The sequence below is a fragment of the Kitasatospora sp. NPDC059973 genome (genome assembly GCF_042737525.1).
In the GTDB taxonomy this organism is placed as follows: domain Bacteria; phylum Actinomycetota; class Actinomycetes; order Streptomycetales; family Streptomycetaceae; genus Kitasatospora.
On sequence record NZ_JBHWUI010000002.1, the window covers coordinates 57411 to 113888 of the forward strand.

Genomic DNA, 56478 nt, shown 5'->3' on the forward strand with positions numbered 1-56478 from the left:
CTGGCCCACTCGGTGGGCCTGGGCAAGCACCTGTACCCGGGCAACGAGGGCCGGTCCTCACGGTCCCGGCTGCGCGACCTGATCCGCTACGACCCACTGGGCGGGATGGTCGCGCACGCGGTGATGGACGTGCAGAACGGTCTGCCGTCGCAGCAGAACCGTTCATCCCAAGGTGGTGGCGGCGCTCCGGTCGGCGCGGACCGACCGGGACCGCGTGCGGCGGCGAGCCGCGGCGGGACCGGTGGCCGGGTCGCACCGCCCCGCGTCGGCGTCCGCTGACCCGGACCCACCACGCGCGGCGCACGCCGCACAGCTCACGCCGCCACCCGGCGGTGAACAGCCGGCAGAAAGCAGGGGCGGTCGCCCGCGACGGAAGTCGCCGGGCGGCCGCCCCTCCGCCGTACCCCGCGGGCGGGGCCGGGCACCCGTGCGGCGCCCCGTCCAGCCCGCCCGAGCACGTGCCACCGGCACGTGTACGGGCACCTGCCGCGCCCCCGTACGACCCATCGCACCGCCACCGCAGCACTACCGGATCGAGCCGCACCGTCGCCTTACCACGCGGGAAGGCCCGCCGTCTCGCCAAAGCGCTTTTCCGATGATGTGTTCTACTGCGCTCCTGCGATTCCCCGGCGCCGACCTGATCCAAGGTGTCATGCTGCTCCAAGTCAGGGGGGTTGGTCCCAATTTCCACTGTGTTCCGAGGACTGCCGTTCCAACGATCACCAGAGGTCCGGCCGGAGGTCGACGTGTCCGCGAACATCAACCCCACCGTGCGTCGCAGGCGCCTGGGCTCCGAACTCCGCAAGCTGCGGGAGGGCCTGGCCATGACGGCGGAGGAGGTGGCCGGCCGGCTGATGGTCTCCCAGTCGAAGATCAGCCGACTGGAGAACGGGCGCCGCAGCATCAGCCAGCGCGACGTGCGCGACCTCTGCGACGTCTACAACGTGACCGACGAGGCCATGCGGGCCAGTCTGATGGAGATGGCGCGGGAGTCCCGCCAGCGCGGCTGGTGGCACGACTTCAACGACATGCCGACCCCGTACAGCGTGTACATCGGCCTGGAGGCCGAGGCCTCGTCGATCCGCGCCTACGAGTCCTCGTTCGTCCCCGGGCTGCTGCAGACCGAGCAGTACGCCCAGGCCGTCGTGGAGGGCACCCAGCCGGACACCGACGCGCTCTCCGTCCAGCGGCGGGTGCAGGTCCGGATGAAGCGCCAGGACCGCGTCCACGGGGAGAACCCGCTGGGCAGCCTCTGGACCGTCATAGACGAGGCGGTGCTGCGCCGCGAAGTGGGCAACCGGGCGGTGATGGCCGATCAGCTGAAGCACATGCTGGAGCTGAGCCAGCGCCCGAACATCACGATCCAGGTGATCCCGTTCTCGCACGGCGCCCACCCCGGCATGACCGGGACATTCTCCCTGCTGGAGTTCCCCGAGTCAGCCGATTCCACGGTTGTCTACTTCGAAGGGGTGACGAGCGATCTCTACCTGGAGAAGGAAGCCGACGTGCGCCGCTATACCAGTCTCTACGACCACCTGCGGGCAGCGGCGCTCGGAGTGGTCGAGAGCCGGTCACTGATAGCCACGATTGAAGAGGGATACCACGCATGAGCACCACCTTCGAGAACGGGACGACCTGGCGGAAGAGCACCCACAGCGGCGGCAACGGCGCCTGTGTGGAGATCGCCACGCCGGCTGCGGGCGCCGTCGCGGTGCGGGACTCCAAGGATCCCCAGGGTCCTCAGCTGAACTTCTCGGCCGAGGCCTGGAAGGCGTTCGCCGTCGATGCCGGAGCAGGGGTGTTCGGCGGCTTCTGAGCCACCGCGCCGTTCTCGGCGCAGTCGCCCGTAGCGGTGTCCGCCGCCCTCCCCCGGGGCCGCGGGCGCCGCTGCCGGCACCTACGCGGCCGCGCGCCGGCGGACCGGGCCGATCGGGCCCACCGGGCCGGGTGGAACGTCAGCGCAGCACCGGGTAGCGGTCCGCCCAGGCGGCGCCCTCCGGGGTGTCCAGGCCGTGCAGCTCCGGCCCGTGCATCAGCTCCAGGACGAAGTCGTCGGCCAGTTCGAGCAGGGCGCCGCGCCCCTCCAGCGCGGCCACCAGGCCGGGCGGCAGGGCGCTGTCCCCGTGCAGCACCCCGAGCAGGTTGCCGCAGATGGCGCCGGTGGAGTCGCTGTCCCCCGAGTGGTTCACCGCCAGCAGCAGGCCCGAGCGCACGTCGTGGGCGACCAGCGCGCAGTACACCCCGATCGCCAGCGCCTCCTCGGCGACCCAGCCCTCGCCCAGCGCCTCGACCCGCTCCGCCGACGGCTCGCCGGCCCGTACCGCGTCCAGCGCCGCCCGCAGCGCCGCCGTGGTCTCCTCGTGCGCCGGCCGCTCGGAGAGCAGGGCGAGCGCCAGGTGGACGCCCTCCTCCAGGGTGCCGCCGCGGGCCACCGTCTGGACGATCACCGCCAGGGCGCCGGCCGAGAGGTAGCCGGTGGGGTGGCCGTGCGTCAGCACCGAGCACTCCACGGCCAGCTGGAACACCAGGCCCGGCTCCCAGGTGGTGAGCAGCCCGAACGGCGCCGCCCGCATCACCGTGCCGCAGCCCTTGGAGTGCGGGTTCTTGGGCACCTCCACGGTGCCGAGGCGGTCCGCGTCCGGGCCGGAGAGGCCGGACAGGCAGGCCTGGCCGGGGGCGCGCTGGGCGTACAGCCACTCCTCGCGGCCGAGCCAGCCGAGGTCGGTGCGGCGCTCGTCCGGGCCCCAGTCCCGCTGGGTGGCGGCCCAGCGCAGATAGGCGAGGTGGAGGTCGGTGGGCGGGTGCCAGCTGCCGGTGTCGCGCCGGATGTGGGCGCGGATCAGCCCGTCCACGGTGAAGAGCACCATCTGGGTGTCGTCGGTGACCGCCCCGAGCCGGCCGTAGGCGGGTACGTAGCCGGTCACGCCGAGCGGGCCGTGCGCGGCTCGGATCTTCTCCAGCGACTCGAACTCGACGCCCGCGCCGAGCGCGTCACCGATCGCCCCGCCGAGCAGACAGCCCCGCACCCGGCTGCGGAAGTCCTGCTGCTGGGCTCGTGACCACAGTGGCATCACGACGGAGCGCCTTTCGTCCGGGAACCGGGGAGCGCGACGCTCGGCCGGCCGCGCGCCCTCGCACTGTATTCGAATGACCGAACAAGTCGAGCGATTCCCTCGAACACCGCACTTCGACACGATGGTGCCGACCCGCCACGCGCAGGCCGCGGCCGGCCACCCCGGGCTCCCTGCCGGGCCGGGACGCGCCCGTCTCCGGGCCGGCCGGCCGTGCCGCCGGCGGCCCGCCGGGCAGGGGAGCCCGGCAGGCCGTCACCGGTACCGGGTGGGGAGGTCAGTCCAGGACCGGCAGCAGCTCCGGCAGGTGGCCGTCCGAGGCCAGGGCCGCGGCCAGCCGCTCGGCGGGCACCTCGCCGTAGGTGGTGGTGCGCTGCCGGTGCGGGCGCCCCGCCGCCTCGGCGATCGCCCGCAGGTCCCGGACCGACTTGTAACTGCCGTACGCCGACCCGGCCATCCGCGAGATGGTCTCCTCCATCAGCGTGCCGCCCAGGTCGTTGGCGCCCGAGCGGAGCATCTCGGCCGCGCCCTCGGCCCCCAGCTTCACCCAGCTGGTCTGGATGTTGGGGATGTGCGGGTGCAGGAGCAGCCGCGCCATCGCGACCACCGCCCGGTTGTCCCGCGCGGTCGGCCCGGGCCTGGCGATGCCGGCCAGGTAGACCGGGGCGTTGGTGTGGATGAACGGCAGCGTCACGAACTCGGTGAACCCGCCGGTGCGCTGCTGGATCTCCGCCAGCAGCCGCAGGTGGCCCAGCCAGTGGCCCGGGTTGTCCACGTGGCCGTACATCATCGTGGACGAGGAGCGGATGCCCAGCTCGTGCGCGGTGGTGACGACCTCCACCCAGGTCGCGGCGGGCAGCTTGCCCTTGGTCAGCACCCAGCGGACGTCGTCGTCCAGGATCTCGGCTGCCGTGCCCGGGATGCTGTCCAGCCCCGCCGCCTTCGCCTCCTGGAGCCAGTCGCGGATCGAGAGGCCGGTCCGGGTCGCGCCGTTGACCACCTCCATCGGCGAGAAGGCGTGCACGTGGATGCCGGGCACCCGCTCCTTCACCGCGCGCGCGATGTCGAAGTAGGCCGTCCCGGGCAGGTCGGGGTGGATGCCGCCCTGCATGCAGACCTCGGTGGCGCCGACCTCCCAGGCCTGCGCGGCCCGGTCGGCCACCTGCTCCAGGGAGAGGGTGTAGGCGTCCGCGTCGGTGCGGCGCTGGGCGAAGGCGCAGAACCGGCAGCCGGTGTAGCAGACGTTGGTGAAGTTGATGTTCCGGGTGACGCAGTAGGTGACGTCCTCGCCTACCGCGGCGCGGCGCACGTCGTCGGCGATCCGGCAGAGCGCGTCCAGGGCCGGGCCGTCCGCGTGGAACAGCGCCAGCGCCTGGTCGTCCGTCAGCCGGGCGGGGTCGTCGGCGGCCGTCGCCAGCGCCCCGCGCAGATCGCCGGCGAGGCGCTCCGGGGCGCCCTTGGCGAGCACCTGCTCGCGCAGCACCTGCCAGTCCCCGTACACGTCCTCGAAGTCGGCCCGGCGGTCACCGGTGCGGCCCTCGGTGTCGATGGTGGCGTGCAGGTCCGTCCGCCCGTACGAGGCGGGCAGGTCCTCCGGCTCCTGCCAGGGGAGGCCCTGGACCACGGCGTCCGGGCGGGCCAGGCCGGTCTCCGGGTCGGACAGCGCCCGGACGTGCGGCAGCACCCGCGGATCCAGCCACGGCTCGCCGTGCCGGACGTACTCGGGATAGACGGCGAGCCGCTCGCGCAGCTCGAAGCCGGCCGCCGCCGAACGCTCCGCCAGCCGGTCGATCTGCGGCCAGGGGCGCTCGGGGTTCACGTGGTCGGGCGTCAGCGGCGAGACGCCGCCCCAGTCGTCGATCCCCGCGCCGATGAGCCGCTCGTACTCGCCGTCCACCAGGTTCGGCGGCGCCTGGAGGCAGGCCGCCGGGCCCATGATGTGCCGGGCCACCGCGACGGTGGCGACCAGCTCGTCCAGCTCGGCGTCGGGCATGCCGCGCATCGCCGTGTCCGGCTTGGCGCGGAAGTTCTGCAGGATCAGCTCCTGGATGCCGTGGTAGGCGCGGGAGACCCGGCGCAGCGCGAAGAGCGACTCCGCGCGCTCCTCGTACGTCTCGCCGATGCCGATCAGCAGCCCGCTGGTGAACGGCACCGAGCTGCGTCCGGCGTCCTCCAGGACCCGGAGCCGGACGGCCGGCTCCTTGTCCGGCGAGCCGTAGTGCGGGCCGCCGGGCTCGCTCCAGAGCCGGGTCGCGGTGGTCTCCAGCATCATGCCCATGGAGGCCGAGACCGGCTTGAGCCGCTGGAAGTCCGTCCAGCTCAGCACCCCGGGATTGAGGTGCGGCAGCAGGCCGGTCTCCTCCAGGATGCGGATGGACATCGCCCTGACGTAGGCGATGGTGTCGTCGTAGCCGTGCGCGTCCAGCCACTCGCGGGCCTCGGGCCAGCGGTCCTCGGGCTTGTCCCCGAGGGTGATCAGCGCTTCCTTGCACCCCAGTTCGGCCCCGCGCCGGGCCACCTCCAGCACCTCGTCGGGCGACATGAACATCCCGTGGCTGCGCCCGGGGAGCTCCCGCGCCGTGCCCTGCGCGGCTCGGCGCAGCTTGCCGGGGACGGTGGCGAAGGTGCAGTAGTGGCACTTGTCGCGGCAGAGCCGGGTGAGCGGGATGAACACGCTCTTTGAGTAGGTGATGACGCCGGGCCGGCCCGCCGTCGCGAGGCCCGCGTCGCGCACCCGGGCCGCACTCGCGCAGAGGTCCGTCAGGTCCGCGCCTCTGGCCCGGAGCAGCACCGCAGCCTCTGCCGCGTCCAGCGCGACACCGTCCCGGGCACGGCGCAGGGCGCGCCGCATCGCGTTCGCAGTCGGGGTGAAGGTTGCGTCCATGGCGCGACCCTACGCCAGTTCCGGTACCTCCGGAGGAGGTGACCCTGAGGGCCTGTCAGGGTCGTCTGCGCCGGGAGACCGACCCCGATCTGGCCCTGCAGAGCGATGACTCGGACGCCCCGGGGCCGTGTAATGGAGCGGACAGGCAGTCGGTCACGGTTACGGAGGGGTTGGACGCTATGACGGACGACACGACGACTGAACGACACCCGGGGGGCGGCGTGCCCTACCGCTCGGGCCGGCGCACCGCGGTGCGGGTGGCGGTGCCGCTAGCGGTGGCGGGCACGATCGCCGCGGGCATCGGGCTGGTGCCCGCGCTGGCGGACGACGCCCCGCCGAACCTGCCCGCGCTGACGGCGGAGCAGGTGGTGGCGAAGGCGCTCGGCTCGCAGGCCCAGACGCTCTCGGGGACGGTCTCGGTCTCCGCGGACCTCGGGGTGCCCAGCCAGCTGTTCTCGGCCGCGGGCGGCGGACTCGGCTCCGGCGGCGCCGGCCAGGGCTCCTCGGCCGCGCCGGAGGCCAAGCTGGCCGGCCTGCTCGGCGGGGACCACACCCTGCGGGTCGCGGTGGACGGTCCGGACCGCCAGCGCGTCGGCCTGATCGAGAACCTCTCCGAGTACGAGCTGGTGCACAACGGCGACCAGGTCTGGGCCTGGGACAGCTCCACCAACGAGGCCGTGCACCTGAGGGCCCCGCAGGGCGCCCGGCCCGAGGGCCACCGGGGCGGGGCGCCGCTCACCGGGGTGCCGACCACGCCGGCCGAGGCGGCCAAGGAGTTCCTCGCGGCGGGCGCGGGCACCACCGCCGTCACCGTCGACGGCACGGCGAACGTCGCCGGGCAGAAGGCGTACCAGCTCAGCGTGAAGCCCACCCAGTCCGGCTCCACCATCGGCGAGGTGCGGATCGCGGTGGCCGCCGACAACGGCGTGCCGCTCGCGGTGGTGGTCAAGGGGACGGACGGCTCCGCCGTGCTGGACGTCCACTTCAAGGACGTCTCCTTCGCCAGGCCGGCCGCCAAGTCCTTCGAGTTCTCGGCCCCCAAGGGCGCCAAGGTGACGGAGCAGCGGGCGGAGGCCGGCGGCGAGGGCCGGCAGGCGCCCGGCGGCGCGCCGGAGCAGGCGGGCGCCGACGGCCTGAACCTCGTCGGCGAGGGCTGGACGACGGTGCTGAGCACCCGGCTGCCCGGCGGCGACGCCGCCCCGGCACCGGCGGAGTCCGGCAAGCAGGGCCGGCACGGGGGCGAGGGCCGGGCGCCGGGCCAGAGCGTGCAGGGCCTGGTCAAGTCGCTCGGCAAGCCCGTCCAGGGCGGCAGCCTGATCAGCACCAAGGTGCTGAACGTGCTGGTCACGGATGACGGCCGGGTGTTCGCCGGTGCGGTGACGCTGCCGGTGCTGCAGAGTGCGGCCGGGGTGAAGTAATGACCCGGGCTCCTGTGACGGGGGACGTTACGGAGCCGGCCGGGGGCCGGGGCGCCGAGGTGCGCCCGGCCCCCGTGGCCGTACCCGCCGTCGCCCCGCCCACTGCTCCCGCCACCGGCGACGGCCGGTCCGGGTCAGCCGCTCCCTCCGGGTCAGCCGATCCGTCCGGGTCCGCCGATCCGTCCTGGTCCCCGTCCGACGCCGTGATCAGCACCCGGGGGCTGACCAAGCGCTTCCGGGGCGGGCAGCTCGCCGTGGACGGGCTGGACCTGACCGTCCCCCGCGGTTCGGTCTTCGGCTTCCTCGGGCCCAACGGCTCCGGCAAGACCACCACCATCCGCATGCTGATGGGCCTGATCGCGCCCACCTCGGGGGTGGCCACCGTGCTCGGCGCGTCGATGCCGCAGTCCGTCACCGCGGTGCTGCCGCGGGTCGGCGCGCTGATCGAGGGCCCGGCGCTGTACGGCTTCCTCTCCGGCCGGGACAACCTGGCCCGGTTCGACGCGGCCGATCCGACCGCCGACCCGCGCACCCGCCGGCAGCGGGTCACCGAAGCGCTGGACCGGGTGGGGCTGACCGCCGCGGCCGGAAAGAAGGCGCGGGCGTACTCGCTCGGCATGAAGCAGCGGCTCGGCCTGGCCTCGGCCCTGCTCCAGCCGCGCGAGCTGCTGGTACTGGACGAGCCGACCAACGGCCTCGACCCGCAGGGCATGCGGGAGATCCGGGCGCTGATCCGGGAGGTCGCGGCCGAGGGAACGACGGTCTTCCTCTCCTCCCACCTGCTGGACGAGATCGAGCAGGTCTGCACGCACGCCGCGGTGATGTCGCGCGGCCGGCTGCTGGTGCAGGGCACCGTGGCCGAGCTGGCCGCCCGGGCCCAGGGGCGGCTGGTGGTCCGCACCCCCGACGTGGCGCTGGCCGCCGGGGTGCTGGCGGCGCACCGGGTCCGCGACGTGCTGCCGGGCGAGGACCGGGTCGAGGGGGCGCCGGACGCGCTCGCCGAGGACGGCCTGCCGGAGCTCTGCGCCGCGCTGGTCGCGGCCGGGGTGCGGGTGCGGGGCTTCGGAGTGGAGCGCGGCACGTTGGAGGACGCCTTCGTGGCGCTGACCGGGGAGGGCTTCGATGTCGCGGGCTGAGGCTCCGGCCGTACCGGAGACGGTGGGGACAGCGGGGACAGCGGGTGCGGTGGGTGCGCCGGGCGCGGTGGGTGCGCCGGGCCCGGTGGGTGCGCCGGGCCTGCCGGGTGTTCCCCGGGTGACCGGGCGCCGGGCGCAGACGACGGCCGGGTTCCTGGCGCTGTTCCGCAGCGAGTTGCTGCTGACCTTCCGCCGGATGCGGACGATCGTGCTGCTGGGGATCCTCGCGGTGCTGCCGGTCCTGATCGGTGTGGTGGTCAGGATCGAGACCGACGGGTCGCAGGGCGGCGGGGGCCCGGCCTTCATCGCGCAGGTGACGCAGAACGGCCTCTTCCTGGTCTTCACCTCGCTCGCGGTGGCCCTGCCGATCTTCCTGCCGATGACGGTCGGGGTGGTCGCCGGCGACTCGGTGGCCGGCGAGGCGGCCGGCGGCACCCTGCGCTACCTGCTGGTCGCGCCGGCCGGGCGGACCAGGCTGCTGGCCGCCAAGTTCACGGCCGGTCTGGCGTTCTGCCTGGCGGCGACGGCGACGGTCGCACTGGCGGCGCTCGCCACCGGCGCCGCGCTGTTCCCGCTCGGGGAGGTCACGCTGATCTCCGGGGAGACCATCGGCCTCGGCCCGGCGCTGCTGCGGGCGGTGCTGGTAGCGCTGGTCGTGGCCGCCTCGCTGTCCGGACTGGTCGCGATCGGGCTCCTCATCTCGACGCTCACCGGCAGCGGCATCGCGGCGATGGCCGCCACCGTCAGCCTGGTGATCACCGTCCAGATCCTCGACAGCTTCCCCCAGCTGCACGCGATCCAGCCGTTCCTCTTCACCCACCACTGGCTGAGCTTCGGGGACCTGCTGCGCGAACCGATGTACTGGGACGGCGTGCTGGAGAACCTCGGGCTGCAGGCCGCGTACGTCGCCGTCTTCGGCTCGGCCGCGTGGTCGCGCTTCACCAGCCGGGACATCACCGCGTAGCGGGCCGGCGGGGGCCGGGGCCGCCCCGCCGGCCGGCCCTGCGCGCGCCCCCGTCAGCGGGTGGGCGCCGGGGCCGCGTCGAGGGGCGGGGTGGGTGCGGTGGCCGGGTCGGCCGGGGCGTCGGCCGGGCCCAGGGCGTCGGCCGGGACGGCGTCGGCCGGGACGGCGGCGGCCGACCGGGCCAGGACGGCGGCCCGCTCCGCCCGATCGGTCCGCACCCGGCGCAGCGCGTCCCAGGTCAGCAGCGCCAGCGCGGCCCAGACCAGCGAGAAGCCGGCCCAGCGGGCGGGCGGCATGGACTCGTGGAACACCGTGACACCGATCAGGAACTGGAACAACGGCGCCAGGTACTGCAGCAGCCCGAGCACGGTGAGCGGCACCCGGACCGCCGCCGCGCCGAAGCAGAGCAGCGGGATCGCGGTGATCACCCCGCTGAGCATCAGCAGCCCGGAGTGCCCCCAGCCGAACGACCCCGCCACGGTGTGCCCGAAGGTGCCGCGGCCGACGAGCCCCAGGTAGACCAGGTACCCGAGGGCGAACGGGAACATGAAGGCGCTCTCGGCGGCCAGGCTCTCCAGCCCGCTCAGCCCGACCGTCTTCTTGAGCAGCCCGTACGTCCCGAAGGAGAAGGCCAGGGTCAGCGCGATCCAGGGCAGCCGTCCGTAGCCGACGGTCAGCACCGCCACCGCGAGGGCGCCGATGCCGACGGCCGCCCACTGCGCGGGCCGCAGCCGCTCCTTGAGCACCACCACGCCGAAGGCGATGGTGACCAGCGGGTTGATGAAGTAGCCGAGGCTGGTCTCGACGACGTGCCCGGCGTTGACCCCCCAGATGTAGACGCCCCAGTTGACCGAGATCACGGCGGCGGCCCCGCCCAGCATGGCGAGCCGGCGGGGCTGGCGCAGCAGCGGGCGTATCCAGCCCCAGTGCCGCTGGGCGAGCAGCAGTACGACGACGGCGACCAGTGACCAGACCATCCGGTTGGCGAGGATGTCGTCGGCGGCGGCCGGCTCCAGCAGCGGCCAGAACAACGGGAAGAGCCCCCACATCCCGTACGCCGCCAGGCCGTACCAAAGGCCCCGGCCGGCCTCCTGCTGGGTTGTCTCCGCCATCGACGGCCTGCCCTCCGCGCGCACCAATGTCGTGCCGACGGTAGCGGGCGCGGGGGCCGGCTGTCATCTCCGTATTCGCATTTTGCTCATGACATGAGACGCCGCCCGACCGACCTGCGGTTTCGCGGTCGACCCGGGCGGCGCCCCGTACGTCAGGCGCCCAGCGCCGTGCGCACGCTCTCCGCCAGCGGGACGGTCGGACGGCCGATCAGCCGGGCCAGGTCACCCGGGGTGCCGGCCAGTTCGCCGCGCGCGATACCGGCGTCCACGTCCACCAGGACGTCGGCGAAACCCTCCGGCAGGCCGGCGCCGACCAGGACCGCGCGGTGCTCGGCCGGGGTCACCTCGCGGTGCTCGACGGGTCGGCCCGAGACCCGCGCCAGCTCGGCGGCCAGCTCCGGCAGGCTCCACGCGACGTCACCGCTGAGCTCGTACACGGTGTCCGCGTGACCGCCCTCGTGCCCCGCGCCGAGCAGCACCGCGACCGCCGCGGCGGCGTAGTCCGCACGCGGGGCGGTGGCCACCCGGCCCTGCCCGGCGCTGCCGATCACCACGCCGCGCGCCACCGTGCCGGCGGCGTCGCCCAGGTAGTTCTCGGTGTACCAGCCGTTGCGGAGGAACGAGAAGGGCAGCCCCGACTCCCGGATCGCCGCCTCGGTGGCCTTGTGCTCGTCCGCCAGTCGGAAGGTGGCCACACCGGGCGCACTGGTGTACGCGAGCAGCGCGACGCCGGCGGCGCGCGCCGCCTCGATCACGGCGGTGTGCTGCGGGATGCGGCGGCCGACCTCGCTGCCCGAGATGAACAGCACCCGGTCGCCGGCCGCGAAGGAGCCCGCCAGGCTCTCCGGACGGTCACGCCGCGGGCGGCGAGGTCGGCGGCCTTCTCGGCGGAGCGGACGACCACCGCCACCTCGCCGGCGGGGACCTCGGCCAGCAGGCCCTCGACGACCAGCCGGCCGAGCTGTCCGGTGGCACCGGTGACGACGTACATGTTGCTGCTCCCTGGGTCGGGTCAGGTCGGTTCGGTTCGGGCCGTTGCCCGTTGAACTCGCGGTCGGACGGCCGATTCATCTCGGCCTCGACACTCACCCTAGGATGGGCACTTACTTCTCGAAAGTACGCACTTCAAAGTAGGGTACTGACATGCAGGTAATGACATGCAGGTAATGACCCAGGGCGCCGCCCCTGCTGCCCCCGCCGCTTCCGACGCCGCCGCCCCCTCCACGGCCCGGCCGGCCGTCCCGCTCGGCGAGCTGCCGCCGCCGGACGTCTACGACCGCATGTGCCCCTCCCGCGGCGTGCTGGAGCACGTCACCAGCCGGTGGGGCGTCCTGGTGCTGGCGGCGCTGGACGAACGCGGCTACCGGTTCAGCGAGCTGCGCCGGCGGGTGTCCGGGGTGAGCGAGAAGATGCTCGCGCAGACCCTGCAGACCCTGGAGCGCGACGGCTTCGTCCTCCGCGAGGCCCATCCGGTGATCCCGCCACGGGTGGACTACAGCCTCACCCCGCTCGGCCGGGAGGCCGCCCACCTGGTGGCGGCCCTCGCCCGCTGGTCCGAGCAGCGCGTCCCCGTCGTCCAGGAAGCCCGCGCCGGGTACGACGCCCGCCCGCGCTGAGGCGGGGCGGGCTCGGGGGGTCGGGAGGGCGGGGCCGGCGCGTTTTATGTCGGTCGGTCTACATATGTCGGTCGGTCTACAGAGACGGGCCTCAAGGGGTGTTTCTGTAGACCGGTCTAGCGATTCCGGGCCCGCGAAGCTGGCGAATATGCAGACCGGTCTACCTAAGGTGTCCAGAATCAACCGACCGGTCTACGGATTCGCGGCCCCGCCGGGTGGCTACCGCTCCGCGATCAGCGCCGCGAACCCGTCCAGCACTCGGGCCAGGCCGAAGGCGTACGCGTGGTCCGCGCTGTACGCGCCGGTGTGCACCTCGCCGGCGGCCGCACCGACACGGGCGGCGACCGGGTACCGCTCGGCGTCGAAGACCCGGGCCAGCAGGTCCGCGTTGGCCGCCCACCACTGCTCGTCGGTCATCGCACTGTCCTGCTGCGCGGCGCGGTCGTCGGCACCCATCCGGGCACAGGTCTGGACGAAACCCAGCAGGTGGGTGAGCGCGGCGTCCAGCTCCACGTCCGGCAGCCCGGTGCCCTCCAGGGCGCACAACTCGTACTCGTACTTGGCCATCAGCCCCGGCCCCAGCGGCGGACGGCTGGTCGAGATGCTCGCCACCCAGGGGTGGGCGCGGTAGAGCGCGCGGTTGTCGTCCGCGACCGCGGCCACCCTGGCCCGCCAGCCACCGTCGGAGGGGGCGCTGCGCGGCATGGTCGCGTAGACGGTGTCCAGCATCAGGTCGAGCAGCTCGGCCTTGCCGGGCACGTACGTGTAGAGCGCCATCGGGGAGACGCCCAGCTCCTGCGCCACCCGCCGCATCGTCACCGCGTCCACGCCGTCGGCGTCGGCCAGCGCGATCGCCACGGCCGCGATCTCCGCGGGCGACTTCGTCGGCCGGGGACCACGACGGCCCGGCTTCTCCTCGGTCGACACGCCCCAGAGCAGTGCCAGCGTCCGCGCCGGGTCCCCCGCACTGCTGCGTTCACTCGCCATGGGGGAATCCTTTCACGCGCCCGCCCGGACAGGGCCTGCCGGGCGTACCGCCGGAGCGCACCGGGAGGAGAACAGCGGCACGTCCGGACTGCGGGGCCGGGCGGGCCCCCGGCGGGCACCGTCGGGCAAGCCCTAGGGTCGACCCATGACCGACCGCGCCCCCGAGCCACTCCCCGGCACCGACTCGGCAGAGGTCGTCCGCTCCCGAGTCACCTGCCGCCGCTGCCACCGCCCGCTGCACGACCCGGAATCCCGCATCCTGCGGCTGGGCCCGGAGTGCCGGGACCCGACCGAACGGGTCGCCCGCCACGAGGTCGACCAGGACCCGTTGCCCGGGTTCGGCCCGTCCCGGTGACCGACCGCATCGGCCGGAACCGCAACACCCGGCTCCATCTCCACCCCGCAGGGTTCCGGCTCCGCCTCCTGAGGTGACGCAGGGCCGCTAACGCGCGGAGCAGGAAGTCGGACCGGCCGACTTCCCACTCCCCCCCCCGAGGCCGGCCGAGGGCACCGGCCCCAGCCGGAGCACACCACGATCGAGCCGCCCCAGTCACCACAACCCGAGGCGACGCAGGAGCATTGAGTCGCGGAGCAGGAAGTCGGACCGGCCGACTTCCCACTCCGACCCGGGGCCTTCCGGGCCGGCCGTCACCAGCTCGGTGCGCTCCCGTCGCACGTGGCGCCCGGGCAGCCGGCGGCGTAGAGCTGGGTCACGCCGATCGCCAGCAGGTACCGGTGGTTCGCGTAGGCCTTCGCCTGAAGTGCCTCGGCGTCCACGCGCCGCCAGTCCTGGTACACGACCCGCTCGGACTCATCGTCCGTGTAGGGCTTCGCGTCCGGCCCGCGCAGGGTTGACGAGTCGTCCCAACTGCCCCTGATCCTGGGCAGACCCTTGCCGTCCGTGACCGCGACGGTCAGGGTGACGGAGTTCTGCCCGGCGCCGCGCGTGTGGTCGACGGCGACCGAGTTCGGCCGGGCCAGCGCCTCGGCCGTCTGCTCGGCCGAGGCGTCGCCACCCGGGCTGTGCTGGTAGTGCAGCTCCCGCACCAAGTCCCTGCCGCCGCTGCGCGGCTCCCAGCCGACGCCGGCCAGCGCCCGGTCCAGCTCGGCCAGCCGGGGCTCGATCTCACCGTCGAACGCGGCGTACAGCACCGTCGTCCGCCGGCACATCACCCCCGACCACACCGGCTTGCTGCCGAAGCTGCCGGAGGCGGCCCGGGCCTCGCACAGGTCGGCGACCGAGCTGTCCAGCGCCTCCGCCCAGGGCGCGGCCGCCCGGACCAGCCCGGTCTGCTCGTCGGCGAACGCCACCGCCCGGTCGTGGGCCGCACGCGTGTCGGCGGCCCGGGCGAGCGCGCTCGCGTCCGGCGCGGGGGGCACGGTGGTGAGGTCGTGCAGTTGCCAGAGGACGACCGCGACGAGGATCACCGCCCCGGCCACGACCACGCCCGACAACGTCAGCAAGACCCGCCGTACCCCGGCCCAGGCCGATCCGCCCCCCGTACTCATGGCCACCACCGTAGCCAGGCGCGTGGGCGGGGCGTCCGGTCGAGACGCCTCCGAGACGCCTCCGCAACGGGCCCGACACCCGCCGCGTCCCTCCGTCAGGGCCGGTTCAGCGCCTTGCGGTTCGGCAGCCGGGCGGCCGGGCGCAAGGGGCGCTTCTGTACCGGCTCGTCGACAACTCCGACGCGGTCACGTCACATCCGGGCCGAATCGCGCCGAAGCCATGGCCCCCGACCCCCCGGCCCCGCTATCAAGATCTCAGCAGGGCCGCCGCCTGACGGCCCGGAACACGGGGGAACCTCCTATGAACGGCATCCACACCCGCAAGCGCATGTGGACGCTCGTCGGTCTCGCGGCGGTCGGCGCCCTGACCCTCACCGCCTGCAACGACGACCCGGCGGCCGACACGGCGAGCAGCACTCCGCCACCGGCCGCCGCGCCGACGACCCCGGCCGCCACCGCGAGCACGCCGGCCGCGGCCAGCCCGTCCGGTGCCGCCACCGGCACACCCACCACCGCGCCCACCACCGCACCCGCAGCCGCACCCGCCACCGGCGGCGGTACCGACGCCGCCCCCGGGCAGACCTTCAAGATCGGCCAGCCCGCCCAGGTGCAGTTCACCTCCGGCAGCACCAAGGGCGTCATCGCCCTGTCGGTCACCACGATCGAGGCCGGCGACCCGGCGGACCTGGCCGCGCTCAAGCTCGGCGACAAGGCCAAGGGGCTCGTCCCGTACTACGTGCGGTACTCGATCACCAACACCGGCACCACGGACCTGGCCTACACCAGCGTGGACCACGTCAAGGGCCTCCTGCCGGACGGCAGCGAGGCACAGGAACTGATGATCATCGGCGGCTTCGCCAAGTGCGCGAACCCCTCGCTGCCGAAGGGCTTCACCAACGGCCAGACCGCCCAGGGCTGCGCCGTCGCCCTCGCCCCGGCTGCCACCAAGGTCTCGGGCGCCGAATACTGGGGCGCGCCCTACAGCCTGGGCAAGGGCGCCATCTTCTGGAAGTAGTGGTGCGAGGTGCGGTCGCCGGGCCGGTCCCACCGGCCCGGTGCCCGCACCCACCGCTCCGACCCCACCGACTTCACCAACCCCGCCAGCCGCGGCCGCACGCCGACCCCCCGAGGTACCGTCCCCTCATGAACGAGCCCCACCGCCCGACGCCCCGCCAGGACCCCGCGGCCCCGCGTGCCGTCCGCTCCGTTCGGGCCCGGTACGCCCGGAACTACCCGCTGCGGGTCGCCGTACTGTTCGCGGGGGTCGCCCGTGACGGGCTCCTCGCCGCCTTCAAGGCCTTCGCCAAGTCGTCCCGCCGCTCCGACCCGGGCGCCTCCGACTCCTGAAGCCCCGCCGCGCCCCGCCCCGCCGCACCCCCACCCCCCGGCCCCGGCCCACTCGGGGTCAGCCCTCGGCCGGCACTCCGGCGGGCAGCAGGCCGCGCTCCCCGAAGACCTTCTTGGCGACGAACGTCGCGTTGAGGGCGCGGGGCATCCCGCAGTAGACGGCCGAGTGCAGCAGCGCCTCGACGATCTCCTCCCGACCGAGCCCGACGTTGAGGGCCGCGTTGATGTGCACCTCCAGCTGGGGCTCGCAGCCGCCGAGCGCGGTGAGCATGCCGAGGGTCACCAGCTGCCGGTCGCGCGGCGCCAGGCCCGGGCGGTCGTAGATGTCACCGAAGGCCCAGGCGACGACCTGGTGGCCGAGCTCCGGCGAGACGTCCGCCAGCGCCTCGATGACCTTCTGGCCGCTCTCGCCGTCGATCCGGGCCAGGACGCCCATGCCGTGGTCGAAGCGCTCCTGCCGGACAGCCGCGCTGGCGGCGGCAATGGTGGAGGCGGTGGCGATGGCGTTCGTCATGGGTGATCCGTTTCTGCCGTCGGGACGGCCGCAATCAGGGACGGGTGATCGGGCTTCCGGCCCCGGGAGGAGTCCTCCCCGGCCGACATGACGACGGTATGAGTTGGAGTTCACTCCAACACAAGCCCCGATCCCGCGCACTCCCCGCCCACTCCCCCTCGCAGACCCCTGGCGCAATTCTCCGTACTATGTATAGTGTACTGCGTACGGGATAATCGCCGACGAAAGGGCACTCCTCCATGCAGATCACCGGCGCCGCCGTCTCACTCACCGTCGCGGACGTCACCGCCTCCGCCGCCTTCCTGCAGCAGCACTTCGGGTTCGCCGAGCAGATGGCGGCCGACGGGTTCGCCTCGCTCGGGCGCCCGGACTCCGGGATGAACGTCGTCTACCTGCGCCGCGGCCTCGACGTGCTGCCCGAGGGCTTCCGGGACCAGCACGCCGCCGGGCTGATCCTGGCGTTCACCGTGGCGGACGTGGCGGCCGAGGAGGCCCGCCTGCGGGCCGCCGGCGTGGAGATCACCATGCCGCTGCGCGACGAGCCGTGGGGCGAGCGGCTGTTCCAGGTCACCGACCCGAACGGGGTGGTCATCCAGCTGGTCGAGTGGGTCCAGCAGTAGGAGTCCGGCGACAGGAACCGGACGTCCGCGACGACACCCCGGCCGACGGCCGGGCGACGGACGCCGGGTCGCCCTGGAGCCCGATCCAGTAGCGGCGAACGGCACCGAACTTGGTGTCCTGGACGCTTTCGAGAACACCTCCCCGGCCCTCGATGGTCCGGACCGAGGCGATGTTGTCCACCGCGCAGGCGACCAGGACGCGGTCCAGGCCGACCGTGCGGGCTTCGTCGAGCATCCGGCCCAACGCCCACGCCGCCAGTCCGCGGCGGCGGGCGGAGGGCCGGATGCCGTAGCCGATGTGGCCGAAGTACGGGACGAAGCCGTGCACTCCGTACCGCAGGACGATGCCGCCCAGGACCCGGCCGTCCTCCACGATCCAGCGGTAGCGGAAGGCCAGTGCCCCGGCCTCGGCCGGGTGCGACGGCGCCTCCTCGGCGGCCAGCCGGGAGATCCAGGCGGCGAAGCCGGCCGGGGAGTCGACCTCGTCGCCCGGCGTGAGCCCGAAGCCGTCCTCATGGCTCCCCGGGCCCCATTCCTTGTGCGCCTCAAGCCAGTTGGCGTGCAGACGGGTGGTCGGTGCGATCAGTTCGGCCATACCCGGACGATACCCAGCCGCACCGGACCACGGACCGGCCGACCTCCCCCCGACCGGCCTCCCCCCGACCCACCGGGCGCTCACGAACCCGGGTGCTCACGGGCGGCGGACGCTCACACCGCCGAGCAGGCCCCAGGCCCCCACGTGCACGGTCGGACCGCCGAGTTCGGTACGGCCGTCGTCGCGGACGCCGCCGAGGCGCAGACCGCTGACCACCACGCGCACGTTCGGGCGGACCTTCAGCTTCACCCCGCCGATCAGGCTCAGCTTGGTGATCCGGAGCTCGGCGCCGTCGGGGATCTCCACATCCGTCAGGTCGATGTCCGCACCGCCGATCAGCGAGGCGGTCACGGTGCGGCGGTGGACCTCCCGGCCCGCGAGCCGGGTGCCGCCGATGATGCTCACGTGGACGTCGGTCCGGGTGTCAACGAGCTTCGTGTTCGTCATGGCAAGAACGGTAGGACCGGGCGGCCGTCGGCCCGTAGTGCCCGGGGGCAGCTCTTCGGGATGACACCTGTCATATCGACCCGGCGGTGGCCCCCGGCGGGAGGGATCGCTCCCGCCGGGGCGCCGTCGTCCGCCCGGCGGCGGTCAGTCGACCGTCCAGGTGTCGCTGCCGGCCAGCAGACCGGCCAGGTCGCCGGTGCCGCGCTGCGCCACGGCGGTGGTCAGCTGGGCGGCCATCAGCTCGTCGTAGACCGGCCGGCGGACGCTGCGCAGGACACCGATCGGGGTGTGGTGCAGGGTGTCGGCGTCGGCGATCCGGGAGAGCGCGAACGCCGCCGCGGAGCCTGCGGCGTGGGCGTCGTGGACCACCACCGAGGCCTCGTTGTCGGCCGTGACGGTGTCGACGTACAGCTCGCCGTCGGCGTCCCGGAAGACGCCCTGCGCCCCGTCGGCGCCGAAGCGGATCGGCTGGCCGTGCTCCAGGCGGATCAGGGCCTCGTCCCGGGTGCCGGACTCCTTCAGGATCTCGAAGGCGCCGTCGTTGAAGATGTTGCAGTTCTGGTAGATCTCCACCAGCGCGGTGCCCTCGTGCTCCGCCGCCGCCCGCAGCACGGACTGGAGGTGCTGGCGGTCGGAGTCGATGGTCCGGGCGACGAAGGTGGCCTCCGCGCCGATGGCCAGCGAGAGCGGGTTGAAGGGCGCGTCCAGTGAGCCCATCGGCGTGGACTTGGTGATCTTGCCGACCTCGCTGGTCGGCGAGTACTGGCCCTTGGTGAGGCCGTAGATCCGGTTGTTGAACAGCAGGATCTTCAGATTGACGTTCCGCCGTAGCGCGTGGATCAGATGGTTGCCGCCGATCGAGAGGGCGTCGCCGTCACCCGTCACCACCCAGACGCTCAGGTCCTGCCGAGAGGAGGCCAGCCCGGTGGCGATGGCCGGTGCGCGCCCGTGGATCGAGTGCACGCCATAGGTATTCATGTAGTACGGGAAACGGGAGGAGCACCCGATGCCGGAGACGAAGACGGTGTTCTCCCGCTTGATCCCCAGCTCCGGCATGAAGGCCTGCACCGCCGCCAGGATCGCGTAGTCCCCGCAGCCGGGACACCAGCGGACCTCCTGGTCGGTCTTGAACTCCTTGGCGGTCTGGGGCCCTTCGGCCTTCGGCACCAGCTTCAAGGAGGGGAACTTCTCGCTCATCGGTTGTCCTCCTCGTTCGCCGAAGCAGCACCCGAAGCAGCACCCGAGGCAGCCCCCGAAGCAGCCCCCGCCTCGTCCAGGCTGCCGATCGCCGCCCACAGCACGTCCGCCAACTGGGCCGCCTTGAACGGCAGTCCACGCACCTGGTTGTAGGACTGCGCGTCCACCAGGTACTTGGCCCGCAGCAGCAGCGCCAGCTGCCCGAGGTTCATCTCGGGAACGATGACCTTGTCGTAACCCTTCAGCACCGCACCGAGATTGGCCGGAAACGGATTGAGGTTGCGCAGGTGCGCCTGGGCGACCTGCCCCCCGTCGGCCCGGACCCGGCGGACGGCGGCGGTGATCGGCCCGTACGTCGACCCCCAGCCGAGGACCAGGACCCGTGCCTCGCCGCCGGGGTCGTCGACCTCCAGCGCCGGCACCGCGATGCCGTCCACCTTCGCCTGGCGGGTGCGGACCATGAAGTCGTGGTTGGCGGGGTCGTAGGAGATGTTCCCCGTGCCGTCCTGCTTCTCGATCCCGCCGATCCGGTGCTCCAGGCCCGGCGTGCCGGGCACCGCCCAGGGGCGGGCCAGCGTCTGCGGGTCGCGCTGGTAGGGCCAGAACGCGCCGTCCTCGCGGTTCGGGCCGGTCGCGAAGTCCGGGGTGATCTCGGGCAGTTCGCCGACCTCGGGGATCCGCCAGGGTTCGGACCCGTTGGCCAGGTAGCCGTCCGACAGCAGGAACACCGGGGTGCGGTAGGTGACGGCGATCCGGGCCGCCTCCAGGGCCGCGTCGAAGCACTCGGCCGGGGTCGCCGGGGCGACGATCGGCACCGGCGCCTCGCCGTTGCGGCCGAACATCGCCTGCAGCAGGTCCGCCTGCTCGGTCTTGGTCGGCAGGCCGGTGGACGGACCGCCGCGCTGGATGTCGACCACCAGCAGGGGCAGTTCGAGCGAGACGGCCAGGCCGATGGTCTCGCTCTTCAGGGCCACGCCCGGGCCGGAGGTGGTGGTCACGCCCAGCGCGCCGCCGAACGAGGCACCGAGCGCCGCGCCGATGCCGGCGATCTCGTCCTCCGCCTGGAAGGTCCGTACGTCGAAGTTCTTGTGTCTGCTCAGCTCGTGCAGGATGTCCGAGGCCGGGGTGATCGGGTACGAGCCGAGGTAGAGCGGCAGCCCGGAGCGCTCGGAGGCGGCGATCAGTCCGTACGACAGGGCGAGGTTGCCGGAGATGTTGCGGTAGCGGCCCGGTGGCAGCTTGGCCGGCGGCACCTCGTACGAGACGGCGAAGGACTCCGTGGTCTCCCCGAAGTTCCAGCCCGCCCGGAAGGCGCTGATGTTGGCCTCGGCGATCAGCGGCTTCTTGGCGAACTTGGTACGCAGGAAGGACTCGGTGCCGTGGGTGGGCCGGTGGTACATCCAGGAGAGCAGGCCCAGCGCGAACATGTTCTTGGCGCGCTCGGCGTCCTTGCGGGTCAGCCCGCTGTCCTTGAGCGCCTCCAGGGTCAGCGTGGTCAGCGGCACCTTGTGCAGGTGGTAGGCCTCCAGCGAGCCGTCCCCCAGCGGGTCGGCCGGGTAGCCGACCTTGGCCAGGGCGCGCTTGGTGAACTCGTCGGTGTTGACGATGATCTCCGCGCCGCGCGGCAGGTCCGGCACGTTGGCCTTCAGGGCGGCCGGGTTCATCGCCACCAGGACGTTGGGCGCGTCCCCCGGGGTCAGGATGTCGTGGTCGGCGAAGTGGAGCTGGAAGGACGAGACCCCCGGGAGCGTGCCGGCGGGGGCCCGGATCTCGGCCGGGAAGTTGGGCAGGGTGGAGAGGTCGTTGCCGAAGGACGCCGTCTCCGAGGTGAAGCGGTCACCGGTGAGCTGCATGCCGTCGCCGGAGTCCCCGGCGAAGCGGATGATCACCCGGTCCAATCTGCGGATCGGCTTGGCTCGCCTGGGCTGCGGACCGGCCGGCACGGCGGGGCCGGAGCGGCCCTCACCGGGCCCGGAACGGCCCTCGTCGCCGTCCGGACCGTCCACCGCTTCTGACTGATCGACCTGACTGGTCACTGCCGCGGACCTCCTCGTGGGCACCAGCCGCGGGCGTGAGCCGTGTGCCCCGTCCGCCTGGTGCACCTCTCGCATCCTATGCGGGTAAGGATTGCCTTGGACGGAACTACCCGATGCGGCGGGAAATCACCGCCGGATGTCACGGAAACACGGTAGGTGACCGGCCGGACACCGGCGGGAACGCCCCTGCTCGGGCGCCCGGACGGGCTCCGCGCGCCCCGCCCCCGCGTGTCGCGGACAGGGACGCCAACGCGGGCCGGAGGCCGTCCGGCGGGCCGGAGACCGCCCGCGCCCCGCTGTCACCCCCGCCGTCGGCCCGCGGGCGGCCCCGCTACGAGTTCAGGTAGGTGAGCACCGCGAGCACCCGCCGGTGGTCCTCGGAGCTCTGGGCCAGGCCCAGCTTGAGGAAGATGTTGCTGACGTGCTTCTCCACCGCGCCGTCCGAGACCACCAGCTGCTTGGCCACCGCCGCGTTGGTCCGGCCCTCCGCCATCAGCCCGAGCACCTCGCGCTCGCGCGGGGTCAGCCCGGCCAGGACGTCGCCCTTGCGGCTGCGGCTGAGCAGCTGCTGGACGACCTCGGGGTCCAGCGCGGTGCCGCCCCCGGCCACCCGCACCACGGCGTCGACGAACTCGCGGACCTCGGCCACCCGGTCCTTCAGCAGGTACCCGACGCCCCGGGTGGAGCCGGCCAGCAGCTCGGAGGCGTAGCGCTCCTCGACGTACTGCGACAGCACCAGGACACCCACCTCGGGGTAGAGGCCGCGCAGCGTGACGCAGGCGCGCACCCCCTCGTCGGTGTGGGTCGGGGGCATCCGGACGTCGGCGACCACCACATCGGGCAGGGCGCCGGCGCCGGCCAGGTCGTGGACGGCCTTCAGCAGCGCCTCGCCGTCGCCGACCCCCGCCACGACCTCCAGACCGCGGTCGGTCAGCAGCCTGGTCAGGCCCTCCCGAAGCAGGACGGAGTCCTCGGCGATGACGACGCGAAGCATGGTGGCCTTCCGGTTGGCGGCGCTGCGGACGGTGCTGACGAGGTCAGTCTTCCCTATCCGCGGACGCCCCGGTCCGCGGGGCGGAGAATCCCGCCGGCCGCGGTCGCCGACCGCCGGGCGGGTGCGCCCGGCCGGTCGGAGCAGAGCCCGGACGGCCGGACACAGGCGGCGGACGGCCGGTCACCTCCGGTGCCCGGCCGGGCACATGCGGCGGGCCGCCGGTCACATGGTGCGGATGGCCACCGCGTCGCACAGGCCCTGGAGGGCCGCCTTGGCCGCGCTGTCGGGCAGCGGGTCGAGCAGCGCGCGGGCCTCCTCCGCGTGCCGCAGGGTCTCCCGGCGGGCGCGCTCCAGTGCCGGGTGGCGGCGGAGCAGGCGCAGCGCCTCGGCGTGCAGGTCGTCGTCGGCGAGGTCGCTCTCGACCAGCTCGCGCAGCCGCAGGTCGGCCGGGTCGGACTCGTCGACCGGCATCTGCCGGAGCAGCAGCGTGGGCAGCGTCGGCACGCCCTCGCGCAGGTCGGTGCCGGGGGTCTTGCCGGACTCGTGGCCGTCGCTGGCGATGTCGAGCACGTCGTCGGCCAGCTGGAAGGCGATGCCGATCCGCTCGCCGTACGCGCTGAGGATGTCGGTCACCCACGGCTCGGCGCCGGCCATCAGCGCGCCGATCCGGCAGGAGACGGCGATCAGCGAGCCGGTCTTGCCGGCCAGCACGGCGAGGTAGTGGTCGAGCGGGTCGTCCTCCGGGCGGGGGCCGGCGGTCTCCAGGATCTGGCCGGTGACCAGCCGTTCGAACGCGTCGGCCTGCAGCCGGACGGCCTCCGGGCCGAGGTCGGCGAGCACCTGGGAGGCGCGGGAGAAGAGGAAGTCGCCGGTGAGGATGGCGACCGAGTTGTCCCAGCGCGAGTTGGCGCTGGGGGCGCCGCGGCGCACGGGGGCCTCGTCCATGACGTCGTCGTGGTAGAGCGTCGCGAGGTGGGTCAGCTCGACCACCACGGCGGCCGGGACCACGCCCGGGGCGTTGGCGTCGCCGAACTGCGCGGCGAGCATCACCAGCAGCGGGCGGAAGCGCTTGCCGCCGGCCTCCATCAGATGGCTGGCGGTGACGGTGATGAACGGGACGTCACTCTTCACGGCCTCGGTGAGCGCGACCTCCACCGCGTCCATCCCGGACTGGACATCGCGGGTCAGATCGCGGTCCTGCACGTTGAGCCCAAAGGGTCCCACGACGGTCACGAAGACCACTCCTCTGTCCCTGGTCGATCTAGCGGCCTGGTCCCTGAGTGCCGCCGCTGGCCATACAGGCAGGGTATCCGGTCGCGAGTGGATCACTGCACGGGCGTGCGGATCCTGTCATGATCGGGCCGGACCCGCTGGTGGGAGCCGGTCCGGAGACGACACGTCCGGGCCGCGCGGACGAGTGCGCGGCCCGGACGGTGGGGCGCGGCCGGAGCGGTTCCGGCCGGTGGAGCGGGTCCGGGCGGCGCCCGGACGGCGGGCTCAGCGGACGAAGAGCGAGGCCTTCGACGCCAGGTCCAGGAAGTACTGCGGCAGCACCCCGAGGCCGATGGTGACCACCACGCCGATGCCGATCGCGGTGGCCGTGAAGGCGCTCGGGATGGCCACGGTGGGGCCGCCGGGCTGCGGGTCCGAGAAGAACATCAGCACGATGACCCGGATGTAGAAGAACGCGGCCACCGCCGAGCTGAGCACACCCACGATCACCAGCGGGGTCGCCCCGCCGGCCGCCGCGGCCTGGAAGACCGCGAACTTCCCGGTGAAGCCCGAGGTGAGCGGGATGCCCGCGAAGGCCAGCAGGAAGAGCGCGAAGACCGCCGCGACCAGCGGGGACCGCCGGCCGAGCCCTGCCCAGCTGGACAGGTGGGTGGCCTCGCCCTTGGAGTCGCGCACCAGGGTGACCACAGCGAAGGCGCCGAGGGTCACGAAGGAGTACGCCAGCAGGTAGAACAGCACCGAGCCGAGGCCCTGCTTGTTGGTGGCGATCACGCCGGTGAGGATGAACCCGGCGTGCGCGACGGAGGAGTAGGCGAGGAGCCGCTTCACGTCCTGCTGGGTGACGGCCAGGATCGCGCCGACCACCATGGTCAGGATGGCCACGCCCCACATCACCGGCCGCCAGTCCAGCCGCAGGCCGGGGAAGGCGACGTAGAACAGCCGGAGCATGGCCCCGAAGGCGGCCACCTTGGTCGCCGCCGCCATGAACCCGGTGACCGGGGTCGGGGCGCCCTGGTAGACGTCCGGGGTCCAGGAGTGGAAGGGCACCGCGCCGACCTTGAAGAGCAGGCCGACCGCGAGCATCGCCAGGCCGATCAGGAGCAGGGCGTCGTTCTGCGTGGTGGAGAGCAGCGCCGGGGTGGCCAGGGCCTTGCCGGAGATGACGTCCGAGATCTCACCGAGCCGGACGCTGCCCGCGTACCCGTACAGCAGGGCGGTGCCGAACAGGAAGAACGCCGAGGCGAAGGCGCCGAGCAGGAAGTACTTGACCGCCGCCTCCTGGGAGAGCAGCCGGCGGCGGCGGGCCAGCGCGCAGAGCAGGTAGAGCGGGAGGGAGAAGACCTCCAGCGCCACGAACATGGTCAGCAGGTCGTTGGCGGCGGGGAACAGCAGCATGCCGCCGACCGCGAACATGGTGAGCGGGAAGACCTCGCTGGTGGCGAAGCCGGCCCGGACGGCGGCGCGCTCCTGCTCGCCGCCGGGCGTGGCGGAGGCCTGCGCGGCGAACGCGTCGGCCGGCTCGCCGCCGGCCTTGGGCTCCAGCTTCCGCTCCGCGTAGGTGAGCACGGCGACCACGGAGGCCAGCAGGATCACGCCCTGCAGGAACAGCGCGGGGCCGTCCAGGGCGACCGAGCCCATGGCGAGCAGGTCGACCTTGGTGGAGCCGTAGCCCTGGGCGGCGAGCACCACCACGGCGGTGAACGCCCCGGCCAGGCCGAGCAGGGCCACCGAGACCTGGGCCCAGTGCCGGTACCGGCGGGGCAGGAAGGCCTCCAGCAGGATGCCGAGCACGGCGGCGCCGAACACCACCAGCATCGGGGAGAGCTGGCCGTACTCGACGTGCGGGGCCGGGATGCTCGACGTGTTGCCGCCCGCGGCGGCGAGCCAACCGGTGGTGCTCACTTGTGCTCACCTCCTGAGGTGGCGGCGACCGGGTGGGCCGGCGCCGGGTCGGTCTCGTGGACCTGCGAGAGCGTCGCGTCCACCGACGGGTTGACGATGTCGGTGAGCGGCTTGGGGTAGACGCCGAGCAGGATGGTCAGGGCCACCAGCGGGGCGACGACCGCGAGTTCGCGCGCCTTGAGGTCGGGCATGCCGCGCACGCCCTCCTTGACCGGTCCGGTCATGGTGCGCTGGTAGAGCAGCAGCGCGTAGAGCGCGGCGAGCACGATGCCGAAGGTGGCGACGATGCCGATCGCCGGGTACCGGGTGAACGTGCCGACCAGGACCAGGAACTCGCTGACGAAGGGCGCCAGCCCGGGCAGCGACAGCGTGGCCAGGCCACCGATCAGGAACGTCCCGGCGAGCACCGGGGCGACCTTCTGCACGCCGCCGTAGTCGGCGATCAGGCGCGAGCCGCGGCGGGAGATCAGGAAGCCGGCCACCAGCATCCACGCGGCGGTGGAGATGCCGTGGTTGACCATGTAGAGGGTGGCGCCGCTCTGGCCCTGGCTGGTCAGCGCGAAGATGCCCATGATGATGAAGCCGAAGTGCGAGATCGAGGCGTACGCGACCAGCCGCTTGATGTCCTTCTGGCCGATGGCCAGCAGCGCGCCGTAGATGATCCCGATCACCGAGAGGACCAGGATCGCCGGGGCGAAGGTCTTCGAGGCGTCCGGGAAGAGCCCGAGGCAGAAGCGGAGCATCGCGAAGGTGCCGACCTTGTCGACCACCGCGGTGATCAGCACGGCCGTGCCGGCGGTGGACTCGCCCATCGCGTTGGGCAGCCAGGTGTGCAGCGGCCAGAGCGGGGCCTTCACGGCGAAGGCGAAGAAGAAGCCGAGGAACAGCGCCTTCTCGGCGGTGCCGCTGAGGACCAGCTTGCCGTCGGCGATCGCCGAGGTCAGCGTCCGGAGGTCGAAGGTGCCGAACCCCTGGTCCTGCGCGATCACGTACAGCCCGATCACGGCGGCCAGCATGACCAGGCCGCCGAGCAGGTTGTACAGCAGGAACTTCACCGCGGCGTAGGACCGTTGGCGGGCCGACTCGGGGCCGCCCGCCTTGTCGCCGAAGCCGCCGATGAGGAAGTACATCGGGATCAGCATGGCTTCGAAGAACACGTAGAAGAGGAAGACGTCGGTGGCGTAGAAGGAGACGATCACCATCGCCTCGACGGCCAGGATCAGGGCGAAGTAGCCCTGGGTGCGGCGCCGGTTCTCGAAGCTGCCGTCGGGCGCGGGGGCCGGTTCGGCGGGCGGGTCGGCGTCGTGCCAGGAGGCGAGCATCACGATCGGCACCAGGACGGCCGTGAGCAGGGCCAGCACGGCGCCGATGCCGTCCACGCCGAGCGAGAAGGTGATGCCGAAGGAGCGGATCCAGCTGTAGGACTCGGTCAGCTGGTAGCGGGCCCCGTCGGGGTCGAACCGGGCCGCCGCGGTGGCCGCCAGGGCCAGCGTGACGGCCGAGACGCCGAGGGCGACGAGCTTGGTGGTCCGCCGCCGGGGCCCGGTCGTCCCGGCGGGCAGCGCGGCGGTGAGCACCGCGCCGGCCGCCGGGACGGCGCAGGTGGCGGTCAGCAGGGCACTCATGCCGCGCCTCCCCGAAGGTCTGTGTAATCCCTGTCCATCAGACGGACCTCATCAGGAGAGTCGTGGCGACCAGCACCAGCGTGCCGCCGAACATGGAGAGTGCGTAGGTGCGGACGTAGCCGTTCTGGATCCGCCGCAGCCGGCCGGAGATCCCGCCGATGGTGGCGGCCAGGCCGTTGACGAAGCCGTCCAGGCCGCGGCTGTCGAAGTAGACCAGCGCCGCGGCCAGCGCGGACCCGGGGCGCACCAGGACGGCGTGGTTGAAGTCGTCCTGGAGGAGGTCCCGGCGGGCCGCCCGGGTGAGCGGGGAGCCGACCGGCGGCACCACGGGGACGGTGGAGCGGCCGTACATCAGGTACGACAGCGCGACACCGGCCAGCATGCAGACCATGGTGAGCAGGGTGACCACCAGCGGGCTGAGCGGGGAGTCCCCCTCGGAGTGCCCGGTGACCGGCTCCAGCCAGGTGACGAAGGAGCTGTTCAGGGCGAACAGTCCGCCGGCGAAGACCGAGCCGAACGCGAGCACGATCATCGGGATGGTCATGGTCCTGGGCGACTCGTGCGGGTGCGGGTCGTTGCCGTCCGCGTCCGGCTGCCAGCGCTTCTCGCCGAAGAAGGTCAGGATCATCACCCGGGTCATGTAGAACGCGGTGATCGCGGCGCCGACCAGGGTGCAGAGGCCGAGGATCCAGCCCTCCGTGCCGCCCTTGGCGAAGGCCGCTTCGATGATCTTGTCCTTGGAGAAGAAGCCGGACAGGCCGGGGAACCCGATGATGGCCAGGTAGCCGAGGCCGAAGGTGACGAAGGTGATCGGCATGTACTTGCGCAGACCGCCGTAGTGCCGCATGTTCACCTCGTCGTTCATGCCGTGCATGACCGACCCGGCGCCGAGGAAGAGCCCGGCCTTGAAGAAGCCGTGGGTCACCAGGTGCATGATCGCGAAGGCGTAGCCGATCGGGCCGAGGCCCGCCGCCAGGATCATGTAGCCGATCTGCGACATCGTCGAGCCGGCCAGCGCCTTCTTGATGTCGTCCTTGGCGCAACCGACGACCGCCCCGAACAGCAGGGTGACCGCGCCGACCACCACCACGGCGGTCTGGGCGTCCGGCGCCAGGTTGAAGATGGCACCGGAGCGGGTGATCAGGTAGACGCCGGCGGTCACCATGGTGGCCGCGTGGATCAGGGCCGAGACCGGGGTCGGGCCCTCCATAGCGTCTCCGAGCCAGGACTGCAGCGGGACCTGGGCGGACTTGCCGCAGGCCGCCAGCAGCAGCATCAGCCCGATGGCGGTCAGCTTGCCCTCACTGGCCTGGCCGGCCGCACCGGCCGCGCCCTCGGTGCCGAGGATCGGGCCGAAGGCGAAGGAGCCGAACTCCACGAACATCAGCATGATCGCGATGGAGAGGCCCATGTCGCCGACCCGGTTGACGATGAACGCCTTCTTGGCGGCCGTCGCGGCGCTCGGCTTGTGCTGCCAGAAGCCGATCAGCAGGTACGAGGCGAGCCCGACGCCCTCCCAGCCGACGTACAGCAGCAGGTAGTTGTCGGCGAGCACCAGCAGCAGCATGGCCGCCAGGAAGAGGTTCAGGTACGCGAAGAAGCGGCGCCGGCGCTCGTCGTGCGCCATGTACCCCACCGAGTAGAGGTGGATCAGCGTGCCCACACCGGTGATCAGCAGGACGAAGGTGATCGAGAGCTGGTCGAGTTGGAACGCGACGTCGGCCTGGAACCCGTTGACCGGGATCCAGCTGAACAGGTGCTCGGTGATCGAGCGGTCCTCGGCCTCGCGGCCCAGCAGCTCCGAGAACAGCGCGAGCCCGAAGCCGAACGAGAGCGCGGCCAGAGCGGTGGCCAGCCAGTGGCCGAACCGGTCGAAGCGGCGGCCACCGAGGAGCAGCAGGGCGGCGCCGGCCAGCGGCGCTGCCACCAGCAGCGGAATGAGAGAGTTCACCGAAGGCCCTCCGCCTACAGCTTCATCAGGTTGCTGTCATCGACCGAAGCCGAGTGCCTGGTCCGGAAGATGGACACGATGATGGCGAGACCGACCACTACTTCGGCCGCCGCGACCACCATGGTGAAGAACGCGATGATCTGGCCGTCCAGGTTGCCGTGCAGCCGGGAGAACGTGACCAGGGCCAGGTTCGAGGCGTTGAGCATCAGCTCCACGCACATGAACAGCACGATCGCGTTCCGTCGGATCAGCACGCCGGAGGCGCCGATGGTGAACAACAGGGCGGAGAGATAGAGGTAGTTGACCGGATTCACTCCGCGCCCTCCTCGTCGTGGCCGGCCGACGCCGGCCGGTCGTGCGGGACCGGCTCCAGCTCCTTGCGCGGGCCGGCGACCGGCGGGCGCTCGGACGACGGGCGGCCCAGCCAGTCGGCGGTGGTGTTCTCCAGCTCGGCCATCCGCCGCAGCATCTCCTGGCTGACGTCGCGGATCTGGCCGCGGTCGCGCAGGGTCCCCATCACCGAGTCCTCGGCGACGGTGCCGTCCGGCAACAGGCCCGGGACGTCGACCGCGTTGTGCCGGGCGTAGACGCCCGGCGCGGGCAGCGGCGGCAGCTGGATGTTGTCCTTGACCCGCTGGGCGGCCAGCTCGCGCTGGGTCTTCGGGGCCGTCACGTGCTCGCGGTGGGTCAGCACCATGGCGCCGATCGCGGCGGTGATCAGCAGCGCGCCGGTGACCTCGAAGGCCCAGACGTACTTGGTGAAGATCAGCCGGGCCAGGCCCTGGACGTTGCCCTCGGCGTTGGCCTCGGCGAGGCCGGTGAAGGTGTCCAGCCTGGCGTTGGCGATGCCGGCCACCAGCAGCACGCCGAACCCGAGCCCGCACAGGACGGCGGCGAACCGCTGGCCCTTCAGCTGCTCCTTCAGCGAGTCCGCGCTGGTGACACCGACCAGCATCACCACGAACAGGAAGAGCATCATGATCGCGCCGGTGTAGACGACGATCTGCACCACGCCCAGGAAGACCGCGCCCTGGGCCATGTAACAGACCGCCAGGGCGAGCATGGTGGCGGCCAGGCAGAGCGCGCTGTGCACGGCCTTCTTCATCAGCAGCATGCCGAGCGCGCCGCCGACGGCGATCACCGCGAGCACCCAGAACTGGACGGCCTCACCGGTGGAGGTCGTCCCGGTGGCGGCGAGGGCCGCGCCGTGCCCGGCGAGGTTCAGGGCGGTCACTGCTGGGCCTCCTTGTCCCGGTCGGTGCTCTCCTGCTGGACCGTCCCGGGCGCCGCCGCGGTGATCTCGCCCCGGTAGTAGGCGCCTTCGTCGGCGCCCGGGAAGATCGAGTGCGGGCTGTCGACCATGCCTTCGGAGAGGCCGACCAGCAGCTGGTCCTTGGTGAAGATGAGGTCCTGGCGCGAGGAGTCCGCGAGTTCGTACTCGTTGGTCATGGTGAGCGCGCGGGTCGGGCAGGCCTCGATGCAGAGGCCGCAGAGGATGCACCGGGCGTAGTTGATCTGGTAGACCGCCCCGTACCGCTCACCCGGCGAGTAGCGCTCGTCCTCGCGGTTGTCGGCGCCCTCCACGTAGATCGCGTCGGCCGGGCAGGCCCAGGCGCAGAGCTCGCAGCCGACGCACTTCTCCAGGCCGTCCGGGTGCCGGTTCAGCTGGTGGCGGCCGTGGAAGCGCGGAGCGGTGGGCTTCTTCTGCTCCGGGTACTGCTCGGTGAGCCGCTTCTTGAACATGGCCTTGAAGGTCACGCCGAAGCCGGCGGCCGGCCCGAGGACGGACGGCTTGTCGGTCCTGTCGTTCTGGTCGGACGACATCGCGGTCAGCTCCCTTCGGAATGGTCGGACCCGTTGAGGGCGTCCTGGAGTTGCTTCGGGGCGCGGCTGGGCCGGCGCGGGACCGGCGGGAGCTGCTGGCCGGGCAGCGGGGGCACCGGGTAGCCGCCGGCCATCGGGTCGAACTCGCCGCCGGGCGGCGCGCCCTCGGCCTCCGGGCCGGCCGGTTCGGGCCCCTTCTTCAGGGTGTCCCGGAGCAGCGCCAGCAGCAGGACGGCGCCGGCCGGCGCCCCGACGTACAGCACCACCTCGCCGAAGTCGTAGCCCTCGTTGCGCAGCGCCCGGACGCTGGCCACCATGACCAGCCAGACCAGCGAGACCGGGATCAGGACCTTCCAGCCGAGCTTCATGAACTGGTCGTAGCGGAGCCGGGGCAGCGTGCCGCGCAGCCAGATGAAGAAGAAGAGCAGCAGCTGGATCTTCAGCGTGATCCAGAGCATCGGCCACCAGCCGTGGTTGGCCCCCTCCCAGAAGGTGGAGACCGGCCAGGGCGCCCGCCAGCCGCCCAGGAAGAGCGTGGAGGCGACGGCCGAGACGGTGACCATGTTGACGTACTCGGCCAGCATGAACATCGCGAACTTCAGCGAGGAGTACTCGGTGTTGAAGCCGCCGACCAGCTCGCCCTCGGCCTCCGGGAGGTCGAACGGCGCCCGGTTGGTCTCGCCGACCATGGCGATGATGTAGACGATGAAGGAGACCGGCAGCAGCACCGCGAACCAGGTCGGCTGCTGCGAGGAGACGATCTCCGAGGTGGACATCGACCCCGAGTAGATGAACACCGCCGCGAAGGACAGGCCCATCGCGATCTCGTAGCTGATCATCTGCGCCGAGGAGCGCAGCCCGCCGAGCAGCGGGTAGGTCGAGCCGGAGGACCAGCCGGCCAGCACGATGCCGTAGATCCCGACCGAGGCGGTGGCCAGGATGTACAGCAGCGCCACCGGGAAGTCCGTCAGCTGCAGCGGGGTCCGGGTGCCGAAGACCGACACCTCGTCGCCGGCCGGGCCGAAGGGGATCACCGCGAAGGCCATGAACGCGGGGATGGCGCAGACGATCGGGGCCAGGATGTAGACCGCCTTGTCGGCGCCCTTGACCACCAGGTCTTCCTTGAGCGCCAGCTTCACGCCGTCGGCGAGCGACTGCAGCATGCCCCAGGGGCCGTGCCGGTTGGGGCCGATGCGCAGCTGCATCCAGGCCACCACCTTGCGCTCCCAGACGATCGCGATCAGCACCGTGCCGACCAGGAACGCGAAGCAGAAGACGGCCTTGAGCAGGACCAGCCACCAGGGGTCGCGGCCGAAGAAGCCCAGGGTCTCGTACGCGGCGAGGTTCATCGGTGCTCCCCCTCGGCGGTCGGGGCGGTCGGGGCGGTGGTCGGGATGCCGGCCGCCGCGCCGGTGATCGCCGGGGGCTCCGCACCGGCGTCGGCACCGGCGTCCGGGGTGGCGTCCGCGGTGGCGACGGCGATCGTGTCGGCCGCGATCGTGACCAGGTGGCCCACGGCGGTGCCCAGGGCGCGGTGGGCGCCGCCCGGGGTGGAGTTGAGCGGGATCCAGACCGTCCGGTCCGGGATGTCCTTGGTGATCTCCAGCGGCAGGGTGAGCGACCCGGCCGGGCCGGTCAGCCGCAGGGCCGGGCGCAGCGCCGCGGCGGGCACCCCGGTGGCGCCGACCTCCTCGGCGGTGGCCGGTGAGATCCGGGCGACCGCCGGGTGCCGGGTGCCGGCCAGGTGCGGGTCGCCCTGCTGGAGCGAGCCGTTGTCCAGCAGCTGGCGCCAGCCGGCGAGCACCGCCTGGCCGGTGGCCGGCCGGGGCAGCAGTCCGGGGTGCGCGGCGGGGGCGGCCGGGTGGTCGCCGGTCCACGGCTCGAAGCGGTCCAGCTCCAGCCGGGCGGCCCGGACGTCGGGCAGGCCCAGCCGGTGGCCCAGCGCGTCCGCCAGCATGTTCAGCACCCGCAGGTCCGGGTACAGGTGGCGGCCCATCTGCTGGTCGGGCTTGAGCGCGGCCTCGAACATCCGCACCCGGCCCTCCCAGTCCAGGAAGGTCCCGGCCTTCTCGGCCACCGCGGCGACCGGCAGGACGACGTCGGCCACGGCGGTGACGGCGGACGGGCGCAGCTCCAGCGAGACCACGAACCGCGCGGTGGCCAGCGCCTCCTCGGCGAGCACCGGGTCCGGCAGGTCGTCCGGGTCGACGCCGCCGACCAGCAGCGCGTCCAGGTCGCCGTGGGCGGCGGCCGCGAGGATCTGATCGGTGTCCCGGCCGAGCCGGGCGGGGAGTTCGGCCACGCCCCAGGCGGCGGCGGCCTCGGCCCGGGCGGCCGGGGCGGTGACCGGGCGGCCGCCGGGCAGCAGCCCGGGCAGCGCGCCGGCCTCGACGGCGCCGCGTTCGCCGGCCCGGCGCGGGATCCAGGCGAGCCGGGCGCCGGTGGCGTGCGCGAGGCGCAGCGCGGCGGTCAGCGCGCCGGGGGCGGCGGCCAGCCGCTCGCCGGCCAGGATGACGGCGCCGGGGGTGCGGAGCAGTTCGGCGGCGCGGCCCGCGTCGTCGTTCAGCGGCTCGTCGGCGGCGAGGGCGCCGAGCCACTCGGCCTCGGTGCCGGGGGCGGCCGGCAGCAGGGCGCCGCGCAGCTTGCCCAGGCCCCGGGAGCCGTAGGCGGCGATCGAGAACACCTTGAGGCCGGTGGCCCGGGTGGCCTTGCGCAGCCGCAGGAAGACGATCGGCGACTCCTCCTCGGGCTCGAAGCCCGCGAGCAGCACCGCCGGGGCGGCCTCCAGTTGCTCGTAGTCGACGCCGCCCGGGCCGAGGTCGGTGCCCCGGCCGGCGACGGCGGCGGCCAGGAAGTCCGCCTCCTCGCCGCTGTGCGGGCGGGCCCGGAAGTCCACGTCGTTGGTGCCGAGCACCACCCGGGCGAACTTGGCGTAGGCGTAGGCGTCCTCGACGGTGACCCGGCCGCCGGTGAGCACTCCGGCGCGGGCGCCGCGCAGCCCCTCGGCGGCCCGGGCCAGCGCCTCCGGCCAGGAGGCGGCGACGAGTTCACCCGTCGCCGGGTCGCGGACCAGCGGGGTGGCGAGCCGGTCGCGCTGCTGCGCGTAGCGGAAGGCGAACCGGCCCTTGTCGCAGTTCCACTCCTCGTTGACCGCCGGGTCCTCGCCGGCGAGGCGCCGCAGCACCTTGCCGCGCCGGTGGTCGGTGCGCTGCGCGCAGCCGGAGGAGCAGTGCTCGCAGACGCTCGGCGAGGAGACCAGGTCGAACGGGCGGGAGCGGAAACGATAAGCCGCCGAGGTGAGCGCGCCGACCGGGCAGATCTGGATGGTGTTGCCGGAGAAGTACGACTCGAAGTCGTCCCCCGCGCCGGTGCCGACCTGCTGGAGGGCGCCGCGCTCGACCAGGTCGATGAACGGGTCCCCGGCGATCTGCTGCGAGAAGCGGGTGCAGCGGGCGCAGAGCACGCAGCGTTCGCGGTCCAGCAGCACCTGGGTGCTGATCGGCACCGGCTTCTGGTACGTCCGCTTCATCCCCTCGAAGCGGGAGTCGGTGTCCCCGGTGGACATCGCCTGGTTCTGCAGCGGGCACTCGCCGCCCTTGTCGCAGACCGGGCAGTCCAGCGGGTGGTTGATCAGCAGCAGTTCCATCACGCCGCGCTGGGCCTTCTCGGCGACCGGCGAGCTGACCTGCGTGCGGACCACCATGCCCTCGGCGACCGGGATGGTGCAGGAGGCGACGGGCTTGCGCTGGCCCTCGATCTCGACGATGCACTGCCGGCAGGCGCCGGCCGGGTCGAGCAGCGGGTGGTCGCAGAAGCGCGGGATCTGGGTGCCGATCTGCTCGGCCGCCCGGATCACCAACGTCCCCTTGGGGACCTGCACTTCGATGCCGTCGATGGTGAGCGTGACCAGGTCGACCGCGGCCTTGGAGGCGGCTGGTTCTGTGATCGTCACGCGTGCACCTCCCTTTCGGTGGCGGACTGGTGGCCGGGGCGGGGGCCGTCGGCCCAGACGGTGGAGGCGGCCGGGTCGAACGGGCAGCGGCGCTCGGCCAGGTGCTGCTCGTACTCGGCCCGGAAGTGCTGGAGCGAGGAGACGATCGGGCTGGCCGCGCCGTCCCCCAGCGCGCAGAAGGACTTGCCGTTGATGTTGTCGGCGATGTCGAGCAGCTTCTCCAGGTCGCCGTCGACGCCCTCGCCGGCCTCGATCCGCTTGAGCAGCTGGACGAGCCAGTACGTCCCCTCGCGGCAGGGCGTGCACTTGCCGCAGGACTCGTGGGCGTAGAACTCCGTCCAGCGGGTGACGGCCCGGACCACGCAGGTGGTCTCGTCGAAGACCTGGAGGGCCTTGGTGCCGAGCATCGAGCCGGCCGCGCCGACGCCCTCGTAGTCGAGCGCGACGTCGAGGTGCTCGTCGGTGAACATCGGGGTGGAGGAGCCGCCCGGGGTCCAGAACTTCAGCCGGTGCCCGGTCCGGACGCCGCCGCTGATCTCCAGCAGCTGGCGCAGCGTGACGCCGAGCGGGGCCTCGTACTGGCCGGGGTTGGTGACGTGGCCGGAGAGCGAGTAGAGCGTGAAGCCGGGGGACTTCTCGGTGCCCAGGCTCTTGAACCACTCCTTGCCGCGGGCCAGGATCGGCGGCACCGAGGCGATCGACTCGACGTTGTTGACCACCGTCGGGCAGGCGTAGAGGCCGGCGATCGCCGGGAACGGCGGGCGCAGCCGGGGCTGGCCGCGGCGCCCCTCCAGCGAGTCCAGCAGGGCCGTCTCCTCGCCGCAGATGTAGGCGCCGGCGCCGGCGTGCACGGTGATGTCGAGGTCGGTGCCGGAGCCCAGGATGTTCTTGCCGAGCAGCCCGGCCCCGTACGCCTCGGCGACCGCGGCCTGGAGCCGGCGCAGCACCGGGACGACCTCGCCGCGCAGGTAGATGAACGCGTGGTCGCAGCGGATCGCGTAGGAGGCGATGATCATGCCCTCGATCAGCGCGTGCGGGTTGGCGAACAGCAGCGGGATGTCCTTGCAGGTGCCCGGCTCGGACTCGTCCGCGTTGACCACCAGGTAGTGCGGCTTGCCGTCGTTCTGCGGGATGAACTGCCACTTCATGCCGGTGGGGAAGCCGGCGCCGCCGCGACCGCGCAGCCCGGAGTCCTTGACCAGCGCGATCACGTCGTCCGGGGGCATCGCGAGGGCGGCCTTCAGCCCCTCGTACCCCGCGTGGCGGCGGTAGGTGGCGAGCGTCCAGGGGCGGCTGTCGTCCCAGGACGCGGAGAGCACGGGGGTGAGCAACTTCTCGGCCGGCTCGGCGGAGGTCATCACGCTTCGGTCCCTTCGTGACGGGGCGAGACGACCCGGGTGCCACCGGTCCCGGGCAGGGCCTCGCCCTTGGCGAGGCGCAGGCCGGCCAGCGAGGGCGCGCCGCCGGCACCGGACTCGTCGACGGCGCCGGGGCGCTCGTCGGGGAAGCCGGCCAGGATGCGGGCGGACTCCTTGAAGCTACAGAGCCGGGCGCCGCGGGTGGGGTGGACCTCCCGGCCGGCCCGCAGGTCGTCGACCAGGCGCCGGGCGCTCTCCGGGGTCTGGTCGTCGAAGAACTCCCAGTTCACCATCACCACGGGGGCGTAGTCGCAGGCGGCGTTGCACTCGATGTGCTCGATCGAGATCTCGCCGTCCTCGGTGGTCTCGTTGTTGCCGACCCCGAGGTGCTGCTGGAGCTCGTCGAAGATCTGGTCGCCGCCGAGCACCGCGCACAGGGTGTTGGTGCAGACCCCGACGTGGTACTTCCCGGCCGGCCGGCGCCGGTACATGGTGTAGAAGGTCGCGACGGCGGTGACCTCGGCGGTGGTGAGGTCCAACTGCTCGGCGCAGAACCGGATGCCGGTCGTGCTGACGAAGCCCTCCTCGGCCTGCACCAGGTGCAGCAGCGGCAGGAGTGCGGACCGGGCCACCGGGTAGCGGCCGATCAGCTCCTTCGCGTCGGCGGCGAGGCGGGCCCGCACCTCCTCGGGGTACGGCCTGGCCGGCAGTGCCGGCATCCCCAACTGGACGTCTGTCACCGGTCCACGCCTCCCATCACCGGGTCGATCCCGGCCACCGCGACGATCACGTCGGCGACCTGGCCGCCCTCGCACATCGCCGCCATCGACTGCAGATTGGTGAACGACGGGTCCCGGAAGTGCACCCGGTACGGGCGCGTGCCGCCGTCGCTGACCACGTGCACGCCCAGCTCGCCCTTGGGCGACTCGACCGCCGTGTACGCCTGGCCGGCCGGGACCCGGAAGCCCTCGGTGACCAGCTTGAAGTGGTGGATCAGGGCTTCCATCGAGGTGCCCATGATCTTGCGGATGTGGTCGAGCGAGTTGCCCATGCCGTCGGGGCCGACGGCCAGTTGGGCCGGCCAGGCGATCTTCTTGTCGGCCACCATGACCGGGCCGGGGCGCAGCCGCTCCAGGCACTGCTCGACGATCCGCAGCGACTGGCGCATCTCCTCCAGCCGGATCAGGAACCGGCCGTAGGAGTCGGCGCTGTCGGCGGTCGCGACCTCGAAGTCGTAGTCCTCGTAGCCGCAGTACGGGTCGCTCTTGCGCAGGTCGTTCGGCAGGCCGGTGGCGCGCAGGATCGGGCCGGTGGCGCCGAGGGCCAGGCAGCCGGCCAGGTCGAGGAAGCCGACGTCGACCAGCCGGGCCTTGAACACCGGGTTGCCGGTGGCGAGCTTGTCGTACTCGTGCATCCGCGAGCGGAGGGTCTTCACCGCCTCGTGGATCTGGTCGACGGCGCCGGGCGGGAGGTCCTGGGCGAGGCCGCCGGGGCGGACGTACGCGTGGTTCATCCGCAGGCCGGTGACCAGCTCGAAGACGTCCAGGATGAGTTCGCGGTCCCGGAAGCCGTAGATCATCAGCGTGGTGGAGCCGATCTCCATGCCGCCGGTGGCCAGGCAGACCAGGTGCGAGGAGATCCGGTTGAGCTCCATCATCAGGACGCGGATGACGCTGGCCCGGTCCGGGACGTCGTCGGTGATGCCGAGCAGCTTCTCGACCGCGAGGCAGTACGCGGTCTCGTTGAACAGCGGCGTCAGGTAGTCCATCCGGGTCACGAAGGTGGTGCCCTGGACCCAGCTGCGGAACTCCATGTTCTTCTCGATGCCGGTGTGGAGGTAGCCGATGCCGCAGCGGGCCTCCTTCACCGTCTCGCCGTCGATCTCCAGGATCAGCCGCAGCACCCCGTGGGTGGAGGGGTGCTGGGGGCCCATGTTGACGATGATGCGCTCGTCGTCGGCCCGGCCGACGGCTTCGACCACCTCGCCCCAGTCGCCCCCGGTGACGGTGAAGACCCGGCCCTCGGTGGTCTCGCGGGCGCCGGCGTGGGCGGCCTCGCCGGCCGCCGCCTCTTCGTAGTGCCGAGTACTCATCAGCTGTACGACCTCCGCTGGTCGGGTGCCGGGATCTGGGCGCCCTTGTACTCGACGGGGATGCCGCCGAGCGGGTAGTCCTTGCGCTGCGGGTGGCCCAGCCAGTCGTCCGGCATCATGATCCGGGTGAGCGCGGGGTGGCCCTCGAAGACCAGGCCGAAGAAGTCGTAGGCCTCGCGCTCGTGCCAGTCGTTGGTCGGGTAGACGGTGACCACCGAGGGGATCCGCGGATCCGCGTCCGGCGCGCTGACCTCCACCCTGATCAGCCGGCCGTGGGTGATCGACCGCAGGTGGTAGACCGCGTGCAGTTCCCGGTCCCGGTCGCCGGGGTGGTGCACGCCGCTCACGCCGAGGCAGAGCTCGAAGCGGAGCGCGGGGTCGTCGCGCAGGATGCGCACCGTCCGCAGCAGGTGTTCGCGGGCGATGTGGAAGGTGAGCTCGGCGCGGTCGACGACGGTCTTCTCGATCACGTCCGCCGGGTCGAGGCCCTGCTCCTCCAGCGCGCCCTCCAGCTCGTCCGCGACCTCGTCGAACCAGCCGCCGTAGGGGCGTTCGCTCGCGGACGGCAGGACGACCGTGGTGTTGAGCCCGCCGAAGCCGGAGGTGTCGCCGCTGCCCTGGGCGCCGAACATGCCCTGGCGCCGGCCGACCACCTCGACGGGGATCTCCCGGCGCGGCTGCTCCGGGTCGCTGCGGGTTCCGGGTACCTGGTCGCTCATCGCAGCTGCCCCCGCATCTCGCTCACCGGGGTGGCCGTGAGGGCCAGTGCCTCGCCCAGCTCCTCGGCCCGGCGCCGGTTCGCGCCCAGCGGCTCGTGCTGGATCTTGTCGTGGAGCTTCAGGATGGCGTCCAGCAGCATCTCCGGGCGGGGCGGACACCCGGGGAGGTAGATGTCCACCGGGACGATGTGGTCGACGCCCTGCACGATCGCGTAGTTGTTGAACATCCCGCCCGAGGAGGCGCAGACCCCCATCGAGATGACCCACTTCGGGTTGGGCATCTGGTCGTACACCTGGCGCAGCACCGGCGCCATCTTCTGGCTCACCCGGCCTGCCACGATCATCAGGTCGGCCTGCCGGGGGGAGCCCCGGAAGACCTCCATCCCGAAGCGGGCCAGGTCGTAGCGGCCGGCCCCGGTGGTCATCATCTCGATCGCGCAGCAGGCGAGTCCGAAGGTGGCCGGGAAGAGCGACGCCTTGCGCACCCAGCCCGCGGCCGTCTCCACACTCGTGAGCAGAAAGCCGCTCGGCAGCTTCTCCTCGATTCCCATCAGATCCCTCTCAATGCCCTCAGTGCCCTCAAGTCCGGTGGTCCGTACGCTGGTTCGGGCCTCTGCACGCGCCCGGGCTTGTCCGCCCGTTCACAAAGTCAGCGGCCGCCCCGCCCTCAGTCCCACTCCAGACCGCCGCGGCGCCAGACGTAGGCGTACGCGACGAAGACGGTGGCGATGAACAGGAGCATCTCGACCAGCCCGAAGATCCCCAGGGCGTCGAAGCTCACCGCCCACGGATAAAGGAAGACGATCTCGATGTCGAAGACGATGAAGAGCATCGCCGTCAGGTAGTACTTGATCGGGAACCGACCGCCGCCCACGGGCTGCGGGGTCGGCTCGATGCCGCACTCGTACGCCTCCAACTTGGCCCGGTTGTACCGCTTGGGCCCGGTCAGTGAGGCCATCACGACGGAGCCGACCGCGAACGCCGCCGCGATGGCACCGAGTACGAGGATCGGCGCGTAGGCATTCATAGCCCCCGCTCCCTCCGTCCAGTCGTCCTTGACTGCAGATCGGAACCGCCGGGTCACGCTGTGGTGGCCCGCGTTCCAGTTCCCGAGATCCACCCCATGTGAGGCAGTTCACAAAGCCTGGAACGAGCGCATCCTATGCCCGTCGGCTTGTGATCTGCGACACGCGGTTCAGGGCGATCTTTGTGATCTACGCCACCCCTGGAATGCTGCCGAAAGTGAACATGACCAGAGTTGTCGACGCAAAGCAGTCAAATGGTCACAACACGTCGCATTCATCTGCGAACTGGCAGGTCAGAGCTTCGCTCCTATATCAACTACGCAGCTCCAAGAGCAAATTTCCGGGCGTCATGTTGACGTGTTATAGCGTCTCACCCGCAGGGGTGGCGGGGCTCCGAACACCCGCTTGACCCTTCGTTCACAAGCGCGCGAGCGTCCGTTTCCACGCCCCGGGACCAAGGCTCGACGAACTGCCGCCCAGGGCCGCCACACAGGGCTGCCGCCCGGGCCGTCGCCCGGGCCGCCACACAGGGCTGCGGCGCCGGGCGGTCGCGGGCAGTCGGTCAGACCGACGCCGGGGCCGGCTCCACCGGCCGGGGTTCGGGCCGCGCGGCGCCGACGGCTGTGCGGCGCCCCCACTCGGTGGCGACCAGGACGAGCGCGCCCCCGGCCAGCGCCACCGGGCCCACGTGGTTGCCGGCCAGGGCGATCCCGAAGACGGCGGCCCAGAGCGGCTCGGTGCCGAGCAGCAGGCTGACCCGGGACGGCGAGGTGGCCCGGACCGCCCACATCTGCACCAGGAAGGCGAACAGCGTGCAGAGCAGCGCCAGATGCAGCAGCCAGGCCCACTCGGTCGGCCCGTACGAGGCGGCAACGGTCCACGGCAGCGGCCCGGCGAACGGCGCGGCGAGGGCGAACACCACAGTGGCGGTGGCGAGTTGGACCCAGGTGAGACCCAGGTTGTCGGTGTTCCGGATGGCCCGGACCCGGGACATCGCCAGGACGTGCGCCGTCCGCACCACGGCGGCGCCGAGCACCAGCAGGTCACCGAAGGTGGGCGCCTTCAGCCCGCCGCCGCCGGTGAGCAGGGCGACGCCCAGCACGGCCAGCCCGGCCGCCGCGAGGAAGGCCCGCGGCAGCGGTGTCCGGGTGAGCGCGCTCTCCGCGAGCGGGGTGAACACCATCGTGAGGCTGATGATCAGCCCGGCGTTGGTCGCGGAGGTGTGCACCGCGCCGTAGGTCTCCAGCAGGAAGACCCCGCCGAGCACCAGGCCCAGCACCGCCCCGCCCAGCCACTCGGCCCGGCCCATCCCCCGCAGCGCCCGCCGGGCGAGGACCCCCAGCAGCGGCAGCACCAGCCCGAAGCGCAGCACCAGCATCGCCACCACCGTCCCCGGCCCGGCCACCTGCTGCACCGCGAGGAAGCTCGACCCCCACACCACCGCCACCAGCAGCACGGGTACATCACGGAGCAGGGCGGGTGACGGGCGCATGGGCGGGACCTCTCCGAAAGCGAACGGGGCGGACGAGGAGACTCCCGTACGGCGTCGGACGGATCTCGGAGCACCGCGGGCCCGCTCGGACGGACCCGCGCCAAGGTCCGCCATCCTCGCGCACCGCACCGCCCGCGATCAACGGCTTTCGGCGCGCTCCTCCCCTCCGGACGCCCACGGCGACGGGGGCGCCACCCGCCCCTGCCGCCCACCGCCCACCACCGGCCCCCGACGTCTACCGGATCCCCGCCCGACCATGGATGATGTCGCCATGACAATCCAGCCGTCCACCACCCCCCGGAAGGCCCGTCACATGAGGCGCAAGCACTGGGCGCTGCCCGCCGCCGCCACCGTCCTCCTGCTGGCCGCGACCACCGGCACCGCCGCGGCGGACCCCGCGCCGGCCCCGCCCGCGGCCCCCGGCTGCGCGTACACCCCGGCCGTGCCCGCCGACAACTTCAAGGGCATCCCGGTCTTCGACGCCAAGAAGGCCGCCAAGCCCTACCAGGCGACCCTGAAGACCGGCCAGGGCGCGATCACCTTCCGGGCCCTGACCGCCGAGGCGCCCTGCACGACGTTCTCGTTCCGCTTCCTCGCCGAGCACGACTACTTCGACAGGAGCCACTGCCACCGGCTCACCACCCAGCGGATCTTCGTCCTGCAGTGCGGCGACCCGACCGGCACCGGCAGCGGCGGCCCGGGCTACTCGTTCCCCGACGAGAACCTCACCGGTGCCACCTACCCCGCCGGCACCGTGGCCATGGCCAACGCCGGACCGAACACCAACGGCAGCCAGTTCTTCATCGTCTGGAAGGACACCAAGCTCTCCCCCGCCTACACCCCGTTCGGCCGGGTGACCGCCGGCCTGGACGTCCTGCAGAAGATCGCGGCGGGCGGCGAGGACGACCAGAACGGCCCCGGCGACGGCTTCCCGACCCTCCCGGTGAAGTTCCGGAACGTGCGGATCAGCGCCCGCTGAACCCCGCTCCCGTACGGCGGCCGGCGTCACCGAGCCGTACGGGAGCGGCGGCTCCACCCCGGGCCGCCCGGAGCGCCGGCCGCTCCGGGCGGCGGCGGATCAGGCGTTCGGGGCGACCCGGGCGAGGCCGTTGATGATGCGGTCCATGGCGTCGCCGCCCTGCGGGTCCGTCAGGTTGGCCAGCATCTTGAGCACGAACTTCATCAGCATCGGGTGGGTCAGGCCGCGCTGGGTGGCGAGCTGCATCACCTTGGGGTTGCCGATGAGCTTCACGAAGGCGCGGCCGAGGGTGTAGTAGCCGCCGTAGACGTCCTTGAGGATGCGCGGGTACGCCTGGAGGGCGCGCTCGCGGCCGCCCTCCGTCACCCGGGCGTTGGCCTGGACGATGACGCCGGCCGCGATCTGGCCGGATTCCATCGCATAGGCGATGCCCTCGCCGTTGAACGGGTTGACCATGCCGCCCGCGTCACCGACCAGCAGCAGGCCGCGGGTGTAGTGCGGCTGCCGGTTGAAGGCCATCGGCAGGGCGGCGCCGCGGATCGGGTCGGTCATGTTCTCGGGGGTGTAGCCCCACTCCGCCGGCATGCTCGCGCACCAGGCCTTGAGCACGTCGCGCCAGTCCAGCTCGCCGAAGGCGGGCGAGGAGTTGAGGATGCCGAGGCCGACGTTGGAGGTGCCGTCGCCCATGCCGAAGATCCAGCCGTAGCCGGGCAGCAGCTTGCGCTCCCCTGCGCGGGTGTCCCACAGCTCCAGCCAGGACTCCAGGTAGTCGTCGTCGTGGCGCGGGGAGTTGAAGTACGTCCGGTAGGCGACGCCCATCGGACGGTCCTCCCGGCGGTGCAGGCCCATGGCCAGCGAGAGCCGGGTGGAGTTGCCGTCGGCCGCGACGACCAGCGGGGCGCGGAAGGTCACCGCACGCTTCTCGTCGCCGAGCCGGGCGGTGACGCCGACGATCCGGCCGGTCCGGTCGTCCAGCACCGGACCGCTGACGTTGCACCGCTCGTACAGCCGGGCGCCGGCCTTCTCCGCCTGACGGGCGAGCAGCTCGTCGAAGTCGGCGCGCTTGCGGACCAGCCCGTAGTCGGGGAACGCGGACAGCTCCGGCCAGTCCAGCTCCAGCCGGACCCCGCCGCCGATGATCCGCAGGCCCTTGTTGTGCAGCCAGCCGTTCCCGGTCGACACGTCGATCCCCATGTCGACCAGCTGCTTGGTGGCACGGGGCGTCAGACCGTCGCCGCAGACCTTCTCGCGGGGGAACGACGTCTTCTCCAGCAGCAGCACGTCCAGCCCGGCCTGGGCGAGGTAGTACGCGGTGGTGGCGCCGGCCGGGCCCGCGCCGACCACGATGACGTCCGCGGTGCTCTCCACGGGGCTGTCCGGCTTCGTCAGGTCGGCTGCGGTCTCGGACACGGTGGGCACTCTCCTGGAGCTACGGCTGGGGACGGAGGCGTTGACCCCGGCAGTCTAGTTGCCGCCCCCGGGACGGGGTCCGAGGGCGGCGTCCGCGGCGTCAGCCGCGCGGCGACCCCGGTGGCGTCCCCGGTGGCGTCCCCGGTGGTGTCCCCGCGGTCCGCGCCGGCGCCGTCCGGCACCACCGTGAGCACCACCGGCGCCGCCTCCCGCCGCCGGCGCGGGATGAAGGCGATGACCGGCACCCCGAGCGCCGCCGCCCCGGCACCGATCGCGAAGGTCGCCCGGCAGCCGCCGAGCGAGGGCACCTGCGCCGGCCCGAAGGGAACCGCCGTGTGCGCGAGCACCGCAGGCCGCGCCCCGGCGGGGCCGTGCGGAGCCCGGCCGCCACCATCGAGCGGCCCAGGCCGTAGCCGGTCCGACCGTTCGCGCCGCACCGGCGCGCGGACCGTCGGACCGGGCCCTAGGAGACCTTGTACGCCCGGTGCAGGGCGACGATCCCGCCGGTCAGGTTGCGCCAGGCGACCTTGGACCAGCCGGCCTCCTGGAGCTTCGCGGCCAGCTCCGGCTGGTCCGGCCACTCCCGGATGGACTCGGCGAGGTAGACATAGGCGTCCGGGTTGCTGCTGACCGCGGTGGCCACCGGCGGCAGCGCGCGCATCAGGTACTCGGTGTAGACCGTCCGCAGCGGCGTCCAGGTCGGCGTCGAGAACTCGCAGATCACCAGCTTGCCGCCGGGCTTGGTGACCCGGAACATCTCGCTCAGCGCCGCGTCGGTGTCCTGCACGTTGCGCAGCGCGAAGGAGATCGTCACCGAGTCGAAGGTGCCGTCGGCGAACGGCAGCCTGGTCGCGTCCCCCGCGGTGAGCGGCAGTTCGGGGTGGCGGCGCTTGCCCTCCGCGAGCATGCCGACCGAGAAGTCGCACGGGACGACCGTGGCGCCCGCCTCGGCGAAGGGCAGCGAGGAGGTGCCGGTACCGGCCCCGAGGTCGAGCACGACGTCGCCCGGACCGGCGGCCACCGCCTCGGCCACCGCCCGGCGCCAGGCACGGGCCTGGCCGAGGGAAAGCACGTCGTTGGTGCGGTCGTACTTGGCCGCGACGTCGTCGAACATGGCGGCGACTTCGTGCGGCTGCTTGTCCAGAGAGGCTCGGGTCACGCCCCCATTGTTCACCCTGCCACCGGCGGGTTCGGCAAGGGGGCACGCCGCCCGCCCGTCGCGGGCGCTCCGCGCGGCCCGTCACCGCCCCGGCCCGGGGCGTGCCCCGGAGGGCGCGCGGCCTCAGTGCAGGCCGCGCCGCCCGCCCGAACGCCGCCTGCGGCGCGAGCGCTTGCCCTGCGTTATCGCGGGCATCCCCTCGGCCAGCGCGCCGGTCGCCAGCGCCACGGTGGTCGCGAACCGCCCGGTGCCGCTGCGGATGGCGACCGCCCGGCGGTGCCGGCGGATCCTCAGCACGCAGACCAGGAAGAGCACGACGGCCACCGGCACGCTGAACCGGGCCAGTCCGACGCCGACCGGCTGCGGGTAGGTGGCGCCGCAGATCCGGACCGCGCCCGGGTCGTCGGCGGCGTGCTCCAGGCAGACCGCGTCACCGACCTTGGCGCCGTCCGCCAGCGGCAGCGCGGCGGCGGTGTGCTGCTGGCCGGCGGCCCGGTAGCTGACGGTGCTGTAGGAGCCGCCGCCCGAGGGCATCTGGGTGACGACGCCGTCCACTCTCACCGGGTGCGCGCCGATCCGGTCGGCCTGCTCGGTCTGGCGCCAGCCGAGCAGGCACATGCCGACGGCCAGCACGGCACTGAGCACGGCGGTGAGGTACCAGCCACGGCCCAACCGCGGGAAGCGCGGCGGGGGGACGGTCGCGGATCGCATGGTTCCTGTCCTGGCTAGCCTTCGGGGCCTGGGACGGGGCCCCGCCACCCGCGGGGACGGGTGGTGCGTGGTGAGGGTACGGACTGAGCTGCCGGGATCGTATCCGCTGGCGGGCCCTCAGGTCACGGCGAAGGGTGAATCAGACAATATGGCCGACACCGCAGTTCGGCGGCACACGAAGGAACGACCGTACGTCGCACGGGAGTCCGGCTACCCGCGAGTAGCCGGGGCTCAGCGTCGGCGGTACACCAACCGCCCGGCCAGGACCGTCGCCAGGCAGCCGGCCGGCCGCGGGGCCGGCCCGCGAGCGCCGTCGGAGGCACCGGCACCGGACGCACCGGCACCGGCGGCGCCGGCCGGCGCGAACACCGCGAAGTCGGCCCGCCCGCCCACGGCCAGCCGCCCGTGCACCGCCGCCGCGAGCGGCAGCACGGCGAGCGGGTCCAGCGGCCCCTCCGCGCCGGGGGGACCGGCCGGGCCGGGCAGCGCGGCCAGCCCGGACCGGGCCACCGCCGTCCGCACCGCGGCCCGCTCGAATGGGCCGGCCACCGCCGTCACCCCGGAGCCGAGCATCCGCTGCAGCCCGCGCCGGGCGCTCGCGCCGCAGCGCGCCTCGTCGGCCTCCCCCAGCAGTCCACCGGGCACCGGCGCGTCCCCGAGCTCCTCGCGCGGGTCCGGGTGGTACGCGCTCTCCAGCAGCCAGTGCCCGTACGGGTTGCGCAGCCCGGGGGTGAGCAGGGCGTCGCCCCAGTCGCGCAGCCGGGCCCGGGGGTGGGCGGCGGCCAGCTCGTCGTGGCGGCCCAGGGCGGCGATCAGTTCGCCGTGCACCAGCACCGCCCCGTCGGCGACGGACGGGGCGGTGGGGTCGGGCAGCACGAGGGCGGCCCGGTGCAGCGTCAGCATGGCGAGGTCACCGTTGCGGGACCGGCGGGGGCGCCCCTGCGGCGGGCGCCCCGGACGCCGGCGTCAGCCGTTGTCGAGGATCTTCAGCTCGGGGTGGGCGGTGCCGCCCGCGATCGCCGTGGAGGCGATGTGCGAGGCGACCCGCGGGTCGACCGGGTCGTTGGCCGGGTCGTCCAGCACCCGCAGGTGCTCGTAGGTGGTCGAGCGCTGGGCCGGGACCCGGTCGGCGGCCCGGATCAGGTGGATCAGCTCGGTGAGGTTGGACCGGTGCTTGGCGCCGGCCGCCGAGACCACGTTCTCCTCCAGCATGACCGAGCCGAGGTCGTCCGCGCCGTAGTGCAGCGACAGCTGGCCGGCCTCCTTGCCGGTGGTCAGCCAGGAGCCCTGGATGTGCGCGACGTTGTCGAGGAACAGCCGGGCGATCGCGATCATCCGCAGGTACTCGAAGACGGTCGCCTGGGTCGAGCCCTTGAGGTGGTTGTTCTGCGGCTGGTAGGTGTACGGGATGAAGGCGCGGAACCCGCCGGTGCGGTCCTGCACGTCGCGGATCATCCGCAGGTGCTCGATCCGCTCGGCGTTGGTCTCGCCGGTGCCCATCAGCATGGTGGAGGTGGACTCCACGCCCAGGCCGTGCGCGGCCTCCATGATCTCCAGCCAGCGCTCGCCGGACTCCTTGAGCGGTGCGATCGCCTTGCGCGGCCGGGCCGGCAGCAGCTCGGCGCCGGCGCCCGCGAAGGAGTCCAGGCCCGCCTTGTGGATCCGGGTGATGGCCTCCTCGACCGACACCCCGGAGAGCCGGGCCATGTGGTCGACCTCGGACGCGCCCAGCGAGTGGATCACCAGCTGCGGGAAGTCCGCCTTGATCGCCGCGAAGGCGCGCTCGTAGTACTCCACGCCGTAGTCCGGGTGGTGGCCGCCCTGGAACATGATCTGGGTGCCGCCCAGCTCGACCGTCTCCGCGCAGCGGCGCAGGATCTCGTCGAGGTCGCGGGACCAGCCCTTGTCGCTCTTCGGCGGCACGTAGAAGGCGCAGAACTTGCACGCCGTCACGCAGACGTTGGTGTAGTTGATGTTCCGCTCGATGATGTACGTCGCGATGTGCTCGGTACCGGCGTAGCGGCGGCGGCGCACCGCGTCGGCCGCCGAGCCGAGCGCGTGCAGGGGCGCCGAGCGGTACAGCTCCAGGGCCTCCTCCGGGCTGATCCGGCCACCGCCGGCCGCCCGGTCGAGCACGGCCTGCAGGTCGGTGCTGGGCGCATCGAGGGTGGTCGCTGCGAGCTCGGACACCTGGCGGCCTTCTCTCTCTCGGTACTGCTGTGCGTTTCGGTGCTTCCGGGTACGGCCGAACCAGCCTACGCCAGCGCTTTCGCGCGTCGGCGTCAGGCCGCTTTCCGCATCGTCCCGGTCGGGTTCCCGGCCGCCGGATCGGCGGAGGAGAACCGGATCGTGCCGTCCTTCTGCAGGGTGAGCGTCTCCGCGTTGGAGCCGCCGCTGCACGCCCCCGGCAGCGAGGAGCGGACCAGCCGGGAGGTGAACACCAGCTTCCCCTCGGACGCCGAGTCCAGCGTCCAGGCGCCCTCGCAGCTGACCGAGATCAGCCCGGTGACGGCGTTGCGGCTGGTGGTGTTCTCCTGCCCGACCGCGGCCGGGCCGATCACCAGCGTGGTGGTGCCGGCGGGCAGCCCCTTGTCGGTGGTCATCTCCCCGCGCCAGGTGCCGAGGAAGCCGGCCGGCACGACGCTCGGGCCGCCGGTGCCCGGCGGCACCGGGCCGGGCGGCAGCGTGGTGGAGGAGGAGGTCGTGGACGAGGAGGTGGTGGAGGTCGAACTGGCCGACCAGCTGAACGAGGACGTGACCGTCGGCCCGTCGGTGGGCGGGTGCGCCACCGCCGCCCCGCCCCGGAAGGCCCGGTAGGCGCCGTAGCCGCCGGCCGAGAGCACCAGGAGGACGGCCACCGCGACCAGCGCCGCGTTCCGCACCCGGTGCCCCGGCCGCTCCGGCCCGGTCGGCACCCGGTCCCGCGGCACGGCGTCGCGGGGCGGATCGTCGTACGCCCGGTGGCCGACCGGCGGGTGGCCGACCGGCCCGCCGCCGAGCGGCACCCGGTCGGTCGGGGTCCGGCCGCCCGGCAGGTCCGGCGGCGCGGCCGGGCGCCGCGGGGCGGCGGCTCCCCCGGCCTCCACCTCCCCCTCCAGGTCGAGCAGTTCGACCGCGCTGCGGCCGACCCCCGCCGCCAGCGCGGGCGGCAGCCAGCCGCCCCGCCCGAGCCGTACGGTGGCCGCGCCGTCGGCGTCCAGCCGCTCCCGGAGCTGCCACGGGGCCGGGCGGGCGGCCGGGTCCTTGGCCAGGCAGTCCAGCACGATCGGGCGCAGCGGCCCGGCCAGCCCGGAGAGGTCCGGCTCCTCGTGCAGCACCCGGTAGAGCAGCACCGCCACGCTCACCCCCTCGCCGAAGGGCTGCACCCCGGTGGCCGCGAAGGCCAGCACCGCGCCCAGCGAGAAGACGTCGCTCGGCGGCCCGGCCGGCTGCCCGTTCGCCTGTTCGGGCGACATGAAGCCGGGCGAGCCGACCACGTAGCCGGACTGCGTGAAGCCGCTGGTCGCGTCCAGCGCGCGGGCGATGCCGAAGTCGATCAGACGCGGCCCGTCCAGCGTCAGCAGGACGTTGGAGGGCTTGACGTCCCGGTGCACCAGTCCGAGGCCGTGGACATGGCCCAGCGCCTCGGCGAGCCCGACGCCGAGGGTCCGTACGGCCTGTTCGGGCAGCGGGCCGAAGTCCCGGACGGCGGTGCCGAGCGCGGGACCGGCCACGTAGCCGGTGGCCACCCAGGGGTGCTCGCCCTCGGTGTCGGCGTCCAGCACGGGCGCCGTCCAGGCGCCGCCGACCCGGCGGGCGGCGGCGACCTCCTGCCGGAACCGCGCCCGGAACTCGGCGTCCTCCGCGAGCTCGCCGCGGACCAGCTTGACGGCCACCGTGCGGCCGCCGGCCGTCCGGCCGAGGTAGACCCGGCCCATCCCGCCCGCGCCGAGGCGCCGCAGCAGCCGGTACCCGCCGACCTGTCGCGGGTCGTCCGCCCCCAGTGCCCGCATCCCGCACGCTCCCCTCGACCGCCCGGCGTCGCCGGCGCCCTCCAGGCACCGCCGACCGCACGGATCTCGCGTGCAGACGCTACCGGGCCGCGCGGGGCGGGAGGGGTGGCGCGGAAGGACCGGTGCACCCCTTCCCCCGCGGTCGGACCTCCCCGGCGGGGTCAGACCACCGCCGGTGCCGGCTCCAGCAGCCGGACCGTGACGTCCGGGGCGAAGCCGCTGTCCGGGGCGACCCGGCGGGCGAACTCGGCCATGCCGGCCAGCTGCCGCTCGCCGAGCGAGAAGTCCAGCGCCTCGCTGAAGTAGCGCTCCAGCACCCCGGCGTCGAACTCCTCCCAGCGGGCCGCGTGCTCGGCCACCGCGCCGGCCTCGACCAGCGAGAGGTCGCGGGACTCCAGGAAGGCCCGGTGCACCGCCGCCGTCAGCTCGGGGCTGCGGTCGGCGAAGTCGCGGCGGGCGGCCCAGACGGCGAAGACGAAGGGGAGACCGGTCCACTCCTTCCACATCGCGCCGAGGTCGTGCACGGTCAGGCCCTGGTCGGCCGCCTGTCCCAGGTAGGCCCGCAGCGCCGGGTCGCCGATCAGCACGGCGGCGTCGGCCTCGGCGAGCATCGCGTCCAGGTCGGGCGGGCAGCTGAAGTACTCGGGCCGCACCCCCTCGCGCTCCTCCAGCAGCAGCCGGGCCAGTCGCACCGACGTCCGGCTGGTGGAGCCGAGGGCGACCCGGCGGCCGTCCAGCTCGGCCAGCGGGACCTTGCTGACGATCACGCAGGACATCACCGGTCCGTCGCTGCCGACCGCGATGTCGGGCAGGACCAGCAGCTCGTCCGCGTGCCGCAGGTACTCGACGCAGGTGATCGGGCCGATGTCGAGGGAGCCGCCGACCAGCTGGTCGCTGAGCTTCTCCGGCGTGTCCTTGGTGAGGTCGAGATCGAGCAGATTGCCCGTCCTGGCCAGCCCCCAGTAGAGGGGTACGCAGTTCAGGAACTGAATGTGTCCGACCCGCGGCCTGACCGGGGGGTTCTGCCGGGGCTCGTGCGTTTCCGCATCCGGTACCGCCACTGCGCCGCTCCCTTGCTGTTCGTGGGCCTCCAGGCAGGGTATGCCCGCCCTTCCGGAAGCCCCGCACCGGCCTTGCGACACGCCCTGTCCGGCCCGTAAGTCACCCCTGGTCGTCACCGCGACCGCATGCTAGCGTTGCCCTCAGTTGCAGTTTGATTCCCCTTGCAGTACTTGAAGCCTGCGGAGCATGTAACCGCAGGCTTTTTGTAGTTTTTCAGCAATATCGAAAAACTCCGGACCCGTCCGGAGGCAGGGCGATCAGCGCAGCGGACCGGGTGCCACACGGTGTGGCCCCCAATACGTCCCTCGCAAGGAGAACGGCATGGCTCAGGGAACCGTCAAGTGGTTCAACGCTGAGAAGGGCTTCGGCTTCATCGCCCAGGAGGGCGGCGGCCCCGACGTCTTCGTCCACTACTCCGCCATCAACGCGAACGGTTTCCGCTCGCTGGAGGAGAACCAGGCGGTCAGCTTCGACGTCACCCAGGGTCCGAAGGGCCCGCAGGCGGAGAACGTTACCGCTATCTGATCATCCTCTGATGACCTGATCGCTCGGGACCCCTCGGGTCCGCAGACGGCCCCCGCGGCCGTCATCATGAGCACAAGAGCAGTACCCAAGGGGGCCCGGCCAACTGCCGGGCCCCCTGCCTTTCCCGGCCCGGCGCCGGTCTGGCGGAACCCCGCACAGGTGCCCACTCCCGGCGGCCGCGGCCCCCTCCGGACCTCTCCCGGCCCCGCCCACCCCTGCTCCGCCGCCGGTCGACGGCGTGACCGACGGCCCGCCCCGGGACGGCGGGCTCCGGTGCCCGACCAGCACCGCTCGTGGCGACACCTCATGGAACGTAGAGGTGTTGTCGGACTGTCAGACGTGATCCCTATGCTGTGCTGCCGCCTCCCGGCCCGGTCACCGGTGCCCGGGCGCGCGGCACAGCCGTGAGCCCCGGCACCGCCGGGGCCGTTTCCCCAGGGAGAACGTCATCACCACGCATTCCGGCGCCCGCCGCCGAATACTCACCGCCCTCGGCGCGACGGCGGTCCTGTCCGTCGCGGCTCTGGGACCGGCGCAGGCCGCGCCCGGCACCTCGCCCGCCCCCGGCAAGAACGTCTCCTACCTCGGACACACGTTCACGGTGCCGGCCGACTGGCCCGTGATCGACCTGACGGCCGATCCGACGGCCTGCGTGCGCTTCGACCAGCACGCCGTCTACCTCGGCACGCCGGGGACCCGGCAGGACTGCCCCGCCCACCTGGTGGGCCGGACCGAGGCGCTGCTCCTGGAGCCCGGCGCCGAGGGCGCCCCGTCCGCCACGACCGTGTCGGAGATCGACCGCGAGGTCCGCGTCACCGCCCCGGGCGTCACGGCCACCGGCGTGTACGGCGACGACCAGGCGCTGGTCCGGACGATCCTCGCCTCGGCCGGGTTCCCGGCCGGCCCCGCGCGGAAGCCGGGCCCGGCCGCGGCGGCGCCGGCCGCGGGAGCGCCCGCCACCGGGTCCGCCGCCGCGACCACGGCCGCCGCGCCCGCGCTGCCGGCCGACGCGACCAGGTACACCGGCAAGGGCTTCGACGCCTGCACCGCACCCGACTCCGCCGCGATGAGCGCCTGGCGCGCCGACTCGCCCTACCAGGCCGTCGGCATCTACATCGGCGGAGCGGCCCGGGCCTGCGCCCAGCCCAACCTGACGGCCGCCTGGATGCAGCAGCAGTACACCGCCGGCTGGCGCTTCCTGCCGGTGTACGTCGGTGCCCAGGCGTCGCGGATCACCTCGCCGGCCGCGCAGGGCACCGCCGCGGCCGACGACGCCGTGGCGCAGGCCGCCGCCCTCGGGCTCGGCCCCGGGAGCGTCCTGTACTACGACATGGAGTCCTACAACGTCGCGGCCTACTCCGGGGTGGTCCAGCCGTTCCTCTCCGCCTGGACGACCGAACTCCACGCGCTGGGCTACAACTCGGGCCTCTACAGCAGTGCCGCGACCGGCATGGCGGACCTGGTCGCCACGGCCGCGAGCGGCAAGGGCTACGCCATGCCCGACGCGCTGTTCACCGCGCGCTGGAACGGTGTCGCGGACACCGCCGACCCGGCGCTCCCGAGCACCGCCTGGGCCGGGCACCAGCGGGCCCACCAGTACGACGGCAACGCCACCGAGACCTGGGGCGGCGTCACGATCGGCATCGACCGGGACTACCTCGACGTCCAGGTCACCACCAGGCCGACCGGCAAGCCCACCCAGACCGGCATCTACCGCCCCGCGAGCCAGACCTTCGCGCTGGCCGACAGCGTCGGCAACCTCACCCACGCCGCGCCGTTCGGCTCGGCGAACGACATCCCGCTCACCGGGCACTGGAGCGGGCCGGGCCGGGACACCATCGGCATCTACCGGCCGGGCGACCGGGCGTTCTACCTGACCAACGACAACGCCAACGTCACCCTCGCCGTCCCGTTCGGCGACACCGGCGACATCCCGCTGGTCGGGGACTGGAACGGGGACGGCAAGGACACCATCGGCATCTACCGGCCGGGCGACCGGGCGTTCTACCTGACCAACGACAACGCCAACGTCACCTTCTCGGTCCCGTTCGGCGACACCGGCGACGTCCCGATGGTGGGCGACTGGAACGGCGACGGCAAGGACACCATCGGCATCTTCCGGCCGAGCACGCACGGGTTCTACCTGAGCGACTCCAACACGTCGATCGGCGTCGACCACACGGTCCTGTTCGGCGACACCGGCGACATCCCGGTCAAGGGCGACTGGAACGGCAGCGGGACGGACAAGGTCGGCATCTACCGGCCGGGCGCGGCGAGCTTCTACGGCGCGTTCCAGGACTCCGGCGCTCCGCTCTACAGCCTCCGCTTCGGCGAGGCCACCGACACCCCGCTCACCGGCCGCTGGTGAACCGGCGGCCGTCGCCCGGGCGGGCCGCCGGGCCGGCCGCCCGCTGAACCGACGGCAACGGGCCCTCTCCCCCGGCGTGGGGAGAGGGCCCGTGGTGCTGCGGGCGCGGCTGTCAGGCCGCGGCGGGGGCCTTCGCGGAGGCCTGCGCCGGGACGGTCGGCGCGGGGGCGTCGTCGTACAGGTCACCGTGCGGGTTGTTGTAGGCGACCAGGTCGAGCGTCTTCTCCCGGGCCGCCACCAGGACCGGCACGACCGCTTGACCGGCGACGTTCGTCGCCGTGCGGACCATGTCGAGGATCGGGTCGATGGCGAGGAGGAGGCCGACGCCCTCCAGGGGCAGGCCCAGGGTGGAGAGGGTCAGGGTCAGCATCACGATCGCGCCGGTGAGGCCCGCGGTGGCGGCCGAGCCGATGACCGAGACGAAGGCGATCAGCAGGTAGTCCTTGATGCCGAGGTCGATGCCGTAGACCTGGGCGACGAAGATCGCGGCCAGCGAGGGGTAGATCGCGGCGCAGCCGTCCATCTTGGTGGTCGCGCCGAACGGCACGGCGAACGAGGCGTACTCGCTCGGGACGCCGAGGCGCTCGGTGACGCGGCGGGTGACCGGCAGGGTGCCGACCGAGGAGCGGGAGACGAAGGCCAGCTGGATGGCCGGCCAGGCGCCCTTGAAGAAGTTCAGCGGGTTGAGGCCGCCGACGAACTTCAGCAGCAGGGAGTAGACCACGAACAGCACCAGGGCGCAGCCGACGTAGACGTCGATGGTCAGCGTGGCGAAGGGCTTCAGCAGGTCCCAGCCGTACTTGGCGACGGACTTGCCGATCAGGCCGAGGGTGCCGAGCGGCGAGAGCCGGATGACCCACCAGAGGGCGGTCTGCACGAGCTCCAGGACGGACTCGCTGAGCTTGAGGACGGGCTCGGCCTTCTTGCCCAGCTTGATGATCGCCGCGCCGGTCACGACCGCCAGGAAGACGATCTGCAGGACCTCGACCTCGGTGAAGGCGGTGACGATGTTGGTCGGGAAGATGCCGGTCAGGAAGTCGATCCAGCTACCGGTGGACTTCGGCGCCTTCAGGCCCTCGGTCTTCAGGTCGGTGCCCTGGCCCGGGTTGGTCAGCAGGCCCAGGCCGAGGCCGATCGCGACGGCGATCAGCGAGGTGATCAGGAACCAGAGCAGCGTCCGGGCGGCCAGCCGGGCCGCGTTGGTGACGTTGCGCAGGTTGGCGACCGACACCACGATCGCGGTGAAGACCAGCGGCGGGACGGCCAGCTTCAGCAGCTGGACGAAGATCTTGCCGATCGTCTCCAGGGTGGTGGCCAGCCAGGAGATGTCGGCCGCGCGGGCCAGGTAGCCGAGGCCGACGCCGAGCACGAGGCCGGCGACGATCTGGACCCAGAACGGGGTCTTGCGGATTCTGGCGAGCACGGACGGCGACGAGGTCGCCTCGGGCGCTGTGGACATGACGGTGCGGCTCCGGGGAGGGCGTTGCTGACGGTGGGGTGAGGCGGGGAAGGCGGCACGGCGGGTGGGCCGGACGGGAGGACGCGGCCCCGTCAGGGGCGTGCCGCCTGGATACAGCTCATGGCACGACAACGGCGCGCGCTGTCCACAGCACCCGTCAGGCAGCACGCGCGGGCGGCCGTGGGCACCGGGCCCGAGCCGTACATCCGCGCTGCTCCTGAGGTGGTCATGGCCGATACGTTAGCAGTAAAGGTTTGAGATGTTCAAAGTACTTGTTTGAGATGTGACCCGCGCAAGGGTAAATCCGGACACGAACGAGGCTGACGCACCATCAGATCGCACCACGGGTCCGATTGACCGCTCAGCAGTTATACGTATAACTTGGAGAGAGTCCCCGCCCTCCCCTGCCCCGACCCGGAGAACCGTCCATGGGCTATGTCGCCCTGCTCCGCGCCCCGCACGTCAGCCGTCTGCTCCTCGGCACCCTGCTCGGCCGCCTCCCCGCCGGTATGACCGCCCTGGTGATCGCGCTGGCCCTGCGCGAGGCCGGCACCCCCTACAGCCGGATCGGGCTGGCCACCGCCGCCTACGCGATCTCGGCCGCCGTGGGCGGGCCGGTCCTCGGCCGGATCGTGGACCGCACCGGCCAGCCGCGGGTGCTGCTCGCCTCCGCCGTGGTCGCGGGCGGCGGGTACGCGCTCCTGGCACTCGCGCCGGGCTCGGCGCTGGCCGCACCGGTCGGCGCCGCGATCGCCGGACTGGCCATGCCGCCGCTCGAACCCTGCCTGCGCTCGCTCTGGCCGGATGTCGTCGCCGAGGAGCAGCTCGACACCGCGTACGCCTTCGACTCCGCCTCGCAGCAGATCCTCTACGTGGCCGGCCCGCTCGCGGTGGCCGGAATCGCCGGGGTCTTCAGCCCGGTCGCGGCGCTCTGGGTGGCGGCCGGGCTGGGGCTGGCCGGGGCCCTGGTGGTGGCCACCGCCGGACCGGCCCGGGCCTGGCAGGCACCGCCGCGCGCGCACTCGGCCGGTCTGCTCGGGCCGCTCCGCTCGCCCGGCCTGGTACTGCTGCTGATCGGCCTGGCCGGCGCCGGCTGGGCGGTCGGCGCCCAGAACGTGCTGTTCATCGCCTACGCGGAGGCGCACGAGGGCGGCCTGCCGGGCGGCGCGGGGACGCTGCTGGCGCTGGCCGCG

General features: G+C 72.9%; 49 protein-coding genes and 2 pseudogenes (2 of these 51 running past the window's edge). 15 read left to right on the forward strand and 36 right to left on the reverse strand.

What is annotated here, in order from left to right; all coding sequences use genetic code 11:
* The 3 genes from ACFWA9_RS01005 to ACFWA9_RS01015 all read left to right on the forward strand — a co-directional run.
* Positions 1-279 carry the end of a GPP34 family phosphoprotein gene (locus tag ACFWA9_RS01005; protein ID WP_329489267.1) on the forward strand. It extends 477 nt beyond the left edge of the window, so the window shows 279 of its 756 coding nt (coding positions 478-756); its start codon lies beyond the left edge, outside the window; its stop codon occupies positions 277-279.
* Positions 280-746: 467 nt separating this feature from the next.
* Positions 747-1610 (forward strand): helix-turn-helix transcriptional regulator, encoded by an 864-nt coding sequence (locus ACFWA9_RS01010; protein ID WP_329489266.1) that lies wholly within the window; start codon positions 747-749, stop codon positions 1608-1610.
* The gene (locus ACFWA9_RS01015) at positions 1607-1816 is read left to right on the forward strand and encodes a DUF397 domain-containing protein (RefSeq protein ID WP_329489265.1); all 210 of its coding nucleotides are present in this window, start codon (positions 1607-1609) and stop codon (positions 1814-1816) included. The genes ACFWA9_RS01010 and ACFWA9_RS01015 overlap by 4 nt, the downstream gene beginning before the upstream one ends.
* Before the next feature lie 139 nt (positions 1817-1955).
* Here the strand turns inward: ACFWA9_RS01015 and ACFWA9_RS01020 are convergent, their stop codons facing one another.
* Both ACFWA9_RS01020 and ACFWA9_RS01025 read right to left on the reverse strand, forming a co-directional pair.
* Positions 1956-3071 carry an ADP-ribosylglycohydrolase family protein gene (locus tag ACFWA9_RS01020; protein ID WP_380382174.1) on the reverse strand — a complete coding sequence of 372 codons (1116 nt, stop codon included), beginning with the start codon at positions 3069-3071 and terminating at the stop codon, positions 1956-1958.
* 277 nt (positions 3072-3348) lie between these two features.
* Positions 3349-5955: a bifunctional FO biosynthesis protein CofGH gene (locus tag ACFWA9_RS01025; protein WP_380382176.1), complete on the reverse strand. Its 2607-nt coding sequence runs from the start codon at positions 5953-5955 to the stop codon at positions 3349-3351.
* Positions 5956-6134: 179 nt separating this feature from the next.
* On the opposite strand from ACFWA9_RS01025, the gene ACFWA9_RS01030 reads away from it, so the two are divergent.
* From ACFWA9_RS01030 to ACFWA9_RS01040, 3 genes are read left to right on the forward strand one after another with little or no spacing between them, the layout of a single operon-like run.
* The gene (locus ACFWA9_RS01030; protein ID WP_380382178.1) at positions 6135-7373 is read left to right on the forward strand and encodes an outer membrane lipoprotein carrier protein LolA; all 1239 of its coding nucleotides are present in this window, start codon (positions 6135-6137) and stop codon (positions 7371-7373) included.
* Positions 7373-8509, forward strand: coding sequence for an ABC transporter ATP-binding protein (locus ACFWA9_RS01035; protein WP_380382180.1), 1137 nt, complete (start codon positions 7373-7375; stop codon positions 8507-8509). The genes ACFWA9_RS01030 and ACFWA9_RS01035 overlap by 1 nt, the downstream gene beginning before the upstream one ends.
* Complete coding sequence (locus ACFWA9_RS01040; protein WP_380382182.1) at positions 8496-9473, forward strand: ABC transporter permease subunit; 978 nt, start codon at positions 8496-8498, stop codon at positions 9471-9473. The genes ACFWA9_RS01035 and ACFWA9_RS01040 overlap by 14 nt, the downstream gene beginning before the upstream one ends.
* Before the next feature lie 53 nt (positions 9474-9526).
* Here the strand turns inward: ACFWA9_RS01040 and rarD are convergent, their stop codons facing one another.
* Positions 9527-10585, reverse strand: a complete 1059-nt coding sequence (gene rarD, locus ACFWA9_RS01045) for an EamA family transporter RarD (protein WP_380382184.1) — start codon at positions 10583-10585, stop codon at positions 9527-9529.
* A 152-nt stretch (positions 10586-10737) separates the two neighbouring features.
* A pseudogene (locus ACFWA9_RS01050) lies at positions 10738-11576 on the reverse strand (NAD(P)H-binding protein).
* Positions 11577-11865: 289 nt separating this feature from the next.
* On the opposite strand from ACFWA9_RS01050, the gene ACFWA9_RS01055 reads away from it, so the two are divergent.
* On the forward strand, positions 11866-12201 hold the full coding sequence (locus ACFWA9_RS01055) for a helix-turn-helix domain-containing protein (RefSeq protein ID WP_352290672.1): 336 nt from the start codon (positions 11866-11868) through the stop codon (positions 12199-12201).
* Positions 12202-12420: 219 nt separating this feature from the next.
* Here the strand turns inward: ACFWA9_RS01055 and ACFWA9_RS01060 are convergent, their stop codons facing one another.
* Positions 12421-13188, reverse strand: coding sequence for a TetR/AcrR family transcriptional regulator (locus ACFWA9_RS01060; protein WP_380382185.1), 768 nt, complete (start codon positions 13186-13188; stop codon positions 12421-12423).
* A 145-nt stretch (positions 13189-13333) separates the two neighbouring features.
* Between ACFWA9_RS01060 and ACFWA9_RS01065 the strand changes: the two genes are divergently transcribed.
* Entirely contained in the window at positions 13334-13543 is a 210-nt protein-coding gene (locus ACFWA9_RS01065) for a DUF6011 domain-containing protein (protein ID WP_329489256.1), read from the forward strand.
* A 293-nt stretch (positions 13544-13836) separates the two neighbouring features.
* Here ACFWA9_RS01065 and ACFWA9_RS01070 read toward each other — a convergent pair whose 3' ends face one another.
* Positions 13837-14697 carry a hypothetical protein gene (locus tag ACFWA9_RS01070; protein WP_352290610.1) on the reverse strand — a complete coding sequence of 287 codons (861 nt, stop codon included), beginning with the start codon at positions 14695-14697 and terminating at the stop codon, positions 13837-13839.
* A gap of 301 nt (positions 14698-14998) precedes the next feature.
* Between ACFWA9_RS01070 and ACFWA9_RS01075 the strand changes: the two genes are divergently transcribed.
* Positions 14999-15712: a hypothetical protein gene (locus ACFWA9_RS01075; protein ID WP_380382188.1), complete on the forward strand. Its 714-nt coding sequence runs from the start codon at positions 14999-15001 to the stop codon at positions 15710-15712.
* Positions 15713-15840: 128 nt separating this feature from the next.
* Complete coding sequence (locus tag ACFWA9_RS01080) at positions 15841-16044, forward strand: hypothetical protein (RefSeq protein ID WP_380382189.1); 204 nt, start codon at positions 15841-15843, stop codon at positions 16042-16044.
* 58 nt (positions 16045-16102) lie between these two features.
* Here ACFWA9_RS01080 and ACFWA9_RS01085 read toward each other — a convergent pair whose 3' ends face one another.
* Complete coding sequence (locus ACFWA9_RS01085) at positions 16103-16558, reverse strand: carboxymuconolactone decarboxylase family protein (RefSeq protein ID WP_380382191.1); 456 nt, start codon at positions 16556-16558, stop codon at positions 16103-16105.
* A 239-nt stretch (positions 16559-16797) separates the two neighbouring features.
* Between ACFWA9_RS01085 and ACFWA9_RS01090 the strand changes: the two genes are divergently transcribed.
* Positions 16798-17178 carry a VOC family protein gene (locus tag ACFWA9_RS01090; RefSeq protein WP_380382193.1) on the forward strand — a complete coding sequence of 127 codons (381 nt, stop codon included), beginning with the start codon at positions 16798-16800 and terminating at the stop codon, positions 17176-17178.
* On the opposite strand, the gene ACFWA9_RS01095 is transcribed toward ACFWA9_RS01090, so the two are convergent.
* From ACFWA9_RS01095 to ACFWA9_RS01195, 21 genes and pseudogenes are all read right to left on the reverse strand, one after another.
* Complete coding sequence (locus ACFWA9_RS01095; RefSeq protein WP_352290602.1) at positions 17147-17773, reverse strand: GNAT family N-acetyltransferase; 627 nt, start codon at positions 17771-17773, stop codon at positions 17147-17149. The two genes, ACFWA9_RS01090 and ACFWA9_RS01095, sit on opposite strands and share 32 nt — an antisense overlap.
* 96 nt (positions 17774-17869) lie before the next feature.
* Positions 17870-18220, reverse strand: coding sequence for a hypothetical protein (locus ACFWA9_RS01100; RefSeq protein WP_380382195.1), 351 nt, complete (start codon positions 18218-18220; stop codon positions 17870-17872).
* Between the two features lie 144 nt (positions 18221-18364).
* Positions 18365-19417 (reverse strand): 2-oxoacid:ferredoxin oxidoreductase subunit beta, encoded by a 1053-nt coding sequence (locus ACFWA9_RS01105; RefSeq protein WP_329489249.1) that lies wholly within the window; start codon positions 19415-19417, stop codon positions 18365-18367.
* A gap of 86 nt (positions 19418-19503) precedes the next feature.
* Positions 19504-21528, reverse strand: a pseudogene (locus ACFWA9_RS01110) (2-oxoacid:acceptor oxidoreductase subunit alpha); the annotation flags it as partial.
* Between the two features lie 256 nt (positions 21529-21784).
* The gene (locus tag ACFWA9_RS01115; RefSeq protein WP_329489248.1) at positions 21785-22447 is read right to left on the reverse strand and encodes a response regulator transcription factor; all 663 of its coding nucleotides are present in this window, start codon (positions 22445-22447) and stop codon (positions 21785-21787) included.
* Positions 22448-22669: 222 nt separating this feature from the next.
* Positions 22670-23680 (reverse strand): polyprenyl synthetase family protein, encoded by a 1011-nt coding sequence (locus ACFWA9_RS01120; protein ID WP_329489247.1) that lies wholly within the window; start codon positions 23678-23680, stop codon positions 22670-22672.
* Positions 23681-23944: 264 nt separating this feature from the next.
* Positions 23945-25582 carry an NADH-quinone oxidoreductase subunit NuoN gene (nuoN, locus tag ACFWA9_RS01125; protein ID WP_329489246.1) on the reverse strand — a complete coding sequence of 546 codons (1638 nt, stop codon included), beginning with the start codon at positions 25580-25582 and terminating at the stop codon, positions 23945-23947.
* Positions 25579-27207, reverse strand: a complete 1629-nt coding sequence (locus tag ACFWA9_RS01130; RefSeq protein ID WP_352290598.1) for an NADH-quinone oxidoreductase subunit M — start codon at positions 27205-27207, stop codon at positions 25579-25581. The genes nuoN and ACFWA9_RS01130 overlap by 4 nt, the downstream gene beginning before the upstream one ends.
* A 37-nt stretch (positions 27208-27244) precedes the next feature.
* Positions 27245-29158 carry an NADH-quinone oxidoreductase subunit L gene (nuoL, locus tag ACFWA9_RS01135; RefSeq protein ID WP_380382199.1) on the reverse strand — a complete coding sequence of 638 codons (1914 nt, stop codon included), beginning with the start codon at positions 29156-29158 and terminating at the stop codon, positions 27245-27247.
* Positions 29159-29172: 14 nt separating this feature from the next.
* Complete coding sequence (gene nuoK, locus ACFWA9_RS01140) at positions 29173-29472, reverse strand: NADH-quinone oxidoreductase subunit NuoK (protein WP_209412994.1); 300 nt, start codon at positions 29470-29472, stop codon at positions 29173-29175.
* Entirely contained in the window at positions 29469-30383 is a 915-nt protein-coding gene (locus ACFWA9_RS01145; protein WP_352290671.1) for an NADH-quinone oxidoreductase subunit J, read from the reverse strand. Before ACFWA9_RS01145 ends, nuoK begins: the two co-directional genes overlap by 4 nt.
* 5 nt (positions 30384-30388) lie before the next feature.
* Positions 30389-30982 carry an NADH-quinone oxidoreductase subunit NuoI gene (nuoI, locus tag ACFWA9_RS01150; RefSeq protein ID WP_329489242.1) on the reverse strand — a complete coding sequence of 198 codons (594 nt, stop codon included), beginning with the start codon at positions 30980-30982 and terminating at the stop codon, positions 30389-30391.
* A gap of 5 nt (positions 30983-30987) precedes the next feature.
* Positions 30988-32331 carry an NADH-quinone oxidoreductase subunit NuoH gene (nuoH, locus tag ACFWA9_RS01155; protein WP_380382201.1) on the reverse strand — a complete coding sequence of 448 codons (1344 nt, stop codon included), beginning with the start codon at positions 32329-32331 and terminating at the stop codon, positions 30988-30990.
* The gene (locus tag ACFWA9_RS01160) at positions 32328-34934 is read right to left on the reverse strand and encodes an NADH-quinone oxidoreductase subunit G (protein WP_380382203.1); all 2607 of its coding nucleotides are present in this window, start codon (positions 34932-34934) and stop codon (positions 32328-32330) included. The genes nuoH and ACFWA9_RS01160 overlap by 4 nt, the downstream gene beginning before the upstream one ends.
* A complete protein-coding gene (nuoF, locus tag ACFWA9_RS01165) occupies positions 34931-36292 on the reverse strand; it encodes an NADH-quinone oxidoreductase subunit NuoF (RefSeq protein WP_380382205.1) in 1362 nt (453 codons plus the stop codon). Before nuoF ends, ACFWA9_RS01160 begins: the two co-directional genes overlap by 4 nt.
* On the reverse strand, positions 36292-37032 hold the full coding sequence (gene nuoE, locus ACFWA9_RS01170) for an NADH-quinone oxidoreductase subunit NuoE (protein ID WP_352290592.1): 741 nt from the start codon (positions 37030-37032) through the stop codon (positions 36292-36294). The genes nuoF and nuoE overlap by 1 nt, the downstream gene beginning before the upstream one ends.
* Positions 37029-38384, reverse strand: coding sequence for an NADH-quinone oxidoreductase subunit D (locus ACFWA9_RS01175; RefSeq protein WP_329489237.1), 1356 nt, complete (start codon positions 38382-38384; stop codon positions 37029-37031). Before ACFWA9_RS01175 ends, nuoE begins: the two co-directional genes overlap by 4 nt.
* Positions 38384-39103, reverse strand: a complete 720-nt coding sequence (locus ACFWA9_RS01180) for an NADH-quinone oxidoreductase subunit C (RefSeq protein ID WP_380382208.1) — start codon at positions 39101-39103, stop codon at positions 38384-38386. The genes ACFWA9_RS01175 and ACFWA9_RS01180 overlap by 1 nt, the downstream gene beginning before the upstream one ends.
* On the reverse strand, positions 39100-39654 hold the full coding sequence (locus ACFWA9_RS01185; protein WP_329489235.1) for an NADH-quinone oxidoreductase subunit B family protein: 555 nt from the start codon (positions 39652-39654) through the stop codon (positions 39100-39102). Before ACFWA9_RS01185 ends, ACFWA9_RS01180 begins: the two co-directional genes overlap by 4 nt.
* A gap of 116 nt (positions 39655-39770) precedes the next feature.
* Positions 39771-40130 (reverse strand): NADH-quinone oxidoreductase subunit A, encoded by a 360-nt coding sequence (locus ACFWA9_RS01190; protein ID WP_014137597.1) that lies wholly within the window; start codon positions 40128-40130, stop codon positions 39771-39773.
* A gap of 560 nt (positions 40131-40690) precedes the next feature.
* Positions 40691-41620, reverse strand: coding sequence for a DMT family transporter (locus ACFWA9_RS01195; RefSeq protein WP_380382210.1), 930 nt, complete (start codon positions 41618-41620; stop codon positions 40691-40693).
* Between the two features lie 271 nt (positions 41621-41891).
* Here ACFWA9_RS01195 and ACFWA9_RS01200 point away from each other — a divergent pair, with 271 nt between their 5' ends.
* Complete coding sequence (locus ACFWA9_RS01200; protein ID WP_352290584.1) at positions 41892-42599, forward strand: peptidylprolyl isomerase; 708 nt, start codon at positions 41892-41894, stop codon at positions 42597-42599.
* A 99-nt stretch (positions 42600-42698) separates the two neighbouring features.
* Here ACFWA9_RS01200 and ACFWA9_RS01205 read toward each other — a convergent pair whose 3' ends face one another.
* From ACFWA9_RS01205 to ACFWA9_RS01235, 7 genes are all read right to left on the reverse strand, one after another.
* Positions 42699-43988, reverse strand: coding sequence for a geranylgeranyl reductase family protein (locus ACFWA9_RS01205; RefSeq protein ID WP_329492213.1), 1290 nt, complete (start codon positions 43986-43988; stop codon positions 42699-42701).
* Between the two features lie 484 nt (positions 43989-44472).
* The gene (locus tag ACFWA9_RS01210) at positions 44473-45168 is read right to left on the reverse strand and encodes a demethylmenaquinone methyltransferase (RefSeq protein ID WP_329489232.1); all 696 of its coding nucleotides are present in this window, start codon (positions 45166-45168) and stop codon (positions 44473-44475) included.
* Between the two features lie 123 nt (positions 45169-45291).
* On the reverse strand, positions 45292-45879 hold the full coding sequence (locus tag ACFWA9_RS01215) for a hypothetical protein (protein ID WP_329489231.1): 588 nt from the start codon (positions 45877-45879) through the stop codon (positions 45292-45294).
* Positions 45880-46110: 231 nt separating this feature from the next.
* Positions 46111-46782 (reverse strand): hypothetical protein, encoded by a 672-nt coding sequence (locus tag ACFWA9_RS01220; RefSeq protein ID WP_380382212.1) that lies wholly within the window; start codon positions 46780-46782, stop codon positions 46111-46113.
* A 63-nt stretch (positions 46783-46845) separates the two neighbouring features.
* Positions 46846-48069 carry a cyclic dehypoxanthinyl futalosine synthase gene (mqnC, locus tag ACFWA9_RS01225; protein WP_329489229.1) on the reverse strand — a complete coding sequence of 408 codons (1224 nt, stop codon included), beginning with the start codon at positions 48067-48069 and terminating at the stop codon, positions 46846-46848.
* A 92-nt stretch (positions 48070-48161) separates the two neighbouring features.
* Complete coding sequence (locus ACFWA9_RS01230; RefSeq protein ID WP_380382214.1) at positions 48162-49871, reverse strand: serine/threonine-protein kinase; 1710 nt, start codon at positions 49869-49871, stop codon at positions 48162-48164.
* A 161-nt stretch (positions 49872-50032) separates the two neighbouring features.
* Complete coding sequence (locus ACFWA9_RS01235; protein ID WP_359836694.1) at positions 50033-50932, reverse strand: menaquinone biosynthesis protein; 900 nt, start codon at positions 50930-50932, stop codon at positions 50033-50035.
* Between the two features lie 322 nt (positions 50933-51254).
* Between ACFWA9_RS01235 and ACFWA9_RS01240 the strand changes: the two genes are divergently transcribed.
* Positions 51255-51458: a cold-shock protein gene (locus tag ACFWA9_RS01240; protein WP_057227626.1), complete on the forward strand. Its 204-nt coding sequence runs from the start codon at positions 51255-51257 to the stop codon at positions 51456-51458.
* Positions 51459-52059: 601 nt separating this feature from the next.
* Complete coding sequence (locus tag ACFWA9_RS01245; protein WP_380382217.1) at positions 52060-53826, forward strand: DUF1906 domain-containing protein; 1767 nt, start codon at positions 52060-52062, stop codon at positions 53824-53826.
* Positions 53827-53938: 112 nt separating this feature from the next.
* Here ACFWA9_RS01245 and ACFWA9_RS01250 read toward each other — a convergent pair whose 3' ends face one another.
* Positions 53939-55285 carry a dicarboxylate/amino acid:cation symporter gene (locus tag ACFWA9_RS01250; protein WP_380382219.1) on the reverse strand — a complete coding sequence of 449 codons (1347 nt, stop codon included), beginning with the start codon at positions 55283-55285 and terminating at the stop codon, positions 53939-53941.
* Positions 55286-55713: 428 nt separating this feature from the next.
* On the opposite strand from ACFWA9_RS01250, the gene ACFWA9_RS01255 reads away from it, so the two are divergent.
* Positions 55714-56478 carry the 5' portion of an MFS transporter gene (locus tag ACFWA9_RS01255; RefSeq protein WP_380382221.1) on the forward strand. Its footprint extends 444 nt past the window's final position, so 765 of the gene's 1209 nt are visible here — the first part of the coding sequence; the start codon lies at positions 55714-55716; the stop codon falls past the right edge of the window.

Bases quoted from the DNA above. Each gene is read 5' to 3' on its own strand.
- ACFWA9_RS01200 (WP_352290584.1), top strand. From the start codon at position 41,892: ATGACAATCCAGCCGTCCACCACCCCCCGGAAGGCCCGTCACATGAGG.
- ACFWA9_RS01040 (WP_380382182.1), top strand. From the start codon at position 8,496: ATGTCGCGGGCTGAGGCTCCGGCCGTACCGGAGACGGTGGGGACAGCG.
- ACFWA9_RS01030 (WP_380382178.1), top strand. From the start codon at position 6,135: ATGACGGACGACACGACGACTGAACGACACCCGGGGGGCGGCGTGCCC.
- ACFWA9_RS01105 (WP_329489249.1), bottom strand. From the start codon at position 19,417: ATGAGCGAGAAGTTCCCCTCCTTGAAGCTGGTGCCGAAGGCCGAAGGG.
- ACFWA9_RS01220 (WP_380382212.1), bottom strand. From the start codon at position 46,782: ATGCTGACGCTGCACCGGGCCGCCCTCGTGCTGCCCGACCCCACCGCC.
- ACFWA9_RS01250 (WP_380382219.1), bottom strand. From the start codon at position 55,285: ATGTCCACAGCGCCCGAGGCGACCTCGTCGCCGTCCGTGCTCGCCAGA.
- ACFWA9_RS01175 (WP_329489237.1), bottom strand. From the start codon at position 38,384: ATGAGTACTCGGCACTACGAAGAGGCGGCGGCCGGCGAGGCCGCCCAC.
- ACFWA9_RS01130 (WP_352290598.1), bottom strand. From the start codon at position 27,207: ATGAGTGCCCTGCTGACCGCCACCTGCGCCGTCCCGGCGGCCGGCGCG.
- ACFWA9_RS01070 (WP_352290610.1), bottom strand. From the start codon at position 14,697: ATGAGTACGGGGGGCGGATCGGCCTGGGCCGGGGTACGGCGGGTCTTG.
- ACFWA9_RS01095 (WP_352290602.1), bottom strand. From the start codon at position 17,773: ATGGCCGAACTGATCGCACCGACCACCCGTCTGCACGCCAACTGGCTT.
- ACFWA9_RS01185 (WP_329489235.1), bottom strand. From the start codon at position 39,654: ATGGGAATCGAGGAGAAGCTGCCGAGCGGCTTTCTGCTCACGAGTGTG.
- ACFWA9_RS01180 (WP_380382208.1), bottom strand. From the start codon at position 39,103: ATGAGCGACCAGGTACCCGGAACCCGCAGCGACCCGGAGCAGCCGCGC.
- ACFWA9_RS01060 (WP_380382185.1), bottom strand. From the start codon at position 13,188: ATGGCGAGTGAACGCAGCAGTGCGGGGGACCCGGCGCGGACGCTGGCA.
- ACFWA9_RS01100 (WP_380382195.1), bottom strand. From the start codon at position 18,220: ATGACGAACACGAAGCTCGTTGACACCCGGACCGACGTCCACGTGAGC.
- ACFWA9_RS01085 (WP_380382191.1), bottom strand. From the start codon at position 16,558: ATGACGAACGCCATCGCCACCGCCTCCACCATTGCCGCCGCCAGCGCG.
- nuoF (WP_380382205.1), bottom strand. From the start codon at position 36,292: ATGACCTCCGCCGAGCCGGCCGAGAAGTTGCTCACCCCCGTGCTCTCC.
- ACFWA9_RS01090 (WP_380382193.1), top strand. From the start codon at position 16,798: ATGCAGATCACCGGCGCCGCCGTCTCACTCACCGTCGCGGACGTCACC.
- ACFWA9_RS01190 (WP_014137597.1), bottom strand. From the start codon at position 40,130: ATGAATGCCTACGCGCCGATCCTCGTACTCGGTGCCATCGCGGCGGCG.
- ACFWA9_RS01080 (WP_380382189.1), top strand. From the start codon at position 15,841: ATGAACGAGCCCCACCGCCCGACGCCCCGCCAGGACCCCGCGGCCCCG.
- ACFWA9_RS01020 (WP_380382174.1), bottom strand. From the start codon at position 3,071: ATGCCACTGTGGTCACGAGCCCAGCAGCAGGACTTCCGCAGCCGGGTG.
- ACFWA9_RS01195 (WP_380382210.1), bottom strand. From the start codon at position 41,620: ATGCGCCCGTCACCCGCCCTGCTCCGTGATGTACCCGTGCTGCTGGTG.
- ACFWA9_RS01215 (WP_329489231.1), bottom strand. From the start codon at position 45,879: ATGCGATCCGCGACCGTCCCCCCGCCGCGCTTCCCGCGGTTGGGCCGT.
- ACFWA9_RS01230 (WP_380382214.1), bottom strand. From the start codon at position 49,871: ATGCGGGCACTGGGGGCGGACGACCCGCGACAGGTCGGCGGGTACCGG.
- ACFWA9_RS01055 (WP_352290672.1), top strand. From the start codon at position 11,866: ATGTGCCCCTCCCGCGGCGTGCTGGAGCACGTCACCAGCCGGTGGGGC.
- ACFWA9_RS01025 (WP_380382176.1), bottom strand. From the start codon at position 5,955: ATGGACGCAACCTTCACCCCGACTGCGAACGCGATGCGGCGCGCCCTG.
- ACFWA9_RS01065 (WP_329489256.1), top strand. From the start codon at position 13,334: ATGACCGACCGCGCCCCCGAGCCACTCCCCGGCACCGACTCGGCAGAG.
- ACFWA9_RS01240 (WP_057227626.1), top strand. From the start codon at position 51,255: ATGGCTCAGGGAACCGTCAAGTGGTTCAACGCTGAGAAGGGCTTCGGC.
- ACFWA9_RS01075 (WP_380382188.1), top strand. From the start codon at position 14,999: ATGAACGGCATCCACACCCGCAAGCGCATGTGGACGCTCGTCGGTCTC.
- nuoI (WP_329489242.1), bottom strand. From the start codon at position 30,982: ATGTCGTCCGACCAGAACGACAGGACCGACAAGCCGTCCGTCCTCGGG.
- ACFWA9_RS01115 (WP_329489248.1), bottom strand. From the start codon at position 22,447: ATGCTTCGCGTCGTCATCGCCGAGGACTCCGTCCTGCTTCGGGAGGGC.
- ACFWA9_RS01035 (WP_380382180.1), top strand. From the start codon at position 7,373: ATGACCCGGGCTCCTGTGACGGGGGACGTTACGGAGCCGGCCGGGGGC.
- nuoH (WP_380382201.1), bottom strand. From the start codon at position 32,331: ATGAACCTCGCCGCGTACGAGACCCTGGGCTTCTTCGGCCGCGACCCC.
- rarD (WP_380382184.1), bottom strand. From the start codon at position 10,585: ATGGCGGAGACAACCCAGCAGGAGGCCGGCCGGGGCCTTTGGTACGGC.
- ACFWA9_RS01015 (WP_329489265.1), top strand. From the start codon at position 1,607: ATGAGCACCACCTTCGAGAACGGGACGACCTGGCGGAAGAGCACCCAC.